Origin of the sequence: Achromobacter sp. UMC71 (assembly GCF_014170305.1) — a bacterium.
In the GTDB taxonomy this organism is placed as follows: Bacteria; Pseudomonadota; Gammaproteobacteria; order Burkholderiales; family Burkholderiaceae_B; genus Achromobacter.
In genome coordinates this window covers 286842-341940 of record NZ_LZZT01000010.1, presented here as the reverse complement: position 1 = coordinate 341940, position 55099 = coordinate 286842, and the positions used below count along the sequence as shown (strand labels likewise).

56 protein-coding genes (2 of these 56 only partly in view) are annotated in these 55099 nt (G+C 67.7%); 25 read left to right on the top strand and 31 right to left on the bottom strand.

All coding sequences use genetic code 11. The annotated features are described in order from the left end of the window. Nucleotides 1–1272, bottom strand: partial view of a sulfoacetaldehyde acetyltransferase gene (gene xsc / locus A9974_RS05090; protein WP_183003048.1) — the 5' portion only. The gene continues 537 nt to the left of window position 1, outside the view; 1272 of the gene's 1809 nt are visible here — the first part of the coding sequence; it begins with the start codon at nt 1270–1272; the stop codon falls past the left edge of the window. A 160-nt stretch (nt 1273–1432) separates the two neighbouring features. Here xsc and A9974_RS05085 point away from each other — a divergent pair, with 160 nt between their 5' ends. From A9974_RS05085 to A9974_RS05060, 6 genes are all read left to right on the top strand, one after another. Beyond that, the gene (locus tag A9974_RS05085; protein ID WP_183003047.1) at nt 1433–2191 is read left to right on the top strand and encodes an IclR family transcriptional regulator; all 759 of its coding nucleotides are present in this window, start codon (nt 1433–1435) and stop codon (nt 2189–2191) included. A 136-nt stretch (nt 2192–2327) separates the two neighbouring features. Then, complete coding sequence (dbpA, locus tag A9974_RS05080) at nt 2328–3716, top strand: ATP-dependent RNA helicase DbpA (RefSeq protein ID WP_183003046.1); 1389 nt, start codon at nt 2328–2330, stop codon at nt 3714–3716. A gap of 187 nt (nt 3717–3903) precedes the next feature. Next, complete coding sequence (locus A9974_RS05075) at nt 3904–4311, top strand: DoxX family protein (protein WP_183003045.1); 408 nt, start codon at nt 3904–3906, stop codon at nt 4309–4311. A gap of 237 nt (nt 4312–4548) precedes the next feature. Beyond that, nucleotides 4549–4692, top strand: coding sequence for a hypothetical protein (locus A9974_RS05070; protein WP_183003044.1), 144 nt, complete (start codon nt 4549–4551; stop codon nt 4690–4692). Nucleotides 4693–4722: 30 nt separating this feature from the next. Then, the gene (locus tag A9974_RS29390) at nt 4723–5994 is read left to right on the top strand and encodes an adenylate cyclase (protein ID WP_255468027.1); all 1272 of its coding nucleotides are present in this window, start codon (nt 4723–4725) and stop codon (nt 5992–5994) included. 100 nt (nt 5995–6094) lie between these two features. Further along, nucleotides 6095–6634 carry a peroxiredoxin gene (locus A9974_RS05060; RefSeq protein WP_183003043.1) on the top strand — a complete coding sequence of 180 codons (540 nt, stop codon included), beginning with the start codon at nt 6095–6097 and terminating at the stop codon, nt 6632–6634. 118 nt (nt 6635–6752) lie between these two features. Here A9974_RS05060 and A9974_RS05055 read toward each other — a convergent pair whose 3' ends face one another. After that, the gene (locus A9974_RS05055) at nt 6753–8201 is read right to left on the bottom strand and encodes a CoA transferase (RefSeq protein ID WP_183003042.1); all 1449 of its coding nucleotides are present in this window, start codon (nt 8199–8201) and stop codon (nt 6753–6755) included. A 308-nt stretch (nt 8202–8509) separates the two neighbouring features. Between A9974_RS05055 and phrB the strand changes: the two genes are divergently transcribed. Together phrB and A9974_RS05045 are read left to right on the top strand one after the other, a co-directional pair. Continuing rightward, nucleotides 8510–9928 carry a deoxyribodipyrimidine photo-lyase gene (phrB, locus tag A9974_RS05050; protein ID WP_183003041.1) on the top strand — a complete coding sequence of 473 codons (1419 nt, stop codon included), beginning with the start codon at nt 8510–8512 and terminating at the stop codon, nt 9926–9928. 162 nt (nt 9929–10090) lie between these two features. Then, nucleotides 10091–11785, top strand: coding sequence for a PAS domain-containing methyl-accepting chemotaxis protein (locus A9974_RS05045; protein ID WP_183003040.1), 1695 nt, complete (start codon nt 10091–10093; stop codon nt 11783–11785). A gap of 50 nt (nt 11786–11835) precedes the next feature. Here the strand turns inward: A9974_RS05045 and A9974_RS05040 are convergent, their stop codons facing one another. Genes A9974_RS05040 through A9974_RS05030 form a run of 3 tightly spaced genes read right to left on the bottom strand, consistent with a single transcriptional unit; the run spans nt 11836 to nt 14731 of the window. Beyond that, the gene (locus A9974_RS05040) at nt 11836–12510 is read right to left on the bottom strand and encodes a 4-hydroxythreonine-4-phosphate dehydrogenase (RefSeq protein ID WP_255468026.1); all 675 of its coding nucleotides are present in this window, start codon (nt 12508–12510) and stop codon (nt 11836–11838) included. A gap of 19 nt (nt 12511–12529) precedes the next feature. Beyond that, on the bottom strand, nt 12530–13552 hold the full coding sequence (gene pdxA, locus A9974_RS05035; protein ID WP_183003039.1) for a 4-hydroxythreonine-4-phosphate dehydrogenase PdxA: 1023 nt from the start codon (nt 13550–13552) through the stop codon (nt 12530–12532). A gap of 24 nt (nt 13553–13576) precedes the next feature. After that, on the bottom strand, nt 13577–14731 hold the full coding sequence (locus tag A9974_RS05030; protein WP_183003038.1) for a four-carbon acid sugar kinase family protein: 1155 nt from the start codon (nt 14729–14731) through the stop codon (nt 13577–13579). A gap of 76 nt (nt 14732–14807) precedes the next feature. On the opposite strand from A9974_RS05030, the gene A9974_RS05025 reads away from it, so the two are divergent. Further along, nucleotides 14808–15692: a LysR substrate-binding domain-containing protein gene (locus tag A9974_RS05025; RefSeq protein ID WP_183003037.1), complete on the top strand. Its 885-nt coding sequence runs from the start codon at nt 14808–14810 to the stop codon at nt 15690–15692. Nucleotides 15693–15783: 91 nt separating this feature from the next. Here A9974_RS05025 and A9974_RS05020 read toward each other — a convergent pair whose 3' ends face one another. Then, on the bottom strand, nt 15784–16116 hold the full coding sequence (locus A9974_RS05020) for a hypothetical protein (RefSeq protein WP_183003036.1): 333 nt from the start codon (nt 16114–16116) through the stop codon (nt 15784–15786). A gap of 264 nt (nt 16117–16380) precedes the next feature. On the opposite strand from A9974_RS05020, the gene A9974_RS05015 reads away from it, so the two are divergent. The 4 genes from A9974_RS05015 to A9974_RS05000 all read left to right on the top strand — a co-directional run bounded on the left by A9974_RS05015 (nt 16381) and on the right by A9974_RS05000 (nt 21084). Further along, entirely contained in the window at nt 16381–17991 is a 1611-nt protein-coding gene (locus tag A9974_RS05015) for a DUF1800 domain-containing protein (protein WP_183003035.1), read from the top strand. A 25-nt stretch (nt 17992–18016) separates the two neighbouring features. Continuing rightward, nucleotides 18017–19219, top strand: coding sequence for a DUF1501 domain-containing protein (locus A9974_RS05010; protein ID WP_183003034.1), 1203 nt, complete (start codon nt 18017–18019; stop codon nt 19217–19219). 156 nt (nt 19220–19375) lie between these two features. Then, nucleotides 19376–20578 carry an MFS transporter gene (locus tag A9974_RS05005; RefSeq protein ID WP_183003033.1) on the top strand — a complete coding sequence of 401 codons (1203 nt, stop codon included), beginning with the start codon at nt 19376–19378 and terminating at the stop codon, nt 20576–20578. 11 nt (nt 20579–20589) lie between these two features. Then, a complete protein-coding gene (locus A9974_RS05000) occupies nt 20590–21084 on the top strand; it encodes a glutathione peroxidase (protein ID WP_183003032.1) in 495 nt (164 codons plus the stop codon). A 60-nt stretch (nt 21085–21144) separates the two neighbouring features. Here the strand turns inward: A9974_RS05000 and A9974_RS04995 are convergent, their stop codons facing one another. After that, nucleotides 21145–21612 carry an Lrp/AsnC family transcriptional regulator gene (locus A9974_RS04995; RefSeq protein WP_183003031.1) on the bottom strand — a complete coding sequence of 156 codons (468 nt, stop codon included), beginning with the start codon at nt 21610–21612 and terminating at the stop codon, nt 21145–21147. Between the two features lie 122 nt (nt 21613–21734). On the opposite strand from A9974_RS04995, the gene A9974_RS04990 reads away from it, so the two are divergent. The 6 genes from A9974_RS04990 to A9974_RS04965 all read left to right on the top strand — a co-directional run bounded on the left by A9974_RS04990 (nt 21735) and on the right by A9974_RS04965 (nt 25992). Beyond that, nucleotides 21735–22640 carry a DMT family transporter gene (locus A9974_RS04990; protein ID WP_183003030.1) on the top strand — a complete coding sequence of 302 codons (906 nt, stop codon included), beginning with the start codon at nt 21735–21737 and terminating at the stop codon, nt 22638–22640. A gap of 181 nt (nt 22641–22821) precedes the next feature. After that, a complete protein-coding gene (locus tag A9974_RS04985; protein ID WP_183003029.1) occupies nt 22822–23520 on the top strand; it encodes a glutathione S-transferase N-terminal domain-containing protein in 699 nt (232 codons plus the stop codon). A gap of 13 nt (nt 23521–23533) precedes the next feature. Beyond that, a complete protein-coding gene (locus A9974_RS04980; protein ID WP_183003028.1) occupies nt 23534–24016 on the top strand; it encodes a GNAT family N-acetyltransferase in 483 nt (160 codons plus the stop codon). Between the two features lie 37 nt (nt 24017–24053). Next, nucleotides 24054–24329: a lipoate protein ligase C-terminal domain-containing protein gene (locus tag A9974_RS04975; protein WP_183003027.1), complete on the top strand. Its 276-nt coding sequence runs from the start codon at nt 24054–24056 to the stop codon at nt 24327–24329. Next, nucleotides 24326–25102: a biotin/lipoate A/B protein ligase family protein gene (locus A9974_RS04970; protein ID WP_183003026.1), complete on the top strand. Its 777-nt coding sequence runs from the start codon at nt 24326–24328 to the stop codon at nt 25100–25102. The genes A9974_RS04975 and A9974_RS04970 overlap by 4 nt, the downstream gene beginning before the upstream one ends. A gap of 68 nt (nt 25103–25170) precedes the next feature. Then, complete coding sequence (locus A9974_RS04965) at nt 25171–25992, top strand: RsiV family protein (protein ID WP_183003025.1); 822 nt, start codon at nt 25171–25173, stop codon at nt 25990–25992. 173 nt (nt 25993–26165) lie between these two features. Here A9974_RS04965 and A9974_RS04960 read toward each other — a convergent pair whose 3' ends face one another. Next, entirely contained in the window at nt 26166–27455 is a 1290-nt protein-coding gene (locus A9974_RS04960; RefSeq protein ID WP_183003024.1) for a Glu/Leu/Phe/Val dehydrogenase, read from the bottom strand. A gap of 412 nt (nt 27456–27867) precedes the next feature. On the opposite strand from A9974_RS04960, the gene A9974_RS04955 reads away from it, so the two are divergent. Further along, the gene (locus A9974_RS04955; protein ID WP_183003023.1) at nt 27868–29541 is read left to right on the top strand and encodes a BBE domain-containing protein; all 1674 of its coding nucleotides are present in this window, start codon (nt 27868–27870) and stop codon (nt 29539–29541) included. 88 nt (nt 29542–29629) lie between these two features. Here A9974_RS04955 and hutG read toward each other — a convergent pair whose 3' ends face one another. The 10 genes from hutG to mltG form a co-directional block, all read right to left on the bottom strand. Continuing rightward, complete coding sequence (gene hutG, locus A9974_RS04950; RefSeq protein WP_183003022.1) at nt 29630–30580, bottom strand: formimidoylglutamase; 951 nt, start codon at nt 30578–30580, stop codon at nt 29630–29632. Then, nucleotides 30577–31359: an amino acid ABC transporter ATP-binding protein gene (locus A9974_RS04945; protein ID WP_304503305.1), complete on the bottom strand. Its 783-nt coding sequence runs from the start codon at nt 31357–31359 to the stop codon at nt 30577–30579. Before A9974_RS04945 ends, hutG begins: the two co-directional genes overlap by 4 nt. After that, nucleotides 31356–32024 (bottom strand): amino acid ABC transporter permease, encoded by a 669-nt coding sequence (locus A9974_RS04940; RefSeq protein ID WP_183003021.1) that lies wholly within the window; start codon nt 32022–32024, stop codon nt 31356–31358. The genes A9974_RS04945 and A9974_RS04940 overlap by 4 nt, the downstream gene beginning before the upstream one ends. Further along, complete coding sequence (locus tag A9974_RS04935) at nt 32021–32764, bottom strand: transporter substrate-binding domain-containing protein (protein ID WP_183003020.1); 744 nt, start codon at nt 32762–32764, stop codon at nt 32021–32023. Before A9974_RS04935 ends, A9974_RS04940 begins: the two co-directional genes overlap by 4 nt. Before the next feature lie 121 nt (nt 32765–32885). Further along, nucleotides 32886–33626 carry an IclR family transcriptional regulator gene (locus tag A9974_RS04930; protein WP_183003019.1) on the bottom strand — a complete coding sequence of 247 codons (741 nt, stop codon included), beginning with the start codon at nt 33624–33626 and terminating at the stop codon, nt 32886–32888. A gap of 282 nt (nt 33627–33908) precedes the next feature. Continuing rightward, nucleotides 33909–34802 carry an ankyrin repeat domain-containing protein gene (locus A9974_RS04925; RefSeq protein ID WP_183003018.1) on the bottom strand — a complete coding sequence of 298 codons (894 nt, stop codon included), beginning with the start codon at nt 34800–34802 and terminating at the stop codon, nt 33909–33911. Nucleotides 34803–34841: 39 nt separating this feature from the next. Continuing rightward, a complete protein-coding gene (locus A9974_RS04920; RefSeq protein WP_183003017.1) occupies nt 34842–35612 on the bottom strand; it encodes a TatD family hydrolase in 771 nt (256 codons plus the stop codon). 57 nt (nt 35613–35669) lie between these two features. Then, nucleotides 35670–36719, bottom strand: coding sequence for a DNA polymerase III subunit delta' (gene holB / locus A9974_RS04915; protein ID WP_183003016.1), 1050 nt, complete (start codon nt 36717–36719; stop codon nt 35670–35672). After that, on the bottom strand, nt 36716–37339 hold the full coding sequence (tmk, locus tag A9974_RS04910; protein WP_183003015.1) for a dTMP kinase: 624 nt from the start codon (nt 37337–37339) through the stop codon (nt 36716–36718). Before tmk ends, holB begins: the two co-directional genes overlap by 4 nt. Continuing rightward, nucleotides 37336–38451 (bottom strand): endolytic transglycosylase MltG, encoded by a 1116-nt coding sequence (gene mltG, locus A9974_RS04905; RefSeq protein ID WP_183003014.1) that lies wholly within the window; start codon nt 38449–38451, stop codon nt 37336–37338. Before mltG ends, tmk begins: the two co-directional genes overlap by 4 nt. A 157-nt stretch (nt 38452–38608) precedes the next feature. Here mltG and A9974_RS04900 point away from each other — a divergent pair, with 157 nt between their 5' ends. Continuing rightward, nucleotides 38609–39607 carry a folate-binding protein YgfZ gene (locus tag A9974_RS04900; RefSeq protein ID WP_183003013.1) on the top strand — a complete coding sequence of 333 codons (999 nt, stop codon included), beginning with the start codon at nt 38609–38611 and terminating at the stop codon, nt 39605–39607. Nucleotides 39608–39650: 43 nt separating this feature from the next. On the opposite strand, the gene A9974_RS04895 is transcribed toward A9974_RS04900, so the two are convergent. The 7 genes from A9974_RS04895 to A9974_RS04865 all read right to left on the bottom strand — a co-directional run bounded on the left by A9974_RS04895 (nt 39651) and on the right by A9974_RS04865 (nt 45145). Continuing rightward, nucleotides 39651–40340 carry a VIT family protein gene (locus A9974_RS04895; protein ID WP_183003012.1) on the bottom strand — a complete coding sequence of 230 codons (690 nt, stop codon included), beginning with the start codon at nt 40338–40340 and terminating at the stop codon, nt 39651–39653. A gap of 58 nt (nt 40341–40398) precedes the next feature. Then, nucleotides 40399–40851 (bottom strand): PaaI family thioesterase, encoded by a 453-nt coding sequence (locus tag A9974_RS04890; protein ID WP_183003011.1) that lies wholly within the window; start codon nt 40849–40851, stop codon nt 40399–40401. A 1-nt stretch (nt 40852) separates the two neighbouring features. Continuing rightward, nucleotides 40853–41743, bottom strand: a complete 891-nt coding sequence (mmsB, locus tag A9974_RS04885) for a 3-hydroxyisobutyrate dehydrogenase (RefSeq protein WP_183003010.1) — start codon at nt 41741–41743, stop codon at nt 40853–40855. A 102-nt stretch (nt 41744–41845) separates the two neighbouring features. Beyond that, nucleotides 41846–43021, bottom strand: coding sequence for an enoyl-CoA hydratase/isomerase family protein (locus A9974_RS04880; RefSeq protein ID WP_183003009.1), 1176 nt, complete (start codon nt 43019–43021; stop codon nt 41846–41848). Further along, nucleotides 43018–44172 (bottom strand): acyl-CoA dehydrogenase family protein, encoded by a 1155-nt coding sequence (locus A9974_RS04875; RefSeq protein WP_183003008.1) that lies wholly within the window; start codon nt 44170–44172, stop codon nt 43018–43020. The genes A9974_RS04880 and A9974_RS04875 overlap by 4 nt, the downstream gene beginning before the upstream one ends. A 201-nt stretch (nt 44173–44373) precedes the next feature. Beyond that, nucleotides 44374–44721: an RnfH family protein gene (locus A9974_RS04870; protein WP_183003007.1), complete on the bottom strand. Its 348-nt coding sequence runs from the start codon at nt 44719–44721 to the stop codon at nt 44374–44376. Next, on the bottom strand, nt 44711–45145 hold the full coding sequence (locus tag A9974_RS04865; RefSeq protein WP_183003006.1) for a type II toxin-antitoxin system RatA family toxin: 435 nt from the start codon (nt 45143–45145) through the stop codon (nt 44711–44713). The genes A9974_RS04870 and A9974_RS04865 overlap by 11 nt, the downstream gene beginning before the upstream one ends. Nucleotides 45146–45317: 172 nt before the next feature. On the opposite strand from A9974_RS04865, the gene smpB reads away from it, so the two are divergent. Then, a complete protein-coding gene (gene smpB / locus A9974_RS04860) occupies nt 45318–45785 on the top strand; it encodes an SsrA-binding protein SmpB (RefSeq protein ID WP_183003005.1) in 468 nt (155 codons plus the stop codon). 12 nt (nt 45786–45797) lie between these two features. Here smpB and A9974_RS04855 read toward each other — a convergent pair whose 3' ends face one another. The 3 genes from A9974_RS04855 to A9974_RS04845 form a co-directional block, all read right to left on the bottom strand. After that, nucleotides 45798–47000 carry a GGDEF domain-containing protein gene (locus tag A9974_RS04855; RefSeq protein WP_183003004.1) on the bottom strand — a complete coding sequence of 401 codons (1203 nt, stop codon included), beginning with the start codon at nt 46998–47000 and terminating at the stop codon, nt 45798–45800. 26 nt (nt 47001–47026) lie between these two features. Further along, on the bottom strand, nt 47027–47953 hold the full coding sequence (locus A9974_RS04850; protein ID WP_025138819.1) for an SPFH domain-containing protein: 927 nt from the start codon (nt 47951–47953) through the stop codon (nt 47027–47029). A 153-nt stretch (nt 47954–48106) separates the two neighbouring features. After that, complete coding sequence (locus A9974_RS04845) at nt 48107–48547, bottom strand: NfeD family protein (RefSeq protein WP_183003003.1); 441 nt, start codon at nt 48545–48547, stop codon at nt 48107–48109. A gap of 166 nt (nt 48548–48713) precedes the next feature. Here A9974_RS04845 and A9974_RS04840 point away from each other — a divergent pair, with 166 nt between their 5' ends. Both A9974_RS04840 and A9974_RS04835 read left to right on the top strand, forming a co-directional pair. Then, on the top strand, nt 48714–49451 hold the full coding sequence (locus tag A9974_RS04840; RefSeq protein ID WP_183003002.1) for a glutamine amidotransferase: 738 nt from the start codon (nt 48714–48716) through the stop codon (nt 49449–49451). Between the two features lie 123 nt (nt 49452–49574). Next, nucleotides 49575–50417, top strand: coding sequence for a bifunctional transcriptional activator/DNA repair enzyme AdaA (locus A9974_RS04835; protein WP_183003001.1), 843 nt, complete (start codon nt 49575–49577; stop codon nt 50415–50417). A gap of 216 nt (nt 50418–50633) precedes the next feature. Here A9974_RS04835 and ppsA read toward each other — a convergent pair whose 3' ends face one another. Beyond that, a complete protein-coding gene (gene ppsA, locus A9974_RS04830; RefSeq protein ID WP_183003000.1) occupies nt 50634–53000 on the bottom strand; it encodes a phosphoenolpyruvate synthase in 2367 nt (788 codons plus the stop codon). A 193-nt stretch (nt 53001–53193) separates the two neighbouring features. Between ppsA and A9974_RS04825 the strand changes: the two genes are divergently transcribed. After that, the gene (locus tag A9974_RS04825; protein WP_183002999.1) at nt 53194–54021 is read left to right on the top strand and encodes a pyruvate, water dikinase regulatory protein; all 828 of its coding nucleotides are present in this window, start codon (nt 53194–53196) and stop codon (nt 54019–54021) included. Between the two features lie 119 nt (nt 54022–54140). On the opposite strand, the gene A9974_RS04820 is transcribed toward A9974_RS04825, so the two are convergent. After that, nucleotides 54141–54620: a DUF2846 domain-containing protein gene (locus A9974_RS04820; protein WP_183002998.1), complete on the bottom strand. Its 480-nt coding sequence runs from the start codon at nt 54618–54620 to the stop codon at nt 54141–54143. 19 nt (nt 54621–54639) lie between these two features. Next, nucleotides 54640–55099, bottom strand: the 3' portion of a protein-coding gene (locus A9974_RS04815; RefSeq protein ID WP_183002997.1) for a DUF2846 domain-containing protein. 14 nt of this gene lie beyond the right edge of the window; 460 of the gene's 474 nt are visible here — the last part of the coding sequence; the start codon falls outside the window, past its right edge; it ends in the stop codon at nt 54640–54642.

Below are 55099 nucleotides of genomic sequence, written 5' to 3'. Positions count from 1 at the left end.
GTTGGGTTCATCGAAACGCAGGTAGCTGTTGGACACCGAGCAGATGTTGCCGATGTCGGTGGACACCATGGCGTGCTTGGGCATGGCGCGTTCCAGCTCGCGCAGCATGCGGCGCGGATGCATGCGGCCGCCGCCGTGCTCGATGATGTCCAGGCTCCAGTCGTCGCGCTCGTGCGACCAGTCGTCCAGTTCCTTTTCCCAGGCGCTCTTCTGGCTGGTTATCTGGTCGCGGCGGGCCTCGCGAGTGGCCTTGCAGGCCACGTCGCGCGCCTGCAGCTTGGCGGTCAGCGCGGCCGCGGCCGGCTTGGCGTCGCCGCAAATGCCCACCGACACCGGCCGCACCAGGCCCAGCATGCGGTGGTCGGCATCGACCTGGATGATGCGCGCGCCTTGCGGCCAGTAGTCCAGCCCGTGCTGCGGCAAGGTGCCGAACGGCCCCAGGCGCGTGCCCAGGGCCAGCACCACGTCGGCTTGCGACAGGAGCTTCATGCCGGCCTTGGACCCCTGATAGCCCAGCGGACCGCACCAGAGCGGATGGCTGGCCGGGAAGGCGTCGTTGTGCAGGTAGCTGGTGACGACCGGCGCGCCCAACAACTCGGCCAGCGCCACGCATTCGGCCTGGCCGTCCGAGAACAGCACGCCGCCGCCGGCGACGATGACCGGGAACTTGGCGCCGGCCAGCAGGCGGGCCGCGGCTTCCAGATCTTCTTCCGAGCCCGGGCCGCGGCGGATGCGGCGCGGCTCGGGGATGGCCACGTCGATTTCGCCATAGAAGTAATCGCGCGGGATGTTCAGCTGGGTGGGGCCGCGTTCGGCCATGGCGTTGTCGAAAGCCTTGGCGGTGAATTCCGCCATGCGGTCGGGGCGGTTGACGTGCGCCTGGTACTTGGTGATGCGCGAGAAGATCGGCAGCTGCTCGGTTTCCTGGAAGCCGCCCAGGCCCATGCCCGACGTGCCGGTTTCGGGCGTGATCGCCACGACCGGGCTGTGGGCCCAGTAGGCCGCGGCCACGCCGGTGACGAAGTTGGTGATGCCGGGGCCGTTTTGCGCAATGCAGACGCCGTGGCGGCCGGTCACGCGCGAATAGCCGTCGGCCATGTGCGCCGCGCCCTGCTCGTGCACGGTGGGCACGAAGCGGATGCCGGCGGCGGGAAACAGATCCAGCGCGTCCATGAAGGCCGAACCGACGATGCCGAAAACGTCCTTGACGCCCTGCGCCACCAGCGTTTCGACGAACGCCTCGCTGGGGGTCATGTGTTGCTTGCTGCTCATGGTCTCTCTCCTGGCGGGCCGGCGCGGCTTGGATTGCATATTGGCCGGTGTGAACCGATACTGCAGCACAAGCACGGCATTTCCCACCCTGCAGCGTTCCGTTTTCTGCAGAATTTGCACAGAACTGGCGGCCTTTCGCCAAATCTTCAAATATTGAAAGATGAAAGACGAATCCTCCGCGGCGCTGCGCGCGCTGACCCTGCTGGAACAGGTTGCCCGGTCCGAGACCCCCGTGTCGCTGGCGGCGCTGACCGAGGCTACCGGCCTGCCCAAGCCGTCGGTGCTGCGCATCCTGTCGCGGCTGGTCGATGCCGGCATGCTGCTGCGCGAACCGGCGGGCAAAAGCTATATCAGCGGCCCGCGCCTGTCGGCGCTGGCGCGCGACACCCTGCTCAATTCGCCGCTACGGGCCGAGCGGCATCGCATCCTGGACAGCCTGGTCGATGAAATCGGCGAAACCTGCAACTGCACCATGCTGGACGGCGACGAGGTCATCTACCTGGACCGGGTCGAAACCGCCTGGCCGCTGCGGGTGAACCTGCAACCGGGCTCGCGCGTGCCGCTGCACTGCAGCGCCAGCGGCAAGCTGTTCCTGGCGCATATGCGGCGCGAAACGCGCGAGCGCCTGCTGGCGGCGGCCCCGCTGCCGCGCTACACGCCCAACACGCTGTGCGAGGTGGCTGCGCTGGAACAGGAGCTGCAATCGATCCGCAAGGACGGCGCCAGCTTCGACCGCGAGGAATTCCTTTTGGGCATCGTCTGCATGGCGGTACCCATCATGCAGGGCCGGCGCGCCATCGCCGCGGTGGCCCTGCATGCGCCCGTGGCCCGGCTGTCGATCGACGGCGCGCGCGCCTGGCTGCCCCGCATGCAGGAAGCCGCCCGCGCCCTGGCGGGCACCTACGAGGCGCCGGGCTAGGCAAAGCGCGCGGAACCGCCCCCAGGCGGCAGGCGCCGGCACCGCCCGCCGGCAGGCGCAGCGAGGGCTTTCAAGGCGGCCAGGGCTTACACTGTCGGCCGAATCCGCTTTTTTCGCAGTTTCTGCGATCCCTACTGTGACCCACACGCCCTTTACCTCCCTGCCCCTGTTGCCCGCCCTGCTCGAAAACCTGCAAAGCCTGGGGTTCGAGAACATGACGCCGATCCAGGCGCAAAGCCTGCCGCTCATCCTGGAAGGCCGCGACATCATCGCGCAGGCCAAGACCGGCAGCGGCAAGACCGCGGCGTTCGGCCTGGGCGTGCTGCAAAAGCTGGACACCACCCGCCTGACGCCGCAAGCGCTGCTGGTGTGCCCGACCCGCGAACTGGCGGACCAGGTGGCGCAAGAGCTGCGCCGGCTGGCGCGGCAGATCGCCAACGTCAAGATCCTGACCCTGTGCGGCGGCGCCGCCGCGCGCCCGCAGGCCGAATCGTTGGCGCGCGGCGCCCACCTGGTAGTCGGCACGCCCGGCCGTATCCAGGACCACCTGGAACGCGGCAGCCTGGACCTGTCCGGCCTGACGACGCTGGTGCTGGACGAAGCCGACCGCATGGTCGACATGGGCTTCTACGACGACATCGTCGCGATCGCCTCGCATTGCCCGGCCAAGCGCCAGACGCTGCTGTTCTCGGCGACCTACCCCGACAACATCCGCAAGCTGAGCGCGCGCTTCCTGCGCAACCCGGCCGAGGTCAAGGTCGAGGCCCAGCACGATTCCAGCCGCATCGAACAGATCTTCTACGAAATCGACCCTGCCAACCGCCTGGACGCGGTGGCGACGCTGCTGGCGCATTTCCGCCCGGTGTCCACGCTGGCCTTCTGCAATACCAAGGTGCGCAGCCATGATCTGGTCGAACGCCTGCAGGCCGACGGCATCAGCGCCCTGGCCCTGAACGGCGACCTGGAACAGCGCGAACGCGACGAAATCCTGATCCAGTTCGCCAACCAGAGCTGCGCCGTGCTGGTGGCCACCGACGTGGCCGCCCGCGGCCTGGACATCCAGAACCTGGGCGCCGTCATCAACGTCGACGTCACCAAGGACACCGAGGTGCACGTGCACCGCATCGGCCGCAGCGGCCGCGGCGAACAGAAGGGCCTGGCGCTGAGCCTGTGCTCGCCGGATGAAATGCGCTGGGCCAACCTGGTCGAGCAATACCAGGGCTCGCCGCTGACCTGGGGCGACATCAAGGCATTGCGCCCCAAGGCTGACCGGCCCCTGCGCGCGCCCATGGTCACGCTGTGCATCCAGGGCGGCAAGAAGGACAAGCTGCGCCCGGGCGACCTGTTGGGCGCCCTGACCGGCGACGGCGGCCTGACCTTCGAACAGGTCGGCAAGATCAACATCACCGAGTTCAATTCCTACGTGGCGCTGGACCGCAAGATCGCCAAGCAGGCGTTCTCGCGCCTGTCCAACAGCAATATCAAGGGCCGGCGCTTCCGCATGCGCTACCTGGAAGAGTTCTGACCCTGGTATCTGTAAGCATTCGTCAGCACAGTCCCGCGCCACGGGGGTCAAAAACTTGATGGCTTTGCTCGGGATTTGCCATAATGGCCCCGCCCTGCGCCGGACGGTGCGGGGCGCGGAACCAAAGGCTCGCCGTGCGCTCCAAACCGCGCATCGTCCCCCTTAACCATCAAAAGAGAAACTCACCATGATCAAATCCGACGACACCGGCAAGCTGATCTTGCGCCTGACCCTCGGCATTCTGATTCTGCTCCACGGCCTGTTCAAGCTCACCGGCGGCGGCGTCAGCGGCATTGCCGGGATGCTGGGCCAGCACGGGCTGCCCGGCTTCCTGGCCTATGGCGCCTACATCGGCGAAATCCTCGCCCCGGTGCTGATCATCGTCGGCATCTACACCCGCCTGGGCGGCCTGATCATCGCGATCAACATGGTCGTGGCCATCCTGCTGGCGCACACCGGCCAGATTTCCAGCCTGACCAACAACGGCGGCTGGGCGCTGGAACTGCAAGGCATGTTCCTGTTCACGGCCCTGGCCATCGCCTTCATGGGCGCAGGCCGCTTCAGCCTGGCCGGCAACGGCGGCCGCTGGAACTGACGCCGCGGCGCTTGCGCCAACCTGAAAGGCCGCCTTCGTGTGAAGGCGGCCTTTTTTCTTGCGCCGCCGCCACAATTGCTACGAACGACATCAACGGTCACGCCGGCGCAAACATCCGTCACCTGAAAGCTGTTTCGGAACGATTACAGGCTCGAACTCGCCTCCCGGGACGTGGCCTAATCCCTACGAGCCCATTGAACGCGTGGTGCACGCCCGGCGCTCGGCAGGAGATTCCAAATGAAGAAGACCGTGTTGTTGATGCTGGCGATGGCCAGCGCCCTGACGGGCTGTGTGGTGGTTCCGGCGCGTCCGGCTTATTACCGTCCGGCGCCCGCTTATTACTATTACCCCGCCCCGCACTACTACTATCACGGCTATTGATCCACGCGCCCGCCGCGTAAAGGAAACGCCATGAACGCCCACGCCAGGACCTTCCTGTTGCGCCCACTGGCCACCGCCGTCCTGATGGCGGCGTGCGCCGGCGCGGTGGCGCAGACGTATGCGCCGCCGCCCCCGCCCGCGCCGGCCGCGCCGGCCTACGACAGCGGCGATCCCGCCAACGCCAATCTGGCACCGGTGGACCGCAGCCCGCAACCACCGCCGCCCCTGCCGGTCTACGACCAGCCGCCCGCCCCCGGCGACGGCTACATGTGGGTGCCCGGCTACTGGAGCCTGAACCGCATGGGCTACTTCTGGGTGCCCGGCGCCTGGGTGCTGGCGCCCTACACCGGCGCGCTCTGGACGCCGGGATACTGGGGTTTCGTCGACGGCATCTACCTCTGGCACGCCGGCTACTGGGGCCCGCACATCGGCTTTTATGGCGGCGTCAATTACGGCTTCGGCTATATCGGCATCGGCTTCGTGGGCGGCTATTGGGACCACGACCGGTTCTTCTACAACCGCGCCGTGACCAATGTGAACGTGACCCGCGTCACCAACGTCTACAACCACACGGTGGTCGTCAACAACATCGACAACCGCCGCATCAGCTACAACGGCGGTCCGGCTGGCATCCGGCGCCAGGCCGACCCGCGCGAGATCGCCGCGCGCAACGAACAACACCGTCCGCCCACCGACGTGCAGCGCGGCTTTGCGCGCCAGGCCGCGGGCAACCGTGCACAATTCTTCGACCATAACCAAGGCCGTCCGGCGCAAGCGTTCGTCGAGCATGCGCCGGAACGCGGCGGGCCTGGGCAAGGGCCGCGGCCCGGCTCGGGTCCCGGCAATAGTGCGGCCGCGGGTCCGGGCAATGGCCCGCGCCCCGGCAATGCACCGAATGCCGCGGCGCCCGGGGCCCGGCCCGAGATGAATCGCGGCAACCCCGGTGGCATGCCGGCGGGGCAGGCGCCAGGCCAGGCGCGTCCTGGGCCGCAGGCGCAGCAGCCCGGCATACCGCGCGGACCGCAAGCGCAGGAGCAGCCCCGCGGTCCGGCCCAAGCGCAGCCTGCCCAGGCCCAGCCGCAAGCCCGCCCGCAACAGGCCCAGCGGCCCGCGCCCGCGCCCGACAACCTGGCGCAGGCAGCCGCGCGCGAACGTCACGCCGCGCCGCCCGCCAACCGGCCGCAGGCGCGCCCCGAAGGCAATCCGCAGCACGCGAGCGGCAGCCGGCCGCCGCAAGGCGGTGGTCATGAATCGCAACGCGGCGGTGAACGGCCGGCGCCTCACGAACGCGGCCGCGAGTGAAACCTAGGCTGACTCAATCCGCACTGGATTCCCGCGGCCCCGGCAGCTACAGTGCAAGGATCGACGCAGCACCGCCACGCACCGATTTCCGGAGACCCCCATGAAGCGCCTCGCCCCCTTGTTTCTTGCCTGCGGCCTGTTGGCCGGCACCGCCGCCCAGGCGGCCCTCAACGTCGGCGCGCCCGCGCCCGACTTCAGCACCCAGGCCTCGCTCGGCGGCAACGTGTTCACGTTCAAGCTTGCCGAAGCCCTCAAGCAAGGGCCGGTGGTGCTGTATTTTTACCCCGCCGCCTTCAGCAAGGGCTGCACCATCGAAGCCCACGATTTTGCCGAAGCGACCGACGAATACAAATCGCTGGGCGCGACCGTCATCGGCGTGTCGGCCGACGACATCGATACCCTGAACAAGTTTTCGGTCAGCGAATGCCGCAGCAAGTTCGCGGTGGCGGCCGATGGCGACGGCAAGATCATGAAGGCCTACGACGCGGTGCTGGACGCGCGTCCCGAACGGGCGCAGCGCACCTCGTACGTGATCTCGCCCGAAGGCAAGATCCTGTACGAATACACCAACATGAATCCCGAAGCCCACGTGGCCAATACCATGCGCGCGCTGCGTGAATGGAAGGCGGCCAGGAAGTAACGCGCGGGTCCGGCATGCCGGACTGACTATCCCAGGCAAACGAAAGGGGGGCTCTGACGCCCCCCTTCTTGTGCCTGTCTGCGCCATCCGCTTGGGTACCCGGCTGGCGCCATCCCCGTCACTGGAACGGCCATACCGTCGGGTGCGTGCCCGGCGGACTGGACGGCCGCGTCCAGCGCGCGGGCGTGGCCGAAAACTGCGCCGCATGGCGCACCGCCACCAGCTCGCCGAAACCCGACGGCTGGGTTTCCAGCAAGCCGTTGAAGCCCGGCATCGGACAGGTCAGTCCGCCGTCGACGCGGCCCAGCGTGCGCAGCCAATGCGCGGTCTGGGCCAGCGACACGCGCACGTGCCAGCTGCCGCCTTCGGTGGCTTGGCGCGCCAGCGCCACCTGGGCGCCGAACGCCATCAGGTAGCCGGACGCGTGGTCCAGGATCTGCATCGGCAGCGCCTTGGGCGCGTCCTGGCCGGCCGCCTGCGCTTCGGCGTGATTGAAGCCCGTGGCCGTCTGCACCAGCGAATCGAAGCCGCGGCGGTTGGCCCACGGGCCCACCGCGCCATAGGCGGACAACGATACATAGACGATGCCGGGACGCAGGCGGGCCGCGTCCTGCGGACCGAAGCCCAGCGCGGCCATGCCGCCGGGCCGGTAGCCCTGCACGAAGATATGTGCGCTGCGCAGCAGGTTGCCCAGCGCGATGCGGCCGTCGGCCGTATCCAGATCGGCCAGCACGGACAGCTTGCCGCGGCTGGTATCGATGAGGTTGTCGATGTTGGGCAGGTTCGGCGAATTGAGCAGCATCACGTCGGCGCCATAGGCCGCGAGCGCGCGGCCGCACACGGGGCCGGCGATGATGCGGGTCAGGTCGAGCACGCGGATGTCCTGCAACGGACGAGCATCGGCGCCGTACTTGGGCAAGGGCCGCGGGTCGGCGTCGCCGATGCGTTCGAGGGTCAGCAGGGGCTGCGCCGCGATGGCCTGGCCTTGCGGATGACGATCCCATTCGTCGAAGCTGCGCATGGCGGTCACCACCATGCCGGCGTCGGCGGCCACTTGTTCGAAATCTTGCGCGCGCCAGCGGGCCAGCGCTTCCTCGACGGCCGCGCGCGTGGCGCCGTCGCCGGTGGGACAGCCCAGCAGCGCCAGGGCGCCGTCGCGGTGATGCGCGAAATTGGCATGGATGCGGACCCAGCCGCCATCGCCGCAGCGATAGACGCCGGTGATGGGGTCACGCGGGTCGGGCGTGGCGCCGTTGATCATGAAATGGCTGCGGCATTCCTGCGCCGCATGCAGCATGTCGACGCCGACCTGCTGCCGCGCGCCGCCGCGCAAGTGCCAGAGTTCGGCCGCCGCCAGCGCCGCCGCGGCAATGCTGGCCTGCGCCGCGGTGCCCACCGCGAAAGAAGATGGCAGCACCGGCTCTGCGCCGGTCAGCACCACATGCTCGAGCGACTCGTCGGGCAGATCGACCGAGCGCCAAAGTTGTTGCAAGACCTCGCGGGATGTCTTGCTGGCGGGTGTGCGTCCTTTCAGGAAGGACGGGCGGAGATCCATCAGATGTCCCATATTTATTCATCTTGCTTTTGGCGTTAAGTGAATTACATGGCGGCCCCGGCAGGTGCGTCAATACAGGGAAAGCGCCAGCGTGTTTCGGGGTTTGACCGCGGCAACCCGCCGTTCACCGGGCGGCGGCCCCGGCGCGGCACGTCCAGCGGGCGGCGCCGCAACGCACACATTGGTCACATCTACTCTTAGTTTTTACATGGTGTGGCCGAGCGGCACCGCGGACCGCGGCGCGCGACCCCGCAAGATAGAATGCCAGCCTTGCCGCGCGCCCTTCGGCGCCCGCGTTTCCCAGACTCGACCGCCCTGTCATGAATACCCTGATCTGGCTGCGCACCGACCTGCGCCTGCACGACAATCCCGCCCTGGCCGCCGCAGCGGCCGCCGGCACGGCCACGGCCCTGTTCATCGCGGCGCCAGGTCAATGGCGCCTGCATGGCGAGGCGCCGGCCAAGGTCGATTTCTGGCTGCGCAACCTGCGCGCACTGTCGCAGGACCTGGCGCGCCTGGGCATCCCCCTGAAGCTGCTGACGGTGGATACCTGGGACCAGGCGCCCGACGCGTTGGCCGGCTTCTGCCGCGACCATGGCATTGCCCAGGTCCACGCCAACACGGAATGGGCCGTGAACGAACGCCGGCGCGACGACATCGTGGCGTGGCGCCTGGCCGAGGCGGGAGTGGACTGGGCGCTGCACCACGGCGCCTCGCTGCTGCGGCCCGGCACGGTGCTGACCGGCAAGGGCGACTACTACCGCGTCTACACACCCTATGCGCGCGCCTGCCGCGAACGCCTGCGCACCGCGCCGCTGCGCGCCGTGCCGGCCCCTCAGCCGCAAACAGCGCCCGCCTGGGGCCCGGATCCCCTGCCCGATGCGTTCAACGGCTACGGGCCGGCCAGCGAGGCCATCCGCGCGCTGTGGCCGGCCGGCGAAACCGCGGCGGCCGACCGGCTGGCTGCCTTTGCCGACGGCGTCATTGACGCCTATCGCGACGAACGCGACTTCCCCAGCCTGCCGGGCACCAGCTGCCTGTCGCCCTACCTGGCGGCCGGCGTGCTGTCGCCGGGCCAGGCGCTGCGCGCTGCGCAGGCCGCCAACCAGGGCGAGCTGGACAGCGGCAACCCGGGTGCCGCCACCTGGATCAACGAACTGCTCTGGCGCGAGTTCTATCAGCACCTGCTGGCCGCCTGTCCCGCGCTGTCAATGCACCAGCCCATGAAGCCGGAGACCGCTGCCGTGCCCTGGCGCGACGCGCCCGATGACCTGGCGGCCTGGCAGCAAGGCCGCACCGGCCTGCCCATCGTGGACGCCGCCATGCGCCAGCTGTTGACGCTGGGTTGGATGCACAATCGCCTGCGCATGGTCACGGCGATGTTCCTGTCCAAGAACCTGCTGATCGACTGGCGCCTGGGCGAGGCCTGGTTCATGGCGCACCTGGTGGACGGCGACCTGGCGGCCAACAACGGCGGCTGGCAATGGAGCGCCTCCACCGGCGCCGATTCGGTGCCCTACTTCCGCGTCTTCAATCCGCTGTCGCAATCGCGCAAATTCGACCCGCGCGGCGCGTTCCTGCGCGAATGGTTGCCCGAGCTGGCGCATCTGGACGACGCCGCCATCCACGATCCCAGCCCCATGGAGCGCGCCGCCGCGGGCTACCCCCTGCCCATTGTCGACCTGGCGCAAAGCCGTCTGCGCGCGCTGGAAGCCTTCGGCAACCTGCCCAAGGCCTGAGCCCTGGACCAAAGCCGTCCATCACATCATGGCCCCGGCTTGCCTCCCGCATTTACCTTTCGCATAACTTATAAATATCTTGATGTAGATCAACCCCGCCCTACCGTCCGTCCCGGATGATCCGGCTGCAACACGCCACGCCCATCACAGGACGACAGACGCATGCGCAATAACCAGCCGGTTTACGACAAGGAATACACGCTGCACGATGAGCAGTACCTGATCTCGCGCACTGACGCCCGCGGCCGCATCATCTATGCCAATCCCGCGTTCGTCGAGGTCAGCGGTTTTTCACGCGAAGAACTGGTGGGCGCCGCCCACAATATCGTGCGCCACCCTGACATGCCCGAAGAAGCGTTCGAGGACCTATGGCGCACCATCCAGCGCGGCGAGTCCTGGACGGGGGTCGTCAAGAACCGCCGCAAGGACGGCGGCTACTACTGGGTGCTGGCCAACGTCACCCCCATCATCGAGCGCGGCGAAACGGTCTGTTATGCCTCGGTGCGCGTCAAGCCGACGCGCGCCCAGGTCGACGCCGCCGACGCGGCCTACGCGCGCTTGCGCAACGGCACGGCGCGCGGCTTCAAGCTGAGCGGCGGCCAGGTCAAGCCCACCGGCGTGCTGGGTCTCTTGGCGCGCCTGAAAATCTGGCGCCTGACCGGCGTGCGCTCGCGCATGCTGGCCTGGGCCGTACTGGCATCCGCCCTGTTTCTGGGCGCGGCCGGCGTGGCGCTGTACGGCATGCTGGACCGCATGAGCACCGAGGAAATCGCGCTGGCCGGCGCCATGCTGGCGGGCGGCGTGGTGTTGATCTTCGCGTCGGGCTGGGGCTTTGCGCGGTCGATCACCGGCCTGCTGGTCACCGCCACCGACTTCACGCGCCAGATCGCCGCCGGCAACCTCAGCACGCCGCTGCCGCCGGCCGGCATCCGCGACGAGATCGGCGCCTTGAAGTTTTCGCTGGAGGTGATGCGCAAGAGCCTGGTCAGCATCACGCGCGACGTGCACAACGGCATCGAAAGCGCGCTGACCTCGGCCGCCGAGATTGCCGACGGCAACGCCGACCTGTCGGCCCACACGCAGCGCCAGGCAGCCTCGCTGGAAGAAGCGGCGGCCAGCATGGAACAGCTGGCGTCCACCGTGAAGCAGACCGCCACCAACGCGCATGGCGCCGACCAGATGGCCAACCAGGCGTCCGATGTGGCCAAGCGCGGGGGGCAAGTGGTCAACGACGCGGTGGCCGCCATGCAGGGCATCGTGCAGAGCACGGCGCGTATCACCGAGATCGTCGGCATCATCGACGGCATCGCGTTCCAAACCAACATCCTGGCGCTCAATGCCGCAGTGGAAGCCGCCCGCGCGGGCGAGGCCGGCAAGGGCTTCGCGGTGGTCGCGTCCGAAGTGCGCAGCCTGGCGCAGAAAAGCGCCACAGCGGCGCGCGAGATCAAGGAATTGATCGAGGCGTCGAACCACAAGGTCGAAGACGGCGTACGGCACGTGGAACGCGCCGGCGAGGCCATGCTGGACATTGTCGATTCGGTGCAGCAGGTGACCCAGATCGTCAACGAGATCGCGGCCACGTCGACCGAGCAGCACACCGGCATCGACAACGTCAGCCGCACGATCTCGGAAACCGACAACGCCGCGCAGCGCAACGCGGCGCGGGTGGAGCAGGCCAGCCTGGCCGTGGACAACCTGCGCACCCGCGGCGCGCAGCTGCGCCACGCCATCGAAGTGTTCCGCATCGCGGGGGCTCAGACCGTGCTGCCCAAGCGCGCCGCCGCGCCGGTGCCCGCGGGGTTGATCGCATCGCCGCCGCGCGTGGCGCAGCCGCTGCTCGAGCAACGGATTTCCTGAGACGTCGGGCCGGGCTGCCGCGCGGTCGAGCCCGGTTTGAATGCGAGCGTTCAGGCGGCTTGCGCGGCCGCCAGGATCGCCTGCAACTGCCCCGCCAGGCCTTCCCGGGCGGCGGGGAACTTGCCATCCAGCGCCGCGGTGCCCACCGTGAAACCCGCCGCGCCCGCGCGGCAGGCCACCTGGATGCGTTCGGCCGAATCCAGCGACCCCGCCACGATCACCGGCACGTCCACGCGGCACACGTCGGCGATCAGGGCCGGCACGTCGACATCGGCGCGGTAGGCCAGCAGATCCAGCCCATGCACGCCGGGCAGATCCGCCAGTTGGCGCGCACTCTGGGCGATCGCCGCGCGCGACCCGCCCAGGATGCTGGGATGGCCATGCACCCGGCCGGGAAACGGGTAATAGCGGATGCGCGACCCCGCCAGCAGCGGCAGCGCGTCCGCCACATGCGTGCCGCCCAGCAGGAAATCCACGTCCAGTTCCAGCGCGGCGCGCACGGACGCCAGCTCGCTCTCGCGATCCTGCGACACCACTTCCAGATAGCTGTGGCCGCCGGCCTCGCGGATACCGCGATTCAAACGTTGCAAGGTCGCCAGCGGCTGGCCGATATCCTTGAAGCCGATATGTCGCACGCCGCTGTCCAGCGCGATGTCCAGGTAGGCCTCGGCGTTATCGACCGTACGGTCGTTGCGCGTCAGCATGAAGATGAAGTCGGATCGCATGATGGTTGGGGTGTCCTGGTCAGGCATTGTCGATAGGGAAAGCGGCCTTGGGCAAGTCTTGCGCATGCCCGGCCAGTTGAAAGGCACGGTCGATGGCGGCGCGCAGGCTGGCCGGATCGGCGATGCCCTGCCCCGCGATGTCGAATGCGGTGCCGTGATCGGGGCTGGTGCGCACGAACGGCAGCCCCAGCGTGATGTTCACGCCCTGCTCCAGGCCCAGGTACTTGACCGGAATCAGCCCCTGGTCGTGGTATTGCGCCACCACCACGTCGAAGCGCCCTTGCCGCGCCTGCATGAAGACCGTGTCACCGGGCCAGGGGCCGCTGGCGTCGATGCCTTCGCGCCGGGCAGCCTCGATGGCGGGCCGGATGATGCGCGCCTCTTCGTCGCCGAACAGCCCGCCCTCGCCCGCATGCGGATTCAGCCCGGCCACGGCCACCCGGGGCGCCGCCACGCCCAAGGCGCGGCCGCCCTGGTGCGCCAGCCGGAGGGCGGACAACTGCGCATCGAAGTCGGCGCGTTCGATGGCCTGGCGCAGCGAACAGTGGATGGTCACCAGCACCGTGACGATGGCGTCGTTGGCCAGCATCATCGCCACGCGCGACGCGCCGCCGCGCTCGGCCAGGATTTCGGTATGGCCGGGATACGGCACGCCGGCCACGGCCAGCGCCTCTTTATGGATGGGCGCGGTGACCATGCCGGCCACCCGCCCCTGGCGCGCCAGGTCGATGGCCAGGCAGATCGCCTGATACGCCGCCCGGCCGCAAGCCGGATCCACGCGGCCCGGCGGCGGCAGCGGCGCCAGCGAGGACGACGGCAGCAGGCAGATCCGGTCCGCCCGCAAGGGTGAGGCGGCCGCGTCCTGCACCACCTGCAGACGATCGGCGGCGCCCAGCGCCGTCAGCGCCCGCGACATGGCGCCGGGGTCGCCCACCACGAGGCAACGTTCGGCGTAATGCGGCAGCAGCAAGGTCTTGGCGACGATCTCCGGCCCGATGCCGGCGGGGTCGCCCATCGTGATGGCCATGGGTAGCAAGGGCATTGGGGGTCTCCAGGGTCGGGAAAGTCATCGGCACAGCAGCTTCATGGCTGCCGCGAGCAGCGCGTCCGGGAGGCCGAAGCCGCCGGCCTTCATGGCGAGCGCCAGGCGATGGCCGCGGCCGGCAACGGCCGCCACGCCCGCCGGAAAGCCCGGCGCCAGTTCGCAGGTCAAGGTGAAGCCGCGGATCGTCAACGCGTCCAGCAACGCGGCCAGCGTGTCGCCGCCGGTGGCGATCAGGCCGTCGAAGCGGTGGCGCGCCAGCGCCTGCATGGCCTGGCGCGTCAGGGCCGCCAGCACCACAGCGGAATCAGCCTGCGACGTGCTGGGCGCTTGCAGGCAGACCACCTGGGCGTCGGGATGGATCTCGTCTGCGTGCCGCGTCACTTGGGCGCCGGCGGCCCGCAGCGCGTCGCATTGCGCATGGCTGACGGGATTGGCGCTGCCCACGACGATCAGCACGCGCAGCGCCCGGACCGGCTCGGGCGCCGCGACCGCCGCGCCGCCGCATTGTGCGGCCAGCGCGCGCGCCATGCCCGGCGAGCCCGCCCACAGCACCGATCCGCCCTGCGCCATCAACTGCGCCACCCGGTCGTCCAACGCCTGTTGCGTGCTCGCGTCCAGCACCAGCACCCGCGACGCGCCGGCGGCGGCGCGCACCTGCGCGGCGCTGGCGTCTTCGGTGATGACGCGGGCCGGGCCGATGGCCGGATCGACCAGATCCAGGATGCGGGACGTGCGCGCCGGATGCACGGGATCGGCGCCATACACGCTGGCAGCCACCAATTGGCCATGCACGTACTGGTTGCCGCCCAGCGTCACGCGGCCCGCGTCGGCAAACGCGGGGGCCACCACCAGCAAGTGCCGGCCGCTGGCGCGGAACGCCGCCGCCAATTCGGCGCGGATATGCCCGCGCAGCGTGGAATCCATGGTCTTGTAAAGCACGTCACGGCCGGCCAATGCCGCCGCCGCAGCCGCCGCGGCTTGTGCGGCGTCCATTTCAGCCAAGACACGGCTACCGGTATCCAGCGACAGGATGCGCGGCCCGTCGTCACCGCTGACGCCACGGCACACCTGTGCCGGACCGGCCCAGGGCAGGAAGGGGCCGGCGCCGTCGGCGGCACTGGTCAGGTCGTCGGCGATGATGCCGATGCTGCGGAAAAAGGCTGCGGGTGTGTTCATATTGGTGATTAAAATGCATATCACCAACGAGGAATATCCATAATTCCTGACGTTTATACGTGATGAAATCTCACCAATGACCGCAGCCCGCCGGCCCTCCCTGAACGACCTGCGCGCCTTCGAGGCGGTGGCGCGCCTGGGCTCGATGCGCGCCGCCGCCGATGAACTGTCGCTGACGCACGGCGCGGTCAGCCGGCGCGTGGCCAAACTGTCCGACGACCTGGGGCTGGTGCTGGTCGAACCCGCCGGCCGCGGCCTGCGCATCACGGCTGCCGGGCAGTTGCTGGCGTCATCCATGAACCGGGCGCTGGCGCTCGTCAACGGCGCCATCGACACGCTGCAAGACCGCGGCGCCAAGCGGCCGGTGGTGCTGTCGTGTGAACGTTCGGTAGCGATGCGCTGGCTGATTCCGCGGCTGTCAGCCTTTCAGGATCGGCATCCGGACATCGAACTGCATCTGTCGGTGGGCGGCGGTCCGCTGGATTTTTCGCGCGACCAGGTCACGCTAGCGCTACGGCGGCTGGATTTTCCGGTGCATCCCGATTGGACGGTCACACCGCTGATGCCGGAAAGCATGGGGCCTGTCATGGCCCCCGCGCTGCTCCCGGTCTTTCTATCGGGCGATTACGTGGCGCTGGCCTCGCGCACCCGGCCACAGGGCTGGGACGACTGGCTGGCGCAAGCGCCCGCGCATCCCGCGCCGCGCAGCACGCGGTGGCTGGATCATCACTTCCTGATGGTGGAATCGGCGGCGGCGGGGCTGGGCGTGGCGCTCAGTCCGCGCATCCTGGCGCTGGATGATCTACGCACGGGCCGCCTGGTGGCGCCGCTGGGATTTACGCCGGATGGCTCGGCCTATGGCCTGATCGAACCGCGTTCGACACCGGCCGGCGCGGCGCCCGCGCTGGCGGCACTGAAACTGTGGCTGGCCCAAGCCGCGCAGGAAGCGGGCGAACCATGACGCGCCCGGCGCTGCCGGCATGCGGCGCCGTCAATCGCTGACACTCGCCGCCTCAATGCGCGGCGTCAACACGCCGATGCAACCCGCCGCGTCATTGCGCCGCGGCCGCATCCTTGTCCAGTCGCTTGATGAACACCAGCAGTTCTTTTTCCACCTGCTTGTCGCCGCGCGCCTGCGCGGCCTTCAGGCCCGACTCCCAGGCCGCGCGCGCGCCCGCCTTGTCACCCAAGCCCAGGCAAGCCTTGCCCAGCCATTTCCACGCCACCGAATAAGCGGGGTCGAACACGAGCGAGGCGCGCAGATGGGTTTCGGCTTCGCGAAAGCAATCCTGTTCGGCATAGGCCTTGCCCAACGAAAATCGCAACAACATGTTGTCGGTGCCCTTGGCCAACATGGCTTCCAAACGGTCGATCATTTCCTGCATCGCCGGCCTCCTTTGCGCCGCATGCGCTGACTGCGATGGCACATCATAGGCCGCCCCGCGTGTCGGGACGGCAATGGCCCCGCGCCGCGCAGGGATAGCGGCGGCCATCCGGAAAATGATCGGTTTCCCTGCGTTTCAAGCCGTGCACCGACGGGAATGATCGAGCGACTATCCTGTCACACACTCAAGGTCTGTGCGCCACGCGCCAGACCTGACCGCCTGCTGACCGCGGGCCTGCCCCGTTCCGCCAAAGGTGCCCGCTGTATGCTGGATTTGCGCCGCTTCCTGCGCCGCCTGACACCCCTGCTGCTGTTGCCGCTGGCAGCTCAGGCAGCCAACGTCACGCCCGCGCCTTGCATCACGCCCGCGGCTTGCGCAGCCGAGCCGGACAACACCCCGGCACCACGCAACGCTCGCGACGCCGACGCCCGCGCGCTGGACGCGGCCCTGGTCAACCGCATCACCTGGGGCGCCACGCCCGCCGAATTGGCGCGCCTGCATGAACTGGGCACGGCGCGTTATCTGCAGGCGCAACTGCATCCCGATCCGCGCGCCCGCCTCCCGGCCGCGGTGCAACAGCGCATCGACGCGCTGTCGATCTCGCGTCAAAGCGCCGACGACGCGCAGGCCGAACAACGCGCGATGCGCAAGGACGCCAAGGAAGCCGACCCCGAATCCAGGCAGCAGGCGCAGCGCGATGCGCGCATCATCTCGCGCCAGCGCGCCGACGACACGGCCAGCCGCGCGTTCTACCGCGCGCTGTATTCGCCCAACCAGCTGCAAGAGCAGATGACCTGGTTCTGGATGAACCACTTCAGCGTCTATGCGGCCAAGAATGATATCGGCACCTACATCGACCAGTACGAAGAGCGCGCCATCCGGCCGCGCGCGCTGGGCAAATTCCGCGACCTGCTGGCGGCCACGCTGCGCTCGCCCGCGATGCTGGTGTACCTGGACAACACCCAGAATGCCGTCGGCCGCATCAACGAAAACTACGCCCGCGAACTGATGGAACTGCATACGCTGGGCGTCAAGGGCGGCTACACGCAAAACGATGTGCAGGAACTGGCGCGCATCCTGACCGGCCTGGGCATCCGCAACCCGGACGGCCCGCCCAAGCTGCGGCCCGAGCTGCGCGGCCAACTCGTGCAGGATGGTCTCTTCCTCTTCAATCCCGCGCGCCACGACTACGGCGACAAGGTCTTTTTGGGCCACACGATCCGCGGCGCGGGCTTGGCCGAAGTGGACCAGGCCGTCGACCTGCTGGCGCGCCATCCGGCCACCGCGCGTTTCGTCAGCACCAAGCTCGCAGCCTATTTCATGGGCGACGCGCCGCCGGCCTCGGTGATCGACAAGATGAGCAAGACCTTCCTCGCGCGGGACGGCGACATCGCCGCCATCCTGCAGACGCTGTTCACCTCGCCGGAATTCGCGCAGTCGCTCAAGACGGGTGTGTTCAAGGATCCGGTGCACTACGTGTATTCCGCCCTCCGCCTGGCCTATGCGGACCTGCCGCCCATCGTCAGCACGCGCCCGGGCATGGCCATGCTGCGCCAGCTGGGCCAGCCGCTGAACCAGCGCCTGACGCCCGACGGCTATCCCCAAGCGCAGTCGGACTGGGCGGGCTCGGGCCAGATGACCGCGCGCTTTGAAGTGGCGCGCGCCATCGCCGCCGGGCCGCAGGCCTTCTATCGCGAGGGCGACGACAAGGGCCCGGTGGAACTGCCGCGCATGCCCGACCTGCTGCGCGAAAACGCCGACGACGGCCTGTTCGCGCGCCTGTCGCCGGCCACCCGCCAGGCCATCGCCCAGGCCAGGACGCCCAAGGACGCCAACACCTATCTGTTGGCCTCGCCCGAATTCATGCGCCGCTGACCCGCGGCCCGTCAGGAGTCCCGACATGCATCGCCGCCGCATTCTGCAGCTCATGGCCTCGGCGCCGCTGGCCTTCGGCGCCAGCCGCCTGTACGCCGCCCCCGCCGCCGCGGGCAACAAACTGCTGGTCGTGTTCATGCGCGGCGCCTACGACGCCGCCAGCCTGCTGGTGCCGGCCGGCAGCGACTTCTATTACGAATCGCGCCCCACCATCGCCATCGCCCGGCCCGGCAGCGGCGCGGGCGCCGCCTTGCCCCTGGCCGACGGCTGGGCGCTGCACCCGGCGCTGGCCGACAGCCTGATGCCGTTCTACCAGAAGCGCCAGCTGGCCTTCGTGCCCTTCGCCGGCACCGACGACATCAGCCGCAGCCACTTCGAAACCCAGAACAGCATCGAACTCGGCCAGGGCGCGGCCCGGGCCAAGGACGGCGACTTCCGCTCGGGCTTCCTGAACCGCCTGGCCGCCGCGCTGGGCTCGGCCGGCGCGCAGTCGGCGGCCTTTACCTCGGAAGTGCCGCAGATTTTCCGCGGCAACGCGCGCGTGCCCAACATCGACCTGGGCGGCGCCAGCCGCAAGTCGCGCCTGAGCGACAACGACAACCGCGTCATCGCCTCGATGTACCAGCACACCGACTTGAACGCCTCGGTCACGGAAGGCCAGCGCATCATGGGCGCGGCGCGCGAAGAACTGGAAGCCGAGATGCAGGCCGCCAACGGCAACGCGGTATCGGCCGGCAAGCTGGAACAGGAAGCGCGCCGCATCGGCCGCTTCATGAGCGACCGCTACAACCTGGGCTTCGTGGACGTGGGCGGCTGGGACACCCACGTGGGCCAGGGCGCGGCCAACGGCGTACTGGCCAATCGGCTGGGCCAGCTGGGCCGGGCGCTGGCCGCCTACGCCGAAAGCATGGGCGCGGCCTGGAAGCAGACCACCGTGGTGGTCATCAGCGAATTCGGCCGCACCTTCCGTGAAAACGGCAACAAGGGCACCGACCACGGCCACGGCACGGTCTATTGGGTGCTGGGCGGCCAGGTGCACGGCGGCCGCATCGCCGGGCGCCAGGCCAAGGTCGCCCGCGACACCCTGTTCCAGGATCGCGACTACCCCGTGCTGAACGAATACCGCGCCCTGTTCGCCGGCCTGTTCGCGCGCCTGTATGGCCTGGACAAGACCCGCCTGGCGCAGGTCTTCCCCGGCATCGCGCCGCTGGACCTGAAGCTGGTGTAGGGGCCAGAACGTCGGGCCTGACATCTTTCCGTCAGGGATTACCCGTACCATTGGCAGGGCCTTGCCGTGGCGTCCGTGTCCGGCGGCCCTAAAATTGCCCACTCGTCTTTGCCGGCGCGCCAATCCAGCCGCCGGTCCATCCCCTTCCGGTTTCCCATGCCCCTGCATCTCATCGCGCTGGCCGCCGCCGCTTTTGGCATCGGCACCAGCGAATTCGTCATCATGGGCCTGTTGCCCAACGTCGCCGCCGACCTCGATGTCACCATCGACATCGCCGGTCTCCTGATCACCGGCTACGCCATGGGCGTGGTGATCGGCGCGCCCATCATGGCCATCATCACCGCCAAGCTGCCGCGCAAGGCCACGCTGATCGGCCTGGCCAGCACCTTCGTGCTGGGCAACCTGCTCTGTGCGCTGGCGCCCAACTATGGGCTGCTGATGGCGGCGCGGGTCTTCACGGCCTTCTGCCACGGCGCCTTCTTCGGCATCGGCGCGGTGGTGGCGGCGGACCTGGTGCCGCGCAACCAGCGCTCCAGCGCGATCGCGCTGATGTTCACCGGCCTGACGCTGGCCAACGTGCTGGGCGTGCCGCTGGGCACGGCGCTGGGCCAGGTGGCTGGCTGGCGCTCGACCTTCTGGGTGGTCAGCGGCATCGGCATGGCCGCCGTCGCGGCGCTGGCGGCGTGGCTGCCGGGGCGCATCCCGATGAAGCCGGGCAACATCCTGCGTGAATTCAAGGTGCTGCGCGATATCCGCGTGCTCTGGCCGCTGCTGGCCAGCGTGCTGGCGTCGGCCTCGCTGTTCTGCGTGTTGACCTACATCGCGCCGATCCTGCGCGACGTCACCGGCGTGTCCGAACGCGGCGTGACCGGCGTGCTGCTGCTGTTTGGCGTGGCCCTGACGGTGGGCAGCACCCTGGGCGGCAAGCTGGGCGACCGCAGCCTGGAAGTCTCGCTGCGCCGCATCTTCCTGGGCCTGGTGCTGGTGTTCCTGGCGCTCAGCCAGGCCATCCACGCGCTCGCGCCGATGCTGGTCATGACCTTCATCTGGGGCATGCTGGGCTTTGCCGTGGTGCCGCTGTTGCAGACCCTGATCGTGGACCAGGCGGCCGACGCCCCCAATCTGGCATCGACGCTGAACCAGGGCGCGTTCAACCTGGGCAATGCCGGCGGCGCCTGGCTGGGCAGCGTGGCGCTGGGCCACGGTCTGCCGCTGACCGACCTGCCCTGGATGTCGGCCGCCATCGCCATCGCCGTGCTACTGCTGACCTTGTGGGGCACGCGCTACTATGGGCGCCATGCCGGGATGGCGCAGCCGCGGCAAGCCAGCGAGCTGGCCTCGTCCCGATTCGACGCCTGACAGGAGCCTCCATGAGCACGATCTTCGATTTCTCGGCCCGCGACATCCATGGCGCCGACCAGCCGCTGGACGCCTACCGCGGCCGCGTACTGCTGGTGGTCAACGTCGCGTCCAAGTGCGGCTTCACGCCGCAGTATTCGGGCCTGGAAGAGCTGTACCGCAGCCTGCGCGACGACGGCCTGACGGTGCTGGGCTTTCCGTGCGACCAGTTTGGCCGCCAGGAACCGGGCGACGAAGCCGAGATCCTGAACTTCTGCTCGACCCAATACGACATTACTTTTCCGCTGTTCGCCAAGATCGACGTCAACGGCGCCGACGCCCATCCGCTGTACCGCTGGCTGAAAGGCGAGAAGCCCGGCGTGTTCGGCACCGAGGGCATCAAGTGGAACTTCACCAAGTTCCTGGTGGGCCGCGACGGCCAGGTGATCAAGCGCTACGCCCCCACCGATACGCCTGCGGGATTGAAGGACGACATCGTCCGCGCGCTGGCGGCGCCCGCCGCCTGAGGCAAAACCGGGCTGGCGCGCCGGCCCGCAAGGGCGGCGCCTGCCTGGCGCCGCCCGCGCTCAACGCAGCGGCGGCAAGCGCCGGCGCACCGTGTGCGCCTTGACGATGGCGGTGTTGGTTTCGGCGAATTCGGTCACGCGTTCCAGGATGCCGTCCAGGTGCGTGATCGACCGCAGCACCAGCCGCGCGATGAAGCAGTCGTCGCCCGTGACCTTGTCGCATTCCACGAAATCCGGAATCTCCTGGATCAGGCCCTCGACCCGCCGCAGTTGCCCGGGCAGCGGCCGGATCCGCACGATCGCTTCCAGCGTGTAGCCCAGCGCCACCGGATCCACATCCAGCGTGTAGGCGCGGATCACCCCGGATTCTTCCAGCCGCCGCAGGCGGTCGGCCACGCTGGGCGCGGACATGCCGACCTGCCGCGCCAGGTCGGCCGTGGTGGTGCGCGCGTTGGCCGTCAGGGTCTCGACCAGGCGACGGTCGATACCATCCAGCACCGGGGTTTCATTCTTTAGGTCGTTTTGCATAAATTCCACCTAAATGAAGGTTCTAAAACAAAACTGCCGTAGCAACATCATATAGCCAGCGCGATCAGCCTGGGATAATTTCTCCATCGAATCCCTGGCCGCACGGCCGCCTGGAGCCCCTCATGTCCCCCTCTTCCGATCGCCTCGGCCTGGCGCAAATGGCCGCCGCCATGACCCTGTCGGGCACCCTGGGCGTGTTCGTCCTGGAGTCCGGCCAAAGCGCCTGGAACGTCGTGTTCTTCCGCTGCGTTTTCGGCGCCCTGTCGCTGTTCCTGTATTGCTGGGCCCGCGGCCTGCTCAAGCCCGGCCTGTTCACCGCCAGGACGCTGGCCCTGGCGCTGGCGGCGGGCGCCGCGCTGGTGCTGAACTGGGTGCTGCTGTTTTCGGCCTACCGGCTGGCCTCGATCTCGCTGGCCACCGCCGTCTATAACGTACAGCCGTTTTTCCTGATCGGCCTGGGCGCCCTGTTCCTGGGCGAACGCCCCAGCCGCGGCAAGCTGGCCTGGTCGGTGGTCGCCTTCGCCGGGCTGCTGCTGGTGCTGCGCCTGACCGATACTGCGGGCGCCGGCGGCAGCGCCTATCTGTCGGGCCTGCTGCTGGGTCTGGGCGCGGCGGCGCTCTACGGCGTCACCGCCGTGATCGTCAAGCGCCTGAAGGGCATCCCGCCGCAGGTGCTGGCGCTGGTGCAGGTGACGCTGGGCGCGGTGATGCTGCTGCCCATGGCCGACTTCAACGCCCTGCCCGCCGCGCCGCTGCAATGGGGCTACCTGGTGGCGCTGGGGGTGATCCACACCTGCCTGATGTACATCCTGATGTACTCGGCCATCCAGAAGCTGCCGACCACCTCCACCGCCGCGCTCAGCTTCATCTACCCGGCCGTGGCCATCCTGCTGGACCTGGTCGTGTACGGACACCGCATGGACGCCACCCAGGTCGCGGGCGTGGCGCTGATCTTCCTGGCGGCGGCCGGGGTCAGTCTGAACTGGCAATGGCGCCTGCGCGGCGGCGCCAAGCCGGGCGCGGCCTGAGCGCCGGCGCCCGGACACCGCCAGGCCCGGTCACGGGCCGGCCTGTCCCCGGTGCGGGCCGGCCCCGGACAAACCCGCACCCGGTCCCCGGTTATTCGTCCTGCCTCCCCTTGCCCCCCGCTATCATGGTTTTCCGATCCGCCGGCCCAGGCCGGCGGCGCCAAGACGCTAAGGAATCCGCATGATCGATCTCTATTACTGGACCACCCCCAACGGCCACAAGATCACGATCTTCCTGGAAGAAACCGGGCTGCCGTACCAGATCCATCCCGTCAACATCAGCAAAGGCGACCAGTTCAAGCCGGCGTTCCTGGCCATCGCCCCCAACAACCGCATTCCCGCCATCGTCGACCAGGCGCCGGCCGGCGGCGGCGCGCCGATCTCGCTGTTCGAGTCCGGCGCCATCCTGCAGTACCTGGCCGAAAAGACCGGCCGCTTCCTGCCCGCCGACGTGCGCGGCCGCGCCGAAGTGTCGCAATGGCTCTTCTGGCAGATGGGCGGCCTGGGCCCCATGGCCGGCCAGAACCACCACTTTTCCGGCTACGCCCCCGAACGCATCCCCTACGCCATCGAGCGCTACGTGAAGGAAACCAACCGCCTCTACGGCGTGCTGAACAAGCGCCTGGCCGACCGCGAATTCGTCGCCGGCGACTACTCCATCGCCGACATGGCGGCCTACCCCTGGATCGTGCCGCACGCCAAACAGGGCCAGGACCTGAACGACTTCCCGCACCTGAAGCGCTGGTTCGACGCGATCGCTGCGCGCCCGGCCACCCAGCGCGCCTACGCGCTGGCCGACCGCATCAACACCGCGCCGTCGATCAGCGACGAGGAATCGCGCCGCGTCCTGTTCGGCCAGACCGCCCAGAACGTGCGCTGAACCCGGAGCCGCCATGACCGACAAGACCGCCGACACCGGCTCGCCGCTGCGTTTTCGCCGGGCCCGCCTGGCCGACCTGCCCCAGATCGTCGCCATGCTGGCCGACGACGAACTGGGCGCCAAGCGCGAAGATCCTTCCATTCCGCTCAACCCCCGCTACACTTCCGCCTTTACCGCCATCGAGCAGGATCCGAACCAGTTCTTCGCGGTGGTCGAACGCGATGCGGCCCTGGTCGGCTGTTTGCAGTTATCGTTCATACCCGGCCTGTCGCGGCTGGGCCAATGGCGCGGACAGATCGAGAGCGTGCGCATCGCCTCGTCCTCGCGCGGCCAGGGCCTGGGGCGCACCATGTTCGAGTGGGCCATCGCGCAGTGCCGGTCGCAAGGTTGCGATCTGGTGCAGCTGACCACCGACCGCGCCCGGCCCGACGCCCGCCGCTTCTACGAAAGCCTGGGTTTCGTGGCCAGCCACGACGGCATGAAACTGAGCCTGTAGCCCGCCCGGGTCCAGGCCCGACATTAAGGAGTGCTCCATGCACGGCGAATACAAAGTCCCCGGCGGCAAGCTGGTGGTTGCGGACCTGGACGTACAGGACGGCCGCCTGGCCAATGTCCGTATCAGCGGCGACTTTTTCCTGGAACCGCCCGAAGCCCTGGAAGCCATCAACGAGGGCCTGAATGGCCTGCCGGCCGATTCCGCCGAACTGGAACTGGCCGTGGCGGTGCAGTCGGCGCTGCCCGCCAACACCGAAATGTTCGGCTTTTCGGCCGAAGCCGTGGCCGTGGTGCTGCGGAGGGCCCTGGCATGACGCGTACCGACTGGAACGACTACGACTGGCAACTGATCCACGAAGCGCCGCAGGCGCCGGCGCTGCACATGGCGCTGGACGCCGTCATCACCGACGAGGTCGGGGCTGGCACGCGCCCGCCCACCTTGCGCATCTGGGAATGGTCGGCGCCCGCGGTCGTGATCGGCCGCTTCCAATCGCTCAAGAATGAAGTCGACCCCGACGGCGCCGCGCGTCATGGCATCGAAGTCGTGCGCCGCGTCAGCGGCGGCGGCGCCATGTTCATCGAACCGGGCAACAGCATCACCTACTCGCTCAGCGCGCCGCAGGCGCTGGTGCATGGCATGAGCTTCCAGGAATCCTATGCTTTCCTGGACGCCTGGGTGCTGCAGGCGCTGCACGACCTGGGCATCAAGGCCTGGTATCAGCCGCTGAACGACATCGCGTCGGACATCGGCAAGATCGGCGGCGCCGCCCAGGCGCGCCGCGCCGGCGCGGTGCTGCACCACGTCACCATGTCCTACGACATCGACGCCGATAAAATGGTGGAAGTCTTGCGCATCGGGCGCGAGAAACTGTCGGACAAGGGCACCACCAGCGCCAAGAAACGCGTCGATCCGCTGCGCACCCAGACCGGACTGGCGCGCGAGGTCATCATCCAGCGGATGGTCGACACCTTCGCCGGGCTGCACCGCCTGACGCCCGGCCAACTGGGCGCCGCCACGCTGGCCAATGCCCAGGCCCAGGCCGCCGACAAGTTCTCCACGCCCGAATGGACCGCGGTCGTCCCCTGACGGCCCCCGGGTTTACGTTCGACGGCTGCGCCCTCGCGGCGCGGCCGGGTTTTTCTGGAGGTAGTTCAATGCGTCGCCCCTTTACGCCTCGCGGCGGGATCCACGCCCTGCTGCTGGGCGCCGCCTTGCTGGCGCTGGCCGGCTGCGGCAGTTCGCCGCCCGCCAACATCACGCTGGACTCGCCGGCCTCGGCCTCGCAGTCCGCCACGCCCGAAAAAGTAGGCGACCTGTCCACCGAACGCATCAAGTGGTCGTCCGACAAACCCGGCTGCAAGGGCGACTGCCCCCGCATCGAAATCGACACCGTGTCGTTTCCGGGCATCCCGAAGCTGACCGCGCTGGTCGATCACGTGCTGGCCTACATGACCGGCACCGACGCCAACCGCCGCGGCCCCTACGAAACGCTGTCGGAATACACCCAGTACTTCTGGTCCACGGCCCGCCCCCGCGACGCCACCTACTTCAAGGCCAGCGTCAAGGACACGGTGGGCGACATCGTGTCCATCGAACTGCACACCGAGCAGTTCCTGACCGGCGCCGCGCACGGCATCCCCGCCACCCAGTACCTGAACTGGCAACGCAGCCGCGGCCGCGTCATGGCGCTGGACGAAGCGCTGATCCCCGGCCGCCATGCCGAATACGTCGCCGCGCTGCAGCGCGCCCACGCCAAATGGCTGGCCGGCAACGCCGACGCCAAGCGGGACCCGGCGGCCTACAGCAAAATGTGGCCGTTCCAGGAAAGCGACAATTTCGCGCTCACGCGCGACGGCATCGTGGTCAAGTTCGACGCCTACTCCATCGCGCCCTACTCCTACGGCGAGCCCGAGCTGACCCTGCCCTACGCCGACCTGCGCGGCATCCTCAAGCCGGAGCTGTTGCCCAAGTCATGATGCGGCCGGCCGCCGGCGCGGCCGTCAACGGATCGCCCCCTCCGATGACGGCTTGCCCCGGGTGGCCTCGTCCAAGGTTCCCGCCCCAAATGCAAACCGCCCCTTGCGGGGCGGCGTGCTTGTCTTCCTCACTGCTCCTCCAGCGCCGGACCTGAACCCGGCGCAAGAAGACCTTACGGGTACAGGCCGCGCACCTGGCGGGCTTGCAGGATCCGCGTGCAAGCCACGATGAACGCGGCGGTGCGCAGCGTCACCTTGTGTTCCTTGGCCACCTGCGCCACCGAGGCGTAGGCTTCGCGCATGATGCGTTCCAGGCGCTGGTTGATTTCGTCTTCGCTCCAGAAGAAGCTGGAGAAGTCCTGCACCCACTCGAAGTACGACACGGTCACGCCGCCGGCGTTGGCCAGCACGTCCGGCACCACGTAGACGCCGTGTTCAGCCAGGATGTCGTCCGCTTCCGGGGTGGTCGGGCCGTTGGCGCCTTCCACCACGATCTTGGCGCGCACCTTGGCCGCGTTGTTGACGGTGATCTGGCTTTCCAGGGCCGCCGGGATCAGGAATTCGGTTTCCAGCGTCCAGAATTCGTCCTTATCCAGGGGCTGGCCGCCCGAGAAGCCGCCCACGCCGCCATGCTGCGACACATGCGACAGCAGCTTGTGCACGTCCAGGCCGGCCGGGTTGTGCACGGTGCCGGTGTGGTCCTGCGCCGCGATGACCTTGGCGCCGGCTTCGTGGAACAGACGGGCGGCGGTGCCGCCCACGTTGCCGAAGCCCTGCACCACCACGCGTGCCTTGGACACGTCGATGTTCAGGTCGCGCGCGGCTTCGCAGCCGACCACGAACACGCCGCGGCCGGTGGCCTCGACGCGGCCCAGGCTGCCGCCCAGCGCGATTGGCTTGCCGGTCACCACGCCAGTGGCGGTGGAGCCTTCGTTCATGGAGTACGTGTCCATCATCCAGGCCATGGTCTGGGCGTTGGTGTTCACGTCAGGCGCGGGGATGTCCTTGGACGGTCCGATGATGACGCCGATTTCCGAGGTGTAGCGGCGCGTCATGCGCTCGAGTTCGGATTGCGACAGCTTGCGCGGATCGACACGGATGCCGCCCTTGGCGCCGCCGTAGGGCAGGTTCACCGCGGCGTTCTTGACCGACATCCATGCGGCCAGTGCCATCACTTCCGACAGGGTCACGTCCTGGTGGAAACGCACGCCGCCCTTGCCCGGGCCGCGCGAGGTGTTGTGCTGCACGCGGTAGCCCTCGAAGTGGGCCACGCTACCGTTGTCCAGCTCGATCGGCACATCGACGATCAGCGAACGCTTCGGGCGCTTCAGGGTCTCGACCCAGCGAGCCAGCGAGCCGAGGTACGGGGTGACCCGATCGACTTGTTGCAGGTAATTACCCCAGGGGCCGAGATCGTCGGCATTCAGATAAGACGGCAAGGCATGGGTAGGAACTTGAGACATGAACATGCTCTCCTGACAAAGTTGCGCCATTTTATCCATAACCTTAATGCGTCCCCATATTTTATATAAATATTTTAATTAGGGACGCATTAAAGAAGAAGGATATCGCGAGCGTCGCCGAGCCTGCCGAAACGCTGCGCCTATCCTAGCCCCGCAGGGCGCCAGCGTCCAGCCTTGGCCGGGCCGCCAGCGCCGTCCGGCCGCCCGCCAGCCGGCCCCGCCAAGGCCTGAGGAAGGCGCCGATCGAGTGCGACCCGCCCCGCTTGAAACCCACCCCGACTTCACCCAGAATCAGCCGGCCCCGGTTTTTTCCCGGCACCGGCGGCGAATAAAGCTTGTCATTTCCGCGTTCGCCGGCGGGCAACCCCCGCCTGCAATCTTGCCCTTATGAAAACCAACCATAGAGGTGCGCATGTCGGATTTTTCCTTGATTGACAGCCAAGACCCGCGTTACGCGACCCTGCAAAAAGGGTTCAACCTGCGCTTTCCCAGCACAGGCCAAGGCGCAAACGCCATTTACGTGTGCAAGACCCCGCAAGACGTCCTGGACGCGGCCAACGCCGCGCTGGCCCACGGCCACCGCATCACGGTGCGCAGCGGCGGCCACTGCTACGAAGGCTTCGTGGCCAACAAACTGCCCCAGGACCACGGCCAGCCCCTGGCCATCATCGACCTGAGCCTGATGACCGGCCTGCGCTACCGCGAAGCCTGCGACATCGCCTCGCCGTGGAACCCGGCCGCGCGCTATCGCTTCGCCGCGGCTTCGGGCAACCAGAACTGGGACGGCTACCTGGACCTGTACAAGCGCGCCAACCGCACCCTGCCCGGCGGCTCGTGCTATTCGGTCGGCACGGGCGGCCACATCGTGGGCGGCGGCTACGGCCTGTTGTCGCGGCTGCACGGCCTGACGGTGGACTGGCTGTCCGGCGTGGACATCCTGGTGCCGCAAGGTCCAGGCTCGCGCCAGCTCGTGGCCAAGCACGTCAACCTGCAAAGCACCGGCGCCGACCGCGACCTGTTCATCGCATGCCGCGGCGGCGGCGGGGGCAATTTCGGCATCATCCTGACGTACTACTACGCCGAGCTGCCCAAAGCGCCGCAAGAGGCCTACTGGCTGTCGCTGTCGTACCCATGGGACAGCTTCGGCACCGGCACGGCCGGCCGCGCCGCCTTCGCCCGCTTCATGCGGGCCTACTGGCAATGGTTCGCCGACCACGACGCCGACTGGAACAGCCCCGACCCGGCCAAGGCCAACGGCGGGCTGTTCACGCTGCTGAAGGTGCAGCACCGCTCCACCGGCGATGTCGTGCTCAACATCCAGTACACCGGCCTGGACGGCAAGGTCGGCGGCGCGCGCGATCAACCCTTCCTGGATTTCGTGGCCACCATGAACGCGGCCGCGGGCGCGGCGCCGGGCATCAACCTGGCCTCGAACTGGCACGGCCCGTCGCGGCGCGTGGCCGAGCCGGCCATGCGCCTGCTGGCCCACCCCGTGGCCGATGCCCAGAAAATGGATTGGCTGTGGCTGACCCAGACCATCAACGGCTCGGGCAACAACCAGCGTGGCAAGTACAAGTCCTCGTACCACAAGGCGAATTTCAGCGACGTCGAGATCACGGCGCTGTGGGAATACCTGAATGGCTCGGACGACCCGCGGCTGAACCAGGCGCTGGTGCAGATCGATTCCTACGGCGGGCGCATCAACCGCAACGACGAAACGGCCAACCCCACCAGCGTCAGCCAGCGCGCCTCGCTGCTGAAGTCGCAGTTCCAAGTGTATTGGACGAACCCCGCCGACGACGCCTTCCACCTGAAGTGGATCGCCGACCTGTACGACGAATACTTCGCGCAGTACGGCGGCAAGCCCAGCTACCAGCCGGGGTCTCCTTTCCAGGGTTGCTACATCAACTATCCGGATACGGACATGAAGTACACCGACGCCAGCCGCAGCCGCATCGACCCGAACTGGCTGCACCTGTACTACGGCGACAAGACCGCCGCGCTGATCGCGACCAAGCAGCGCGTGGACCCTGACAACCTGTTCCACCACGAGATGTCGATCCCGCTGGCGCCACCGCACGCCTAGCCGGCCTCGCAAGACCAACCGGCCCGCAAGTCGCGGGCCGGTTTTTTGGGGTTGACTGCCCTGGCCATCCCGGCCGGGGCGCCGCGCATCAGGGCGATACGAGCTGCCAGGCCAGCCGCGCCGCCGCGCGGGCGCCATGGCCATCCACGTCGAAACGCGGATTGAACTCGGCCAGGTCGGCCAGGCGCAGCTTGCCGCTGGCCTTGACCCGCAGCACGATCTCTTCGATCACCGCCATCGGCACGCCATAGGGCGCGGGCGCCGAGACCCCCGGCATGACAGCCGCGGGCAGCACGTCCAGGTCGATGGTCAGGTACACGTGGCGCGCGCGCGCCAGCAAGGCGTCGACGTTGGCCAGGCGCGCCTCGAGGTGGCGCTCCTGCATGTCGCGGTCTTCCACCCAGATGGCGCCGACCTCGGCCGCCCGCGCGTACAGCGCCGGCGTATTGGCCAGCCGCGACACGCCCAGGCAGGCGTATTGAAACGCCAGGCCTTGCGCCTCGCAGTAGTGCGCGACCTGGTCGAATGGCGTGCCCGAGCTGCCCGGACGGCCGGTGCGCAGGTCGAAGTGCGCATCCAGGTTCAGCACCAGCACGGGGCCGGCGTCCTCGCGGCCCGCGAGCCAGCGCGCCAGGCCCTGGAAACTGCCCCAGGCGATTTCATGGCCGCCGCCCAGCACCACCGGACGGGCGCCCTGCTGCAGCAGATCGGCCACCGCCAAGCCCAGGCGCTCCTGCGCGTCTTCCAGCTGGTCGCCTTCGCAGGCCACGTCGCCCGCGTCCAGCAGGCGGGTCAAGCCATGCGCCGGCAAGCCGGCCATGAACTTGCGGATGCCGGCCGGGCCGGCCGCCGCGCCGATGCGGCCCTGGTTGCGGGCCACGCCCGCATCGCAGGCAAAGCCCAGGATCACGGCTTCGCCCTTGGCGGCAACCTGCTCCGCCGCTGGCTCGACGATGTGCGCCAGGCGGCGCGTGTCGCCGCGCTCGGCGCTGTCGTCGCGCGCGGTCCACAGGCGCTTGTCCAGTTGCGCCGCCGTCATGCCGCCCCCTGCCCCGCGCTCAGCACCGCCTGCAGGAATTCGCGGGTGCGGGCTTCGCGCGGCTGGCTGAAGATGACCTCGGGCGAACCCGATTCCAGGATCACGCCGCCGTCCATCACCGCCACCACGTCGGCCACGTCACGGGCAAAGCCCATTTCGTGCGTCACGACCATCATGGTCATGCCCTCGCGGGCCAGCAGCTTCATGACCTGCAACACCTCGCCCACCAGTTCAGGGTCCAGCGCCGAGGTCGGCTCGTCGAACAGCATGACCTTGGGCTGCATCGCCAGCGCGCGGGCAATCGCCACGCGCTGCTTCTGGCCACCCGACAGGCTGGCCGGCATGGCCGACATCTTCTGCGACAGGCCGACCTTGTTGAGCAGGTCGGCGGCCAGCGCGTTGGCTTCGTCCCGGCCCATGCCGCGCAGCTTGCGCGGCCCGACCGTGACGTTGTCCAGCACCGACAGGTGCGGGAACAGATTGAAGCCCTGGAACACCATGCCCACCTGCATGCGCAGCTGGTTCAGCTGGGCCTCGGGCAGCATTTCGCCCTGGTCCTGCAGCGTCTGGCCGCAGATCTCAACGCTGCCGCCCTGGGCCACTTCCAACCCGTTGCAGCAGCGCAGCAAGGTGCTCTTGCCCGACCCGCTGGGCCCGATCACCACCACCACCTGCGACTGCAGCACATCGAAGTCGATGCCGCGCAGCACGGCGTGGTCGCCATAGGATTTTTCCAGGCCGCGGATGCGGATCATTTCTTTCGGGGTTCCGAAGTTCATTGCACCATCCCTCCGGCGCGCAAGCGTTGTTCGACATGGCGCAGAATCACCATGGCGACCGTGGTCAGGACCAGATAGATCAGCGCCACCACCAGGTAGGTTTCCAGCGAGCGGTACGACACGCTGATGATCTTCTGCCCTTCATGCATCAGGTCGTGGATGGTCAACAGCGACACCAGCGCGGAATTCTTGATCAGCGCGATGAACTCGTTGCCCAGCGGCGGAATCATGCGCACCACCGCCTGCGGCAGGATGATGATGCGCATGGCCTGGCCCGACGACATGCCCAGCGAACGGGCCGCCTCGGTCTGGCCGCGGTCCACCGACTGGATCGCGCCGCGCACGATTTCCGATACGTAGGCGCCGGAATACATGCCCAGCCCCAGCACGCCGCAAGCGAACGCGGGCAGCGTCACGCCGAACTGCGGCAGGCCGAAGAACCAGATGAACAACTGCACCAGCAAGGGCGTGCCGCGAAAGAACAGCAGGTAGGTGCTGCACAGGTTGTAGATGATGCGGCGTTGCGGGTTGAGCCGGCCCACGCCGACCAGCAGGCCGATCACGCAGCCCAGCAGCAGCGCGCCGGCGGTCACCTCGATGGTGACCAGCGCGCCGCGCAGCAGCGAGTCGTAGTCGGCGAAAACAGGGGCGAAGTCCAGGTTCATTTCGCGGGCGCCTCGAACCACTTGTTGACGATGGCCTGGTAGCTGCCGTCGGCCTTGATCTTCTTGAGCGCCTCATTCAGGCCGCGGGTCAGCTCGGGCTTGTTCTTAGGCACGGCAATGCCGTAGTCCTCGGTGGTGACCTGCTCGTCCAGCACGGCCAGGTCGGTGGTGCTCTGGGCGAACAGCTTGGCGGCGGGCTTGCCCGTCACCGCGGCGTCGGCGCGGCCGATCTGCACCAGGTTGAACATCTCCTGGTTCTTCTCGACTTCCACGCGTTGCACCGCCGGGTAGTGTTCCTTCAGGTAGTTGACCGACTTGGTGCCGACCTGCACCGATACCTTGCGGCCGTCCAGGTCCTTCAGGCCCTTGATGCCGCCGTCTTTCTTGGTCAGCACGACCAGGCCGCCGGCGTAGTACGGGTCGGTGAAGTCCACCACCTTGCTGCGCTCGGGCGTGATGTAGATGGCGGACACGGCGATGTCGGCGCGGCCGGCCTGCAGGGCGGGAATCAGGCCCTTGAAGTCGATGTCGATCCATTCGACCTTCTTGCCCATGGCGGCGGCCAGGGCTTCGACCAGTTCAATGTCGAACCCCGTGCGCTTGCCGTCCTTGACGAACTCCATGGGCGGGAAGGTGGCGTCGGTGACGGCGCGGATGGTTTCCTGGGCATGCGCGGAGCCTGCGCTCCAGGCCAGGCCCAGCGTCAGGGCGGCGGTCAGCAATGTGCGGCGATTGATCATGGCGGGTCCTAAAAGGAATAAGTGGGTACGGGATACGGCGATCGGTACGACGTAAAGCCAGCGGCGTCTAGAGATGAGGCGGGAATGGCGGGGACAGCGAGGAATCCGGAAATAAGTGGCGTCAATGCGCCTGCAGCTTGGCGGAGATGCGGCGGGCCGCGGCGACGGTCAGGTCGATGAAGGCCTGGGGCCGCTGGCCGGCGCGGGTGGACGGGGCCATCAACGTAATCGAGGCCACCGCCTGGTTCGGGCGCTGGAAGATCGGCACGCTGACGCCCCACACGCCGGCGTCCACTTCGCTGTCGGTGACGGCGTAGCCCTGGGCGCGGATGGCGTCCAGCTCGCCCGCCAGCCGGGCGGGGTCCACGCCGGCGTCCTTGGCCAGCAAGGTCAGCGCGGTCTGCAGGCGCGCGGCCGGCATGAAGGCCAGCAGCGACTTGGCCGAGGCGCCGCGCGCCAGCGGCAGGCCACGGCCCTTGGTGAAGGAGCAGCGCAGCGGATGCTGGCTTTCGACCATGTCCAGGCACACCGCCTGGTCCTTGACGGCCACCAACAGGCCGATGGTCTCGCCGGAGGCCGCAGCCAGCGCCGCCATGTCCGGCTGCGCTTCGTGGATCAGGAACGACGACTGATCAAAACCCCACGCCAGTTGCACGCACAGCGGGCCGGGGCCGTATTCGCCCTCGTGCTCGGCAACGAAGCCCCAGCGCTTGAGCAGCCCCACTTGGCGATACAGCGTGCTTTGGGCCAGACCGGTCTTTTCCGCCAGCGCGGCGATGCTCAAGGGGCCGTCGTGCCGGGCCAAGGTGGCCAACACATACAAGACGCGATCCGCGCCCGCCCCAACCGACTGATCCGACATGAAAAACGCACTCCCAGCATTGATGAAGCGCAGATTATCAATTTACGGTGTTCAAACTTCAAATTATTCCCACCAGATGGGAATTTACAGGGAAAACCCCGAACCGGGCCGCTGAATAAACGGCGGAAAGGCCCGCCGACCCGCTTTGGACGGCGCCTGCCGCCGTCGCGCAGGCTGCCCTCGCGCCCTCCGGCGACGCTGGCGCGGGTCAAGAAAAAACCCGCCAGACGGCGGGTTTTCAGGAGATCCACGCGCAAGGCCGCGGCGGGCCCGGGCGGCGGATCAAGGCGACGCGGGGGTGTCGTAATTATTCAGGCGCACGCCCGACACACCGCCCACGTTGGGCACACCCGGTGCGGCCTGGCTGGCGCTGCCCGGCGCGGGTTGCGCCACTGCGGGCGGCGTGACCGCCGGCGCGGCGTCCTGCGTGGCCGTGGGATCGGCCGGATCCGGCTCTGGCTCGGCCGGCGCGCTGGCGCGGCGAGCCTGCTTGGCCGCGTCCTGCTGCGCAATCATTTTCTGCAGCTCGGCCGCCAGCGCGGTCGACTTGCCGGTGCGGGCCCAATCCGCCGCGTTCTGGTCCTTGGTGTCGCGGGTAGTGATGTCGGCACCCGCCTTCAGCAGCAGGTCCACCATCGGCTTGTTACCCGACAGCGCCGCCATCATCAGGGGCGTTTCGCCATTGGGCGCGGGCGCGTTCACCATGGCCTTGTTCTCGAGCAGCAGCCGGGCCATGGCCATCTGGCCCTTGGAGGCGGCGTAATGCAGTGGCGTCCAGCCCAGGCGGTTGACCTGGGCGCCGCGTGCCATCAAGCTGCGCGCGCGGTCGGTCTGGCCGGCGATGGCCAGGTACATCAACGGCGTCTCGCCCGCCGGGTTCTCGGCGTTCACGTCGGTGCGCGGATCCGCCGCCAGCACGTCGAACACCTTCCAGGCGCCGTCCACCACCGCCCGCATCACGGCCGGCTGGCCGTTCTTGTAGCGCACGTTGGGATCGGCGCCCTGCGCCAGCAGGTCCTTGATGTCGTCCGGATAATCATTGGCGACGTAGATCCACCAATCACCCGGATTGGCCGCCTGCGCCACCGGCGCCGACAGCGCGACGCACAACGCCAGCAAGGCGCCGCGGCAGTGCGAGACGAGGCGGCGACGGGACAACACGGAATGGGCGGCCATGGCAATCCTAAGAAATTACTTTAAATAATTAAAATTAAATTATCTCTTTATCTTATTGAAAAGATTAAAGAAATTCTCAGTCGAAGCGCGCGCCACTTCCGCCACACTGATACCCTTCAGATCGGCGATCTTCTCGGCCACGTGAATGACCTTGGACGGATCGTTGATCTTGCCGCGGTACGGCACCGGCGCCAGATAGGGCGAATCGGTTTCGATCAGCAGGCGGTCCAGCGGTACCTTGGCGGCCACCTCGTGCACCACGTGCGCGTTCTTGAACGTGACGATACCCGACAGCGAAATATGGAAGTTCTGGTCCAGCGCGGCCTGGGCCACTTCCCAGGTCTCGGTGAAACAGTGCATCACCCCGCCCACTTCGGCCGCGCCCTCTTCGCGCAGCATGCGCACGGTGTCTTCGGCGGACGAGCGGGTGTGCACGATCAGCGGCAGGCCGACGTCGCGCGCGGCGCGGATGTGGTGGCGAAAGCGCTCGCGCTGCCAGTCCAGCGGCTCGGACAGGCGGTAGTAGTCCAGCCCGGTCTCGCCAATGGCCACCACCTTGGGATGGGCGGCCAGGCGCACCAGTTCGTCGGGCTCGGGGTCCGGCGTGTCTTCATAGTCCGGGTGCACGCCCACCGAGGCCCACAGATTGGCCTGCGGCTCGACCAGCGACATCAGGCCCGGCCATTCGGGCATGTTGACGCTGACCACCAGCGCGTGGGTTACCTGGTTGGCGGCCATCCGGTCGAGAATGGCCGGCAGGTCGGCGGCCAGCTCGGGAAAATTCAAATGGCAGTGGGAATCGACGTACATGGAATTCGGTTCGGGTTGCGGTGCCGCCGCCTGGGCGGGCCCGGGGCGGCAGGCGGGTTACGCCTGGCAGGATAGCACCACGCGCTGCAGGGTCGCGTGGGCGAAAAGCTTGGCATTCAAGGGGTGCGTGGCCAGCGCGCGTTGCCGCGTCAGCCAGCGGGCGGCTTCGGCCACGCGCGCGGTGTTCATGCGCGCGGCCACCTGCTCCACGCCGCCGGCCAGCGCCGGGAAGTAGCGCACCGGCGCCCCCGCGGCAGCCAGCATCAGGTCGGTGTACAGCCGTTGCAGCGCATCGATCCACTCGGCGGGCGCGGCTTTTTCCAGCGTCTCGGCCAGCGTACCCACGTCGGGCGCCTGGCCCTTGGAGAGCGGGCCGATCAACTGGGTCAGCCACGGCGGGCAGGCGGTCTCGGCGTGCTGCGCCAGGCGCAGCGCAGCCAGCGGGGCGCCCCCCGCTGCGGCCAGCCATTCCCGCGCCGGCTCCACGTTCTGGTCGCGCAACCATTGCAGCGCGGTGTCGGCGTCGGGCGCGGGCAGCGGCAGGCGGCGGCAACGCGACACCAGCGTCGGCAGCAGCCGGTCGGGCGCATCGGCCACCAGCAGGAACACGGTGTGCGGCGGCGGCTCTTCCAGCACCTTGAGCAAGGCGTTGGACGACACCACGTTCAGCGCGTGGGCCGGATACAGCAGCGCCACCCGCCAGCCGCCCCGGTGCGTGGCGGTGTTGAACCAGGATTCCAGCGAGCGGATCTGGTCGATGCGGATTTCCTTGGACGGCGTCTTCTTGGCGGCGCCTGCAGCCGGCTCGGCGTCCTCGGCGGCTTCCGCGGCATCCGCGCCCTCTTCGACCGCCACGGCCTCGGGGCGGATGCGGCGCAGGTCGGGATGGTTGCCGCTGGCGAACCAGGCACAGGCGGCGCAATGGCCGCAGGCCAGGCCGTCTTGCGGCGTTTCGCAAAGCAGGCTGGCGGCGGCGGCGATGGCGAAGTCGAGCTTGCCGATGCCGGCCAGGCCGTGCACCAGCCAGGCATGCGCGAAGCGGTCGCGGTTGCCCAGCCAGGCCCGCGCCGTTTCCATCTGCCAGGGCAGGAACTGGGGCGCGCTCATGAGCAGGCCGCCACCAGCTCACGCAGCCCGGTTTCCAGGTCGGCGCGGATTTCGGCAATCGTGCGGGTCGAATCGATCACGCGGATGCGGCCAGGATCGGCCGCGGCGCGCGCCTGATAGGCCGCGCGGGTGCGCTCGAAGAACGCCGCGCCCTCGCGCTCGAAACGGTCGGGTTCGCGCGCATCGGCCAGCCGCAACCGCGCCACTTCCAGGGGCACGTCGAACAGCCAGGTGCGGTCGGGTTGACCGGCCTGCATCCAGGTTTCCAGCGTGGCCACGCGCTCGGCGCCCAGGCCGCGGCCCCCGCCCTGGTAGGCATAGGTGGCATCGGTATAACGGTCGCAGACCACCCAGGCGCCGCGCGCCAGCGCGGGCTCGATGACCTGGCGCGCATGTTCGCAGCGGGCGGCAAACATCAGCAGCGTTTCGGTATCCAGCCCCATCGGGTCGGTCAGCACCAGGGCGCGCAGCTTTTCACCCAGCGGCGTGCCGCCGGGTTCGCGGGTCGACACCACGTCCAGGCCCTGGCCGCGCAGGAAGTCGGCGATCCAGCCCGTGTGCGTGCTCTTGCCCGCGCCGTCTACTCCCTCCAGCGTGATGAAGCGTCCGCGTGAGGTCATTGGTCTTGTCCTTGTGCTGGTGCCGGATCGGCGTCCGGGGTCGAAGTGGGAGCCTGGGCCGGCGCAGCGGCGGGCGCGGGCGCCGGCGCAGGCCTGGCGGCCGGGGTCTGGCCCAGGATGTAGCGCGACACGTTGCGGTTGTGCTCGGACAGATTCACCGAGAACTCGCTGGTGCCATTGCCCCGCGATACGAAAAACAGGAATTTGTGCTGTTCGGGCTGCACCGCGGCCAGCAGCGCCGCCCGGCCAGCGGCCGCGATGGGCGTGGGCGGCAAGCCCGGACGCGTATAGGTATTCCAGGGCGTATCGGTCTGCAGGTCGCGCTTGCGGATGCGGCCTTGGTAGGCGTCTCCCATGCCGTAGATGACGGTGGGGTCGGTCTGCAGCAGCATGCCGATCTTCAGGCGGTTGGTGAACACGCCCGAGACACGGCGGCGCTCCGGACCATGACCGGTTTCCTTTTCGATAATGGACGCCAGCACCAGCGCCTCGTAGGGCGTAGCCACCGGCAGGTCGGCCTGGCGCTTGGACCAGGTGTCGTCCAGGATGCGCTGGCCTTCCTGGTAGGCGCGGCGCAGCAGGTCGAAATCGGTGCTGCCCGGCGTGAAGATATAGGTATCGGGGAAGAACAGGCCTTCGGGATGCTTGATATCCGAGCCCAGCTTTTCCATCAGCGCCTCGTCGCTGATATCGCCCAGCGTCTGCTTGACGTCGGGATTCTCGCGCAGCGCCTGGCGGATCTGGCGGTAGGTCCAGCCTTCCAGGAAGGTGATCTGGCGCTGGGTCATGTCGCCGCGCGCCATGCGTTCGAGCAGCAGCCAGGGCGTGTCCCCATTGATGGCCTGGTAGCCGCCGGCCTTGATCAGCTTGTCTTGCTCGGACAGGCGCGCCATCCACACAAAACCAGGCTCCCAGACCGGCACGCCCACGGCGTTCAGCGCGCGCGCGACCGTGCGCGGGCTGCTGCCCGGGTCCACCACGAAATCGATCCTGTCGGCTGGCAGGTGCAGGGGTCTATGCATCCAGCTCCAGGCGGCGCCGACGGCGGCGGCCGCGGCCAGCACGATGAGCAGGAAAGACCACAGGACGTAAAAACGGAGTCGCTTCTTCATAAGTCTGGGAAGTTTAATGGATCGTGCGAACCTGTCGTGACAAAACCAGGGCCGGAGCGCGTATTGCGCCCCTTTGCCCGTCCAGGACATGGACCTGCCAGGAAAGGAACACGGCTATCATCAAGCCTTTGATGACGAGTCACGGGCCTTTGCCGCCATGCATGCTTTCTATTCTTCGATTCCGGCGCGCGCGGAAGGTTGCGCCCAATGCGCGCCTTTGGACGATTTTGCCGTCTTCACCGCCGCCGGCGCCGACGCGCTGACCTTTCTGCACGGTCAATTGACACAAGACGTCACCGGCCTGCCCGTTGACGCCGCCCGCCTGGCCGGCTACTGCACCGCCAAGGGCCGCCTGCTGGCCACGCTGGTGATGTGGCGCGGCGCCCCCGCCGGCGACGACGCCCCGCAACTCTATGGCCTGGTGCGCCAGGACCTGTCCCAGGCCCTGCTCAAGCGCCTGTCCATGTTCGTGCTGCGCGCCAAGGTCAAGCTGGCCCCCGCACCCCTGCATGTCGCCGGCGTGCAAGCCGATCCCGCGCAACTGGCCGCCCTGGAAGCCGCCACCGGCGCCCTGCCGCGCGGCGCCTGGCAGCGCGCCGACCTGCCGTCCGGCACCTGGATCGCCGCGCCGTCGGCCGGCGCCACGCTGCGCTGGTGGTGGATCGCGTCCGACGAACAGCTGGCCGCGGCCGCGCCGCTGGCCGCCGTGCTGGGGCTGGCCCCGGCCGCGCAATGGCACGCCGCCGACCTGGCCGCCGGCATCCCCTGGATCACCACGGCCACGCAAGACGTCTTCATTCCGCAGACGGTCAACCTGGACCTGATCCAGGGCGTGAGCTTCACCAAGGGCTGTTATCCCGGACAGGAAGTCGTGGCGCGCAGCCACTACCGCGGCACGGTCAAGCGCCGCATGGCCTATGGCACCATCGCCGGCGCCGGCCTGCCGGACAGCCCCCTGGCGGGTATTGACGTGTTCGACGCCAGCCAACCCGGCGAACCCACCGGCCGCGTCGTGGACGCCGCCGCGACGCAAGACGGGCTGTCCGTGCTGTTCGAGACCACCCTGACCGCGCTGCCCGAAGGCGATCTGCGCTTGGGTGCGGCCGACGGTCCGCGCATCGCGGCCGCGCCGCTGCCCTACTCCATCACGCCGTAACCCGGCCGCGGCCAAGTCAGGCCAGCCAAGACCAGGCCACGCCTTACACCACCGTCCCGAACAAGGCGCCCACGCCCGCGGTGGCCGCCATCGCCAGCGCTCCCAGGATGGTCACGCGCAGCGCCGCCGGCCCCTTGGGCGCGCCCCCGGCGCCCGCGGCCAAGGCCCCCAGGGCGGCCAGACAGGCGACGGACGCGCCGATCACCCAGAGGATCAATTGCGGCATCGGCGCCACCGCGGCCACCGCCAGCGGCAACGCCGCGCCGCCCGCGAAGGACGCGGCCGATGCCACGGCGGCCTGCACCGGCCGCGCGCGGTTGTGCACCGAGATGCCGAGTTCGTCACGCGCATGGGCATCCAGCGCGTCGTGGCGGGTCAGTTGCCGCGCCACTTGTTCGGCCAGGTCTCGCGACAAACCGCGGTCGACATAAATCCCGATGAGCTCGTCCAGCTCTTGCTCCGAATTGCGCTTGAGTGAACGCTGCTCCATGCGCAGGTCCGCCGCCTCGGTGTCGGCCTGCGAGCGCACGGACACGTATTCGCCGGCCGCCATCGACAGCGCGCCGGCCACCAGGCCGGCCAGCCCCGAGGTCAGCACCGCGCCGTGGGTGGCCTGCGCCGCCGCCACGCCGGTAATGAGGCTGGCGGTGGACACGATGCCGTCATTGGCGCCCAGCACAGCAGCGCGCAGCCAGTTGCTGCGGAATATCCGGTGGTGTTCTTTCGAGGGCATGGCCGAAGACCTGTTCAGCGCGTGACAAGGCTTGCGGCGGCAAGCCGCCGCAAGCGGATCAGCGCGGCGTCACGCGCACCGCGGTGAGCAAGCCTATCACGCAAAGCGTGGCCTGTTCGCCGTCGTAGGCATGCACCTCGACCTGGCAGATGGACAGCCTTTTGCCTGGCTTGACCACGCGGCCGCTGGCCACGTAGCGGTCACCCTTGGCCGGCGCCAGGAAGTTCATCTTGAACTCCGAGGTCAGCACGTCCTCGCCCGGCTGGAACAGGCTGAAGGCGGCATAACCGCCGGCCGAATCGGCGATGGTGGTGGAGATGCCGGCGTGCAGAAAGCCGTTCTGCTGGCACAGATCCTGGCGGTAGGGCAAGACGATGTCCACCCTGCCCGGCTCGACCACGTCCAGGCTGGCCCCGATCAGCCGCATGATGCTTTGCTGATCGAAGCTGGCCTTGACGCGCCCGGCGGGATCGTGGGAAGCCTGATGGGTGGACGGCGGGCGGGCCGTCATGTCAGTCCTGTTCGCGCTTGACCAGGTTGACGATGCTGGAGAAGTCCAGCTTGCCCGAGCCGCCCGCGCTGTGCAGCGAATACAGATTGCGCGCCAGCTCGCCCAGCGGAATCGAGGCGCGCGCGGCCAGCGCCGCTTCGGCGGCCAAGCCCAGGTCCTTGAGCATCAGGTCCACGCCGAAGCCGCCGGCATAGCCCTTGGACGCCGGGGCGTGCTCCATCACGCCGGGCCAGGGGTTGTACAGTTCGGTGGCCCAGTTGCGGCCCGAGCTCTTGGCGATGATGTCCGACAGCACCTTCGGGTCCAGCCCGTTGGCCACGCCCAGCGCCAGCGCCTCGGACGTGCCGGCCATCAGGATGCCCAACAGCATGTTGTTGCAGATCTTGGCCACCTGGCCGGCGCCCGCCGGACCCGCGTGGAAGATGTTCTTGCCCATTTTTTCCAGCACCGGGCGGGCGCGCTCCAGCGCGGCGACCTGGCCGCCCACGATGAAGGTCAACGTGCCCGCCGCCGCGCCGCCGGTGCCGCCGGACACCGGTGCATCGATCATGGCGATGCCGCGCACCTCGGCCGCCTGGGCCACCTTGCGAGCCGAATCCGGCGCGATCGTGCTGCATTCGATGACCACCGCCGCCGACGGGATCTTGCCCAGCAGGTCTTCACCCAGGTACAGGCCTTCGACGTGCTTGCTGGCCGGCAGCATCGAAATCACCACCTCGGCGCCCTGGACGGCTTGCGCCGCCGACGCGGCCGACTTGGCGCCCGCATCGGTCAAGACCTTGACCGCCGCCGGCACCAGATCGAACACGGTCAGGCTGTGTCCGGCCTTGACCAGGTTCAACGCCATGGGCGAGCCCATGTTGCCCAAACCGATAAACGCGATACTGCTCATGATGTCCTGTCTCCTGTTGCTATTGCTGTAGGTATGAAATCATCGTGTGCTGCGTAATGCGAACCCGCCCCGCCAGCTCGGGGCCGGCGGGGCGGGAGGATGTCAGCGGCCTTCCTTGCCCAGGTCGTCCAGCGGATGCGGCTGGCCTTCGGGCCAGGGCTCATCGAAGAACTTCTGCACCCAGGCCTCGCTGGCCATGTCCAGCGACGCCGGATTCCAGCGCGGTTTCTTGTCTTTGTCGATCAGCAACGCCCGGATGCCTTCGGCGAAATCGCCGTGCGCCGTGCAGTGCAGCGCCGCCACGTATTCGGCGCGGAAGACATCGTCCAGCGAGCGCAGCCGCATGCGCTGCTGCAACGCGAACGACAGCCGGATCGAACCCGGCGAGCCTGCCAACATGGTGGCCGCCGCGCGCGCCAGCCAGGGGTCGGCGTGGTCTTTCAGGGTGGCCACTTCTTCGTAGATCTCGTCCAGCCGGTTGCCGCTGCACAGGCTGTTGATCAGAAACGAATGGTGGCGCAGGTTGCCGCCTTCCAGCGGCGCCTGCGGCTCCAGCGCCGTCAGGGCGCGGCGCAGCAGGCCTTCGTTGATCGAGCGCGGCGGAATCGCGTCTTCGGCGCCGCCCGTGGCCTGGCCGCCCCAAGGTTGTTCTTCCAGCGACGCCAGCAACTTGGGCCAGTCTTCGTGGTTCAGACGGAAATCCGCCAGTCCAGCGAAGATCGCGTCGGCGGTATTGAGCTGTGCGCCGGTCAGGGCCAGGAACACGCCCGTGCGGCCCGGCATGCGGTTGAGCAGCCAGCTACCGCCCACATCGGGGAACAGGCCGATGGAGACTTCCGGCATCGCCAGCCGCGAGGTCTCGCTGACCACGCGGTGGCTGGCGCCCATCATCAGGCCAATGCCGCCGCCCATGACAATGCCGTGGCCCCAGCACAGCACCGGCTTGGGGTAGCTGTGGATGCGGTAGTCGAGCCGGTACTCGTGCTCGAAGAAGCGGCGCGCATAGGCGTTGCCCCAGGGGCCCTTGCCCGCGTTTTCGGTCATGCTGCGGTACAGGCCGTGCAGATCGCCGCCGGCGCAGAAGGCCTTTTCGCCCGCCCCCTGCAGCACCACCAGCGCCACGCCCGGATCGCGCGCCCAGGCATCCAGGCGCTCGGCCAGCAGGTCCACCATCTCCAGCGACAGGCCGTTCAGGGTTTGCGGCGAATTCAGCGTCGCAATCCCGAAGCGCATCCCATTGGCAGCGGTTCTTTCTTCGAACAGCACCGGTGCAGTCATCTTATGTCGGCTCCTTTTTCCAACAATTGGCGGGCGATGATCACACGCATGATCTCGTTGGTCCCTTCCAGAATCTGATGTACGCGAGTATCGCGCACCAGACGCTCCAAGGGATAGTCCCGCAGGTATCCGTAGCCGCCGTGGATCTGTTGCGCATCCAGGCAGATCTGGAACCCCATGTCGGTCGCGAAGCGCTTGGCCATCGCGCAGTAGGTCGCCGCGTCGGGCGCTCCCGCGTCCAGCTTGCAGGCCGCCAGGCGCACCATCTGGCGCGATGCCACCAGGTGGGTGGCCATGTCCGCCAGCTTGAACTGCAGCGCCTGGAACTCGGCCAGGCGGCGGTTGAACTGGCGCCGCTCGTCCATGTAGCGGCGCGCAGCGTCCAGCGCGCCCTGGGCCGCGCCCACCGAGCAGGTGCCGATGTTGATGCGGCCCCCGTCCAGGCCCTTCATGGCAATCTTGAAGCCTTCGCCCTCTGCACCCAGCAGGTTGCCCGCCGGTACGCGCACGTTCTCGAACACGATGGGCCGGGTGGACTGGCTGTTCCAGCCCATTTTTTCTTCCTTGCGGCCGTAGCTGATGCCGGCGCTGTCGCCAGGGATGGCAAAGGCGCTGATGCCGCCGGCGCCCTCGCCGCCGGTGCGGGCCATCACCACCAGCAGATCGGTGTCGCCGCCGCCCGAAATGAAGGCCTTGGCGCCATTGACCACGTAGTGGTCGCCGTCGCGCTGCGCTCGGGTGGACAGCGACGCGGCGTCGGAACCCGCGCCCGGCTCGGTCAGGCAGTACGACGCCAGCTTCTGGCCGCTGGCCAGCAACGGGCCCCAGGCCTCGCGCAGGGCCGGCTGGCCCCACTTGCCCACCATCCAGGTCGCCATGTTGTGGATCGTCAGGAACGCCGTGGTCGACGGGTCCACCGCCGCCATTTCCTCGAACACCAGCGTAGCGTCCAGGCGCGGCAGCCCCAGGCCGCCGATGTCCTCGCTGGCGTAGATGGCGCAAAAGCCCATCTCGCCGGCCCGGGCAAACGCCTCTTTGGGGAAAATGCCCTCGGCGTCCCAGTGCGCCGCATGGGGCGCCAGTTCGCCTTGCGCAAAGTCGCGCGCGGCCTGCGCGAACGCGCGCTGCTCGTCGGTCAGTTCCAAGTCCACAGCCTGTCTCCTGATGTTATGGGTATTGTCTGTTGGCGTTGCTGCCGTCTCGTGAACGCCAGCCTGCCGATTTTGACATGACGTTGACGTAAACGTAAGTGCGGTGACGTTAATGTTACGCCGGAAGCGCCAGCGGAATTTGTCCTATTGATGACAATGTGGCGCGCGGGGGGCGGCCCGCCCGCGGAGACGCATGCGTCCCTACAGCAGCCCGGCCGGCCGCACCCGCCCATTGCGGGCGGTCTTGGCGCGGCGGTGCTCGGCGCGGCGGCGGCGCGATTCCTTGGGGTCGAAGGACAGGCCGCGGTAGATCTCGACGCGGTCGCCATCGGCCAGCGGCGTCTGCGGTTCGGCCGCGCGGCCGAACACGCCCACGCCCCGCTCCCAGGCCGGCACGACCGGAAATGCCTGCGCGAAACCGCTGGCCTCCAGCGCATCGGCCACGGTCGCCCCGGCCGGCAGGCGCACGTCGCGCAGCCACACCTGGGCCGGCAACGCGTAACAGACGCAGACGCCGATCAGGCCGTCCGCGGACGGCTCATTCGCCATATTTGGCCTGCGCCCGCTTGGTGAAGGAATCGATGAAGCTGGTAGCGATACGGTTGAACACTGGCCCCACCACCATTTCAAGCGCGCGGTTGGAAAAGGCGTATTCCATGGTGAACAGCACCTTGCACGCGTCGTCGGCCAGCGGCTGGAATTCCCAGTGCCCCACCAGGCTGGAGAACGGGCCGTCGACCAGCTCCAGATCGATGCGGTCCGGATAGACGTGCTTGTTGCGCGTGGTGAAGCGCTGCTTCATCCCCGCGAAGCTGATCAGGATGGAGGCCTGCATGCCGTGCTCGTCGCGGGTCTGCACCTCGGCGCCGCCACACCACGGCATGAACTCGGGGTACTTTTCCACGTCGGCCACCAGGTCGAACATCTGGGCGGCGCTGTAAGGCACCAGGACGGATCGCTGTACTTTGTGCATCGACTATCGCAAATGGCTAGAATGAGAGGATTTTACCGGTACCACGCCATCCAGGCCAAAACGGCGGCAGAGAGTGGCTGCAAGATCGCCAAAACAAGATGGGCCACAAGATGAGTGCAAAATAAGATGTGTGCAAAATAAGATGTGTGCAAGATAAGATGGGCAAAACAAGATGAGCATTATCGATAACCGCAAGGCCACGCACGATTATTTCATCGAAGACCGCTACGAGGCGGGCCTGGTGCTGCAAGGCTGGGAAGTCAAGTCGATCCGCGACGGCCGCGTGCAACTGAAGGAAAGCTACGTCATCGTGCGCGACGGCGAGCTGTACCTGCTCGGCATGCACGTCAGCCCCCTGCCCACGGCGTCCACCCATATCCATCCCGACGCCATGCGCACGCGCAAGCTGCTGCTCAAGGCCGAGGAAATCAGCAAGCTGATCGGCAAGGTCGAACAGCGCGGCTACACCCTGGTGCCGCTGAACCTGCACTACAAGAATGGCCGCATCAAGCTCGATTTCGCGCTGGGCCGGGGCAAGAAGCTGTTCGATAAGCGCGACACCGCGCGCGAAAAAGACTGGCAGCGCGAGAAAGAACGCATCATGAAGCACGACACCCGCGCGCCGCGCAAAGACGACTGACGCGGTGCCAATCTAGGCGGCCGCCGGCAAGGGCGCCGGCTCGGCCCGCCCCTCGACCAATGTCACGCCCGGCCCCACGACCCGGTTGCGCCCGGCCTGCTTGGCCGCATACAGCATCCGGTCGGCGCGTTCGAAACAGGCCTGCAGGTTCTCGCCAGGCAACCAATCCACCACCCCCGCGCTGAACGTATACGAAATCGTGCTGCCGCCATGCGCGCAGGGCGTGCGCCGCACGGAATCCAGCAGCCGGTCCGCCGCCTCCATCACGGCATCGCTGCGCATGTCCGCGAACAGCACGCTGAATTCCTCGCCCCCTACCCGGCCCACGTGATCGCCCGTGCGCAGCGTGGCCGTGGCCAGCAGCCCGAAATGACGCAGCACCGCGTCGCCGGCGGCATGGCCATGAGTGTCGTTGATGCGCTTGAAATGGTCGATGTCCAGCACCATCAGCGCCAGCGGACGGCGCGTGCGCAGCGCCTGGGCGCAGTAACGCTCGGCCTGCAGCCACCAGGCCTTGCGCGACATCAGCCCGGTCAGGAAGTCGGTGCTGGCCTCCTGCTCGCGATCGGCCAGCATGCGGTCGTGGATGATCATGATGGCGCCCAGGGTCAGGCACGGCATGGCCAGCACGCCCAGCGTCATGAACAGGATGTTCCAGGCGGTGGGCTCCAGCAGCGTTTCGGCCAAGGCCACCCCAGACGCGAACACCACCGCCCGCAACCCGCAAGTCACGCCCGAGATCATCGCCACCGACCAGACGAAGTAGTAGCTGTAGCGCGACCGGTTCTGCGGCATGCCGCGCCGCACCCCCATGGCGACGGCGAACATGAAGCCCATCTGCAGCGTCGACATGGCCACGATACGCGGCGCCACCTGGCTGTCGATATACGTGTACCCCGCCACCACCAGCCAGGCCGCGACGCAGGCCACCATCATCAGATGCCGCGGCACCCGCTGGCCCATCAGCCGCCGGATGCCCGTGTAATAGGCGCACAGCGCCAGGCCGATCAGCACATTGGGCAGCAGGATCGACAACCAGCGCGGCGCCTCGGTGACCTGCAAGCCGAATAAAAAAAACGCCAACAGCGTAAGCAGGTTGGCGCGTATGGTTTCGCTGATCCCGGCCATGCCGCTGCGCGCCAGGGACCCCAGCACGCAAAGCGACAGCACCCCCGCCAGCACTGCTATCAACAGCAAATGAACGGGAGCGATCATGGGCGGTGCGCCTGACGGCGCGCGGTTCAGGTGTTGCGGGTGGATTTCACAATGGTCATGGCGGACGCGATCATGCCGCCCACATCCGCCAGGTTGGCCGGCAGGATCAGCGTATTGCCTTCCTTGGCCACGTTGCCGAAGGCTTCGACGTAACGCTCGGCCACCTTCAGGTTGACCGCTTCCATGCCGCCCGGCTGACGCACGGCGTCGGCCACTTGCGTAATGGCCTTGGCGGTGGCTTCCGCGATGGCCAGCACGGCAGCGGCTTCACCCTGCGCCTGGTTGATCTGCGCCTGCTTCTCGCCTTCCGAGCGGGCGATGGCGGCTTCGCGTTCGCCGGTGGCGATGTTGATCTGTTCCTGGCGGCGGCCTTCCGAAGCCGCGATCAGCGCGCGCTTTTCGCGTTCGGCGGTGATCTGCGCCTGCATCGAACGCAGGATCTCGTTGGGCGGCGTCAAGTCCTTGATTTCATAACGCAGCACCTTCACGCCCCAGTTCAGCGCCGCCTCGTCCAGCGAGGACACGATGTTGCTGTTGATGGAATCGCGTTCTTCGAAGGTGCGGTCCAGCTCCATCTTGCCGATCACCGAGCGCAGCGTAGTCTGCGCCAGCTGCGTGATCGCCGAGATGTAATTGGACGAACCGTACGATGCGCGCATCGGATCGGTCACCTGGAAGTACAGCACCCCGTCCACCTGCAGCTGCGTGTTGTCGCGCGTAATGCAGACCTGGCTGGGCACGTCCAGCGGGATTTCCTTGAGCGAGTGCTTGTACGACACCCGTTCGATGAACGGGATCACGAAGCCGGCGCCCGGCGACAGCACGCGGTCGAACTTGCCCAGCCGTTCCACCACCCAGGCATGCTGCTGGGGAACAATGGCAATCGCCCTGATGACAATAAGAATCGCCAGCGCGACGATGACGAGCAGGACGATAGTGGAGGTATCGATCATGATGTAGAGCCTCTTCTGGGGTGAATGCGGTGGCGCTCCTGCCCGCGGTAGCCAGGGCGCCTGCTGCTGCCGGCTCCGCCTGGGGCGGGCTCGGGTCGTACGTGGGGCCTGCCGGCGCGGAAAGAAAACCCGCTTGCCGCGCGGCCGGCCCTGCTAGCGGGCGGCGCCGGCCGTGTCGCCCTTGGGCGTCAGGACCAGGCTCGTGCCGCGCATTTCGGTAATGATGTGTTCGCCGGCGTGGGCGGGCTGGCCCGCGGCCAATTCCGCCTGCCAGTGCGCGCCGCGGTACCAGACGCGCGCCGTGCCGTTCTCGGCCCAGGCTTCCACCTTGACGGTCTGGCCGATATCCAGGTTGACGTCGGCGTTGCGGGCGGAGTTGACCTCGCGCTTTTTCAGCACGCGTGTCTTGCGCAGGAGCAACAGGCCCAGCAGCAGCACCACGCCGCAAGCCACCAGCTGCCATTCCAGGCCGGCCAGCAGCCACGCAGCGACACCGCCCGCGGCCAGTCCCAGTGCCACGAGCAGCAAGTAGAACGTTCCCGTCGCCAGTTCCCCGATAAGGGCCAGCGCGGCCAGTCCCAGCCATATCCACATAGTCGAATTCGCCTGAAAGGATGAGTTGTCCAGCGGATTGTACGTATTTCCGGGACACAACGGGGGCATCCGGCCCCGCCACGGATAATCGCCTGGATTATGATGTGCGTTGGCGTTCGCCATCCGGCCCGACCCGGCGCCCGGCATCTTCAACGCATAAGCCTCCATGACCGCTGCAATACCCTCAGTCCGCCCCGTCCTGATTCTGCACACGGGCGACCCGGACGACACCCTCAAAAGCCAGTTTGGCGGCTATGCCGAACAGCTCGCCCGAGCCTCGGGCCTGGCCCCCGACGCGCTCGAAGTCGTCGCCGTCCACGCCGGCGAACATCCCCGCGCGCCCGATCAATACCGCGCCGCCCTGATCACCGGCTCGCCCGCCATGGTCACCGATCTGGAACCCTGGAGCGAAGCCACCGCCGCCTGGCTGCGCGAGGCGGCTGCCGCCGGCCTGCCTATGTTCGGCATCTGCTACGGGCACCAGTTGCTGACGCACGCCCTGGGCGGCAAGGTCGGCTACAACCCGGCCGGCCGCGAAGTCGGCACCCAGACCGTCGAGCTGCTGCCCGCAGCCGCCGGCGACAAACTGCTGGCTGGCCTGCCGCCCACCTTCCCTGCCCAGATGCTGCACGCCCAGACCGTGCTGCAGCCGCCGCCCGGCTCGGCCGTGCTGGCGCGCTCCGACCTGGACGAGCACCAGATGATCCGCATCGGCCGCAATATTTTTTCGACCCAGTTCCACCCCGAATTCGGTCCGGATTTCGTGCGCGCCCACCTCGAACGCTTCGGCCGGCGCTATGCCGCCGAGAACCTCGACGTCCCGGGCCTGTCCGCCAACGTACGGGCCACGCCCGTGTCCGGCGAGCTGGTGCGCCGCTTCCTGGATGCCTACGCGCCGGCCTGAAGCCCGCGCGCCCGGCGGCGCGGCAAGGCGACAGCGCCGCCCGCAACATCCGGAGTGCGGCGGCGGGCGGCCTTTGAGAACATACCCAAAAGCGCATCAATCCCCGCGCCCAGGAGCCCCCTCATGACCCAAGCCGCCCCCTTGAGCAAACAGCACGCAGCCGCCATCGAACGCGCCTGCCGCGCCCTCGAAGCCGAGCAACCGCCCGACCTGAACACGCTGGCCGAACAGGCCGGCATGAGCCGGTTCCACTTCCATCGCCTGTTCAAGGCGGCGACCGGCATCACGCCCAAGGCCTACGCCAGCGCGCTGCGCGCCGACCGTACCCGCCAGCAGTTGCGGCAAGGCGCCAGCGTCACCGACGCCATGTACGGCGCCGGCTTCAATTCCAGCGGCCGCTTCTACGAAGCCGCGCCCGCCATCCTGGGCATGACGCCCACGGCGTTTCGCAAGGACGGCGCGGGGGTCGAGATCCGCTTCGCAGTGGGCCAATGCTCGCTGGGCGCGCTGCTGGTCGCCGCCAGCGACACCGGCATCTGCGAAATCGCGCTGCACGAAGACCCCGAACAACTGGTGCGCGACCTGCAGGACCGCTTCAAGGCCGCCCGCCTGATCGGCGCCGACCACGAATTCGAGCAATGGATGGCCGCCGTCGTCGGCTTCGTCGAAAACCCGTCCGTCGGCCTGCACCTGCCGCTGGACGTGCGCGGCACCGCCTTCCAGCGCCGTGTATGGGAAGCCCTGCGTGAGATTCCGGTGGGCGTCACCGCCACCTATACCGACATCGCCGAACGCATCGGCTCGCCGCAAGCCGTGCGCGCCGTGGCCCGCGCCTGCGCCACCAACAACATCGCCCTGGCCATTCCCTGCCACCGGGTGGTGCGCACGGATGGGTCCCTGGCCGGCTATCGCTGGGGCATCGACCGCAAGCGCGAGCTGATTGCGCGGGAAGCCCTGGCGGCATAGCGGCGTGCGCGAATCGCGGCCCGTCCGGGCCGCGACGTTCAGTTGCCGAATTCCGCCAGCACCGCCTCCACCGAAAACCGCCACTTCGCCGCTGGCCACCCGCTAGTATCTCGAGCCGAAAGCGCTGTCGAAGGTCGTCGTGGAAAAGACGGGATAGCGCCCAGGCAAAAAAAACCGCGCCGTTTCCGGCGCGGTTTTTTTGCTAACGCTTGGCCATTATTGCTTGGCCAGGCGTTGCCACGTATCGACAACGGTGTCCGGGTTGAGCGACATCGACAGGATGCCCTCGTCCTTGAGCCATTGCGCGAAGTCCGGGTGATCGCTGGGGCCTTGGCCGCAGATACCCACGTACTTGTTGGCCGCCAGGCAAGCCTTGATCGCGCGGCGCAGCATGAACTTCACGGCTTCGTCGCGTTCGTCGAAGTCGGCGGCCAGAAGCTCCATGCCCGAGTCGCGGTCCAGACCCAGCGTCAGCTGCGTCATGTCGTTCGAGCCGATCGAGAAACCGTCGAAGAACTGCAGGAACTCGTCGGCCAGGATCGCGTTGGACGGCACTTCGCACATCATGATCAGCTTCAGGCCGTTTTCGCCGCGCGCCAGGCCGTGCTTGGCGAGCAGGTTCACGACCTTCTCGGCCTGACCCAGCGTGCGCACGAACGGCACCATGATCTCGACGTTGGTCAGGCCCATGTCATCGCGCACCTTCTTGAGGGCTTCGCATTCCATGCGGAAGCACTCGGCGAAGTCCTCGGCGATGTAGCGCGACGCGCCGCGGAAGCCCAGCATGGGGTTCTCTTCCTCGGGCTCGTAGCGCGAACCGCCCACCAGCTTGCGGTACTCGTTGGACTTGAAGTCCGACATGCGCACGATAACCGGCTTGGGATAGAACGCCGCCGCGATGGTGGCCACGCCTTCGGCCATCTTCTCGACGAAGAACGCGCGCGGGCTGGCATGGCCGCGGGCGGCCGATTCCACGGCCTTCTTCAGCTCGCCATCGACGTTCGGGTAGTCCAGCACCGCCTTCGGGTGGATGCCGATGTTGTTGTTGATGATGAATTCCAGACGCGCCAGGCCCACGCCACCGTTGGGGATCTGGGCAAAGTCGAACGCCAGCTGGGGGTTGCCCACGTTCATCATGATCTTCAGATCGATGGCGGGCATGTCGCCGCGGCGCACTTCCTCGACTTCGGTTTCGATCAGGCCGTCATAGATGCGGCCTTCGTCGCCTTCGGCGCACGACACGGTCACAGCCTGGCCTTCCTTGAGCAGGTCGGTGGCGTTGCCGCAACCCACCACGGCCGGAATGCCGAGTTCACGCGCGATGATCGCCGCGTGGCAGGTACGGCCGCCACGGTTGGTGACGATCGCCGCAGCGCGCTTCATGACGGGTTCCCAGTTGGGGTCGGTCATGTCGGTGACCAGCACGTCGCCGGGCTGCACCTTGTCCATGTCGGAGATGTCGCCGACCACGCGCACCGGACCCGCACCGATCTTCTGGCCAATGGCGCGGCCGGTGATCAGGACCTGGCCGGTGGCCTTCAGGCGGTAGCGCTGCTGCACGTCGTTGACGCCCTGCTGCGACTTCACCGTTTCCGGACGCGCCTGCAGGATGTAGATCTTGCCGTCGACGCCGTCGCGGCCCCACTCGATGTCCATCGGACGGCCGTAGTGCTTTTCGATGATGACGGCGTAGCGGGCCAGCTCATTGACCTCGTCGTCGGTCAGGGAATAGCGGTTGCGTTCCGACACCGGCACGTCGACCGTGCGCACGGCGCGGCCCTCCGGACGCTCGGGGTCGAATTCCATCTTGATCAGCTTGGAGCCGATGCGGCGGCCGACGATGGGGAAGTGGCCCTGGGCCAGCGTGGGCTTGAAGACGTAGAACTCGTCGGGGTTGACGGCGCCCTGCACCACCGTTTCGCCCAGGCCGTACGACGAGGTGATGAACACCACGTCCTGGAAGCCCGATTCGGTGTCGATGGTGAACATCACGCCGGCGCTGCCCTTGTCCGAGCGCACCATGCGCTGGATGCCGGCCGACAGGGCCACATCAGCGTGGGCATAGCCCTTGTGCACGCGGTAGGAAATGGCGCGGTCGTTGTAGAGCGAAGCGAACACGTGGCGGATCTTGTCCAGCACATCGTCGATGCCCACCACGTTCAGGAAGGTCTCCTGCTGGCCGGCGAACGAGGCGTCGGGCAGGTCTTCGGCGGTGGCGGACGAGCGCACGGCGAACGAGCCCTTGCCGTCAGCGTCGAGCTTGGCGAAGGCGTCGCGGATCTGCGATTCGAATTCAGGCGAGAACGGCGCGTCGATGATCCATTGGCGGATCTGCGAGCCGGCGTTGGCCAGTTCGCGGACGTCTTCGGGGTTCAGCGTGGTCAGGCGTTCGGCGATGCGCTTATCCAGGCCCGAGGCCTTGAGAAAGTCGCGGAAAGCATCAGCGGTCGTGGCAAAGCCGCCCGGTACGCGGACACCCGCGCCAGACAGCTGGCTGATCATTTCGCCTAGTGATGCGTTCTTGCCTCCTACCGAGTCCACGTCCGTCATGCGGAGCTGCTCGAACAAAACAACATACGACATTGAAGTCACCTTTTACAATGGAATGAAAGCGAGTTTGGTCAATGCAGATTCGGCGCCCGGCAACTGCCCGGAAATTGCCGATCCGACTGCGCTGACCAAACTGGCCTTGGACCGCCCTTGGGGTGACTTATAGGGGCCTGATTGTACTCGTACGAGCACATCCGGCCATCTGCCTGGTTGGAATTTTTTACACATGACATCTACCCCGATCGTACGCACGGTATACATCGTTTCCGACAGTACCGGCATCACTGCGGAAACCTTCAGCCAGTCAGTGCTTTCCCAGTTCGAGGAAGTCGATTTCAAGCCCGTCCGGCTGCCGTTTGTCGACACGCTGGAAAAGGCCGCCGAAGTGGCTGCGCGCATCGACCGCAGCGCCCTGGAAGCCGGGGTACCCCCTATCGTTTTCAGCACCCTGGTCAACCCCGACATCCTGTCGCGTGTTCGACAGGCGAACGGAATTTTCCTGGACCTGTTCGGCACCTTCGTCAGCCACATCGAACAGGCGCTGGGGCTGAAATCCAGCCATTCCATCGGCCGCTCGCACATGCAGGCCAACTCGGAAAAGTACCGCAACCGGATCGACGCCATCAATTTCAGCCTGGCGCACGACGACGGCCAGTTCGTCAACCAGCTGGACCAGGCCGACGTCATCCTGGTGGGCGTCTCCCGCTGCGGCAAGACCCCGACCAGCCTGTATCTGGCCATGCAGTACGCCATCAAGGCGGCCAACTTCCCGCTCACGCCCGATGACTTCGAGCGCGGCACCCTGCCCTCGACCATCGCGCCGCACCGCGCCAAGTTGTTCGGCCTGTCGATCCAGCCCGAACGCCTGTCCGAAGTGCGCAACGAGCGCCGGCCCAACAGCCGCTATGCGCAGCTCGAGCAATGCCGCTACGAAGTCGCCGAAGCCGAACGCATGATGCGCCGCGAAGGCATCTCGTGGCTGTCCACCACCACCAAGTCGATCGAAGAAATCTCGACCACGGTGCTGCAGGAAGTCGGCCTGGACCGGGGCTGAAAACGATCAGGGCGCGCCGATGGCGCGCCCTGATCGGGTCCTATCTGCGAGGCCGGGTGCCCGAAGCCGCGCCGGGCAGACGCCCCCGGGTCAGCTTCGCCCCGCCCCTTGCGCCTGGCTCAAGGCCGCAGTTTCACCCGTTCGCGCGAACCCGCCCCCCAATACTTCAGCGGCGCCATTTCCTGCTGCGCCACCGTCTCCGAGTCTTCCATGCGCATGACCTGGGTGCCTGCGCTGGACGAATTGCCGCCCACGCCCTCGATGCTCAGGCGCACATAGCGGGTCTGGCCCGGCGCCAGGTCGAAGGTCAGGAACTCATTCTCGCGCATGGTATCCACGCGGTAGGTGCCGGCCGGCCGGTTGATGAAGAAGAAGCTGCCCGGCTTGGAGCGCCCGACCTTCTGGCCGTTGAGCCGCAGATAGGGCTGGCTGGACAGCGCGCCGCCCGGCGCGGAAGGCTGGTAGAAATAGATACGGGCGGTATCCGGCACCATCACCGGAATATTCGCCGCCACGTCCCGGTAGCGGGCGCCGCCGCAACCTGCCAACACCCCTGCCGCGACTGCTGCGGCGGCCAACATCTTGATTCCGCGATACATCGTTTTCCTTGTTGTGTGATTACAGGCCCGGCACCTGCTCCGGCGAAGCAGCACCCCAATAACGCAACCGGCGCATTTCGAACTCGGCCGTCTCCGGTGGATCGATCAATGTCAACCTCGGCCCGCCCGTCGCCGTCCTGCCATCATTGGATGCCACGTCGACGCGCACATAGCGGGTCTGCCCCGCGTCCAACATGAAGCTCACGCCACTGTCGGTCCAATACTGGCTCGTCACCACATAGCTGCCGGCGGGCCGATCGACGAAAAAGAATCCCCCCTGCTTGTTGCGGCCCACGACGACGCCGTTGACGCGCAGCTTCTGCTGTCGCGATGTCACCAGATTCGGGTTGAGCTGATAGAAATAGATGCGCCCCTCGCCCTCTGGAATGGGAGGAATTCGCGCGCCAGCAGTCTCGTACCGCGTACCGGCACATCCCGCCAACGCCACAGCCACCACCGCCACGGCGGCGGACAATACG

Excerpts from the sequence above, each read along its gene's own strand:
- A9974_RS04890 (WP_183003011.1), bottom strand. The coding sequence starts at position 40,851 with ATGACGGCCCGCCCGCCGTCCACCCATCAGGCTTCCCACGATCCCGCC.
- tmk (WP_183003015.1), bottom strand. The coding sequence starts at position 37,339 with ATGACCTCACGCGGACGCTTCATCACGCTGGAGGGAGTAGACGGCGCG.
- A9974_RS04880 (WP_183003009.1), bottom strand. The coding sequence starts at position 43,021 with ATGACTGCACCGGTGCTGTTCGAAGAAAGAACCGCTGCCAATGGGATG.
- pdxA (WP_183003039.1), bottom strand. The coding sequence starts at position 13,552 with ATGCCCTTGCTACCCATGGCCATCACGATGGGCGACCCCGCCGGCATC.
- A9974_RS04960 (WP_183003024.1), bottom strand. The coding sequence starts at position 27,455 with ATGTCTCAAGTTCCTACCCATGCCTTGCCGTCTTATCTGAATGCCGAC.
- mltG (WP_183003014.1), bottom strand. The coding sequence starts at position 38,451 with ATGAAGAAGCGACTCCGTTTTTACGTCCTGTGGTCTTTCCTGCTCATC.
- A9974_RS05005 (WP_183003033.1), top strand. The coding sequence starts at position 19,376 with ATGCCCCTGCATCTCATCGCGCTGGCCGCCGCCGCTTTTGGCATCGGC.
- A9974_RS04855 (WP_183003004.1), bottom strand. The coding sequence starts at position 47,000 with ATGATCGCTCCCGTTCATTTGCTGTTGATAGCAGTGCTGGCGGGGGTG.
- A9974_RS04870 (WP_183003007.1), bottom strand. The coding sequence starts at position 44,721 with ATGGCGAATGAGCCGTCCGCGGACGGCCTGATCGGCGTCTGCGTCTGT.
- A9974_RS04965 (WP_183003025.1), top strand. The coding sequence starts at position 25,171 with ATGCGTCGCCCCTTTACGCCTCGCGGCGGGATCCACGCCCTGCTGCTG.
- A9974_RS05000 (WP_183003032.1), top strand. The coding sequence starts at position 20,590 with ATGAGCACGATCTTCGATTTCTCGGCCCGCGACATCCATGGCGCCGAC.
- A9974_RS04895 (WP_183003012.1), bottom strand. The coding sequence starts at position 40,340 with ATGCCCTCGAAAGAACACCACCGGATATTCCGCAGCAACTGGCTGCGC.
- A9974_RS05030 (WP_183003038.1), bottom strand. The coding sequence starts at position 14,731 with ATGAACACACCCGCAGCCTTTTTCCGCAGCATCGGCATCATCGCCGAC.
- A9974_RS05075 (WP_183003045.1), top strand. The coding sequence starts at position 3,904 with ATGATCAAATCCGACGACACCGGCAAGCTGATCTTGCGCCTGACCCTC.
- A9974_RS04970 (WP_183003026.1), top strand. The coding sequence starts at position 24,326 with ATGACGCGTACCGACTGGAACGACTACGACTGGCAACTGATCCACGAA.
- A9974_RS05010 (WP_183003034.1), top strand. The coding sequence starts at position 18,017 with ATGCATCGCCGCCGCATTCTGCAGCTCATGGCCTCGGCGCCGCTGGCC.
- A9974_RS05040 (WP_255468026.1), bottom strand. The coding sequence starts at position 12,510 with ATGCGATCCGACTTCATCTTCATGCTGACGCGCAACGACCGTACGGTC.
- A9974_RS05070 (WP_183003044.1), top strand. The coding sequence starts at position 4,549 with ATGAAGAAGACCGTGTTGTTGATGCTGGCGATGGCCAGCGCCCTGACG.
- A9974_RS04940 (WP_183003021.1), bottom strand. The coding sequence starts at position 32,024 with ATGAACCTGGACTTCGCCCCTGTTTTCGCCGACTACGACTCGCTGCTG.
- smpB (WP_183003005.1), top strand. The coding sequence starts at position 45,318 with ATGAGCATTATCGATAACCGCAAGGCCACGCACGATTATTTCATCGAA.
- A9974_RS04995 (WP_183003031.1), bottom strand. The coding sequence starts at position 21,612 with ATGCAAAACGACCTAAAGAATGAAACCCCGGTGCTGGATGGTATCGAC.
- A9974_RS04850 (WP_025138819.1), bottom strand. The coding sequence starts at position 47,953 with ATGATCGATACCTCCACTATCGTCCTGCTCGTCATCGTCGCGCTGGCG.
- A9974_RS05015 (WP_183003035.1), top strand. The coding sequence starts at position 16,381 with ATGCTGGATTTGCGCCGCTTCCTGCGCCGCCTGACACCCCTGCTGCTG.
- A9974_RS29390 (WP_255468027.1), top strand. The coding sequence starts at position 4,723 with ATGAACGCCCACGCCAGGACCTTCCTGTTGCGCCCACTGGCCACCGCC.
- holB (WP_183003016.1), bottom strand. The coding sequence starts at position 36,719 with ATGAGCGCGCCCCAGTTCCTGCCCTGGCAGATGGAAACGGCGCGGGCC.
- A9974_RS05060 (WP_183003043.1), top strand. The coding sequence starts at position 6,095 with ATGAAGCGCCTCGCCCCCTTGTTTCTTGCCTGCGGCCTGTTGGCCGGC.
- A9974_RS04990 (WP_183003030.1), top strand. The coding sequence starts at position 21,735 with ATGTCCCCCTCTTCCGATCGCCTCGGCCTGGCGCAAATGGCCGCCGCC.
- A9974_RS05085 (WP_183003047.1), top strand. The coding sequence starts at position 1,433 with ATGAAAGACGAATCCTCCGCGGCGCTGCGCGCGCTGACCCTGCTGGAA.
- A9974_RS04900 (WP_183003013.1), top strand. The coding sequence starts at position 38,609 with ATGCATGCTTTCTATTCTTCGATTCCGGCGCGCGCGGAAGGTTGCGCC.
- A9974_RS04825 (WP_183002999.1), top strand. The coding sequence starts at position 53,194 with ATGACATCTACCCCGATCGTACGCACGGTATACATCGTTTCCGACAGT.
- A9974_RS04930 (WP_183003019.1), bottom strand. The coding sequence starts at position 33,626 with ATGTCGGATCAGTCGGTTGGGGCGGGCGCGGATCGCGTCTTGTATGTG.
- A9974_RS04820 (WP_183002998.1), bottom strand. The coding sequence starts at position 54,620 with ATGTATCGCGGAATCAAGATGTTGGCCGCCGCAGCAGTCGCGGCAGGG.
- A9974_RS05025 (WP_183003037.1), top strand. The coding sequence starts at position 14,808 with ATGACCGCAGCCCGCCGGCCCTCCCTGAACGACCTGCGCGCCTTCGAG.
- hutG (WP_183003022.1), bottom strand. The coding sequence starts at position 30,580 with ATGACGGCGGCGCAACTGGACAAGCGCCTGTGGACCGCGCGCGACGAC.
- A9974_RS04835 (WP_183003001.1), top strand. The coding sequence starts at position 49,575 with ATGACCCAAGCCGCCCCCTTGAGCAAACAGCACGCAGCCGCCATCGAA.
- A9974_RS04935 (WP_183003020.1), bottom strand. The coding sequence starts at position 32,764 with ATGATCAATCGCCGCACATTGCTGACCGCCGCCCTGACGCTGGGCCTG.
- mmsB (WP_183003010.1), bottom strand. The coding sequence starts at position 41,743 with ATGAGCAGTATCGCGTTTATCGGTTTGGGCAACATGGGCTCGCCCATG.
- A9974_RS05045 (WP_183003040.1), top strand. The coding sequence starts at position 10,091 with ATGCGCAATAACCAGCCGGTTTACGACAAGGAATACACGCTGCACGAT.
- A9974_RS04920 (WP_183003017.1), bottom strand. The coding sequence starts at position 35,612 with ATGTACGTCGATTCCCACTGCCATTTGAATTTTCCCGAGCTGGCCGCC.
- A9974_RS04925 (WP_183003018.1), bottom strand. The coding sequence starts at position 34,802 with ATGGCCGCCCATTCCGTGTTGTCCCGTCGCCGCCTCGTCTCGCACTGC.
- A9974_RS04975 (WP_183003027.1), top strand. The coding sequence starts at position 24,054 with ATGCACGGCGAATACAAAGTCCCCGGCGGCAAGCTGGTGGTTGCGGAC.
- A9974_RS04985 (WP_183003029.1), top strand. The coding sequence starts at position 22,822 with ATGATCGATCTCTATTACTGGACCACCCCCAACGGCCACAAGATCACG.
- A9974_RS04955 (WP_183003023.1), top strand. The coding sequence starts at position 27,868 with ATGTCGGATTTTTCCTTGATTGACAGCCAAGACCCGCGTTACGCGACC.
- A9974_RS05055 (WP_183003042.1), bottom strand. The coding sequence starts at position 8,201 with ATGGGACATCTGATGGATCTCCGCCCGTCCTTCCTGAAAGGACGCACA.
- phrB (WP_183003041.1), top strand. The coding sequence starts at position 8,510 with ATGAATACCCTGATCTGGCTGCGCACCGACCTGCGCCTGCACGACAAT.
- ppsA (WP_183003000.1), bottom strand. The coding sequence starts at position 53,000 with ATGTCGTATGTTGTTTTGTTCGAGCAGCTCCGCATGACGGACGTGGAC.
- A9974_RS04840 (WP_183003002.1), top strand. The coding sequence starts at position 48,714 with ATGACCGCTGCAATACCCTCAGTCCGCCCCGTCCTGATTCTGCACACG.
- A9974_RS04865 (WP_183003006.1), bottom strand. The coding sequence starts at position 45,145 with ATGCACAAAGTACAGCGATCCGTCCTGGTGCCTTACAGCGCCGCCCAG.
- A9974_RS05020 (WP_183003036.1), bottom strand. The coding sequence starts at position 16,116 with ATGCAGGAAATGATCGACCGTTTGGAAGCCATGTTGGCCAAGGGCACC.
- A9974_RS04945 (WP_304503305.1), bottom strand. The coding sequence starts at position 31,359 with ATGAACTTCGGAACCCCGAAAGAAATGATCCGCATCCGCGGCCTGGAA.
- A9974_RS04980 (WP_183003028.1), top strand. The coding sequence starts at position 23,534 with ATGACCGACAAGACCGCCGACACCGGCTCGCCGCTGCGTTTTCGCCGG.
- A9974_RS04845 (WP_183003003.1), bottom strand. The coding sequence starts at position 48,547 with ATGTGGATATGGCTGGGACTGGCCGCGCTGGCCCTTATCGGGGAACTG.